A 57,671-nucleotide genomic window follows, 5' to 3' on the forward strand; every position below is an offset into this window, starting at 1 on the left:
ATTATTCACTCTCACGTCAGTGCACACACACATTATCTGATAAATTTTTAAAGAGCTTCTTCCTAATCCTAATATGACCGCGCATTCTACGTACTTATTCTATCCAGTCAACTCCTTTAGTCCATTTGTTTAATTCCAATCAACATCTATATGTTGATTTATTTAAAAAAAGATTATAGCACCTTTTTTTAAATTCGGTATATCATTTTGTAAACAAATTTTAGTGATACGCTAAAGGAATAAAATTCATGTCTTTAAATTCTTTAATAAAACGCCCAATTTGCCGCGCGCTAATCAGCGTGTCTGATAAAACGGGTATTGTTGATTTTGCCACAGCATTGTCTTCACTTGGAATACAATTGATGTCTACTGGAGGTACTGCAGAATTGCTTTCTAAAAAAGATATTAAAATTCAACGCGTTTCTAGTTATACCGGGTTCCCAGAAATAATGGGAGGACGTCTTAAAACACTGCATCCTAAAATACATGGAGGGATCTTGGCTCGACGAGGCCAAGATGAGCCTATACTAGAAGAGCATGGGATTGAGTCTATTGATATGGTCATTGTCAATTTATATCCCTTTTCCCAAGCTATTGCTGAAACTGATTGCTCCTTAGAACATGCGATTAAGAATATTGATATTGGCGGACCAACAATGATTCGCTCCGCTGCAAAAAATCATCAAGATGTAGCGGTGATTGTTCATTTCTCTGATTACTCATCGATCATAGATGAATTAAATAAAAATAAAAATACGTTAAGTCATTCAACGCGTTTTTCTTTAGCGACTAAAGCATTCCAACATACGGCTGCCTATGACAGTATGATCAGTCATTATTTTGATTCATTAAATTCCTCTCAACCTTATTTTGATTCATTAAATTCCTCTCAACCTTTTTTTCAAAACCAAAAATATTTTTCTTTTCCAGATAATCTCCATCTTCAATATATTAAAAAACAAGACATGCGTTATGGTGAAAATCATCACCAAAAATCCGCTTTTTATGTAGAAAAAAAATCAATAAAAAGTGGTATCTCGAATGCCAAGCAATTACAGGGGAAACCTCTTTCATACAACAACATCAATGATGCTAATACGGCACTTGAATGTGTAAAAGAATTTACTAAACCTGCTTGTGTTATCGTAAAACACGCTAATCCTTGTGCCGTTGCCATAGATGATGATTCTATTTTTTTAGCTTATGCAAAAGCCTATGCCAGTGATTCGCTTTCAGCGTTTGGCGGTATTATCGCTTTTAATCGAACTTTATATCTCAATACCGTTGATAGCATTATGCATCACCAATTTGTCGAAGTCATTATTGCCCCGGCCATAAACGAAGAAGCTAAATTTGCATTAGCAAAAAAACCTAACGTTCGTGTTTTAATTGCTAAAATCCAAGATGAACCTCTTCCCAGTTTACATTTTAAAAGCGTTCAGGGTGGGCTACTGGTACAAGAAAATGATTTAGGTATGATTACGCCGTCTGATTTAAAAATTGTTTCAACACGTCAACCTACAAAAAAAGAGCAAGAAGATGCTCTATTCGCTTGGAAAGTAGTCAAATATGTCAAATCAAATGCCATCGTTTACGCAATAAAAAATAGAACGATTGGGATTGGCGCCGGACAAATGAGCCGTATTTATTCGGCTAAAATTGCGGGTATGAAGGCAGTGGATGCAGGATTAACCCTAGAGGGCTCTTCTATGGCCTCCGATGCTTTTTTGCCTTTTCCTGACAGTATCGATGAAGCTTCAGCTTTAGGGGTTACCTGTATCATCCAACCTGGTGGTTCTATCAACGATGCTCACGTTATCGCCCGTGCTGATAAAAAAAATATAACAATGATTTTAACGAATATGCGTCATTTTCGCCATTAAATTGATTAAATACAAAAACATCCGAGCCTTATTCTAAAAAGTAACCCATAAAACTTAAAAATATTTACGGAATTTTGTATGAAGAAAATAAACGTCTTAATTATCGGCAATGGAGGCAGAGAACATGCGCTCAGTTGGAAAGCGGCTCAGTCCCCTTTAGTGAATAAAGTTTATGTCGCTCCTGGCAATGCCGGCACTTTTTTAGAGCCCATGTTAGAAAATGTGCTGATTGATACCTGTGATATTTCAGGATTATTAAATTTTGCTCAAACTCAACATATCGGCTTAACCATCGTAGGGCCAGAGGCCCCTTTAGTGATGGGTATTGTTGACGCTTTTCGTTCGGCGGGCCAAGTGATTTTTGGTCCTACTCAAGCCGCTGCTCAATTGGAAGGATCAAAGATTTTTACTAAAAATTTTTTAAACCGACACAACATTCCGACGGCAGAGCATAAAGCTTTTACGGATCAAGAAGCAGCATTGCATTATGTTCAATCCAAAAACGCTCCTATTGTCATTAAAGCGGATGGATTAGCAGCGGGAAAGGGCGTTGTACTGGCAATGTCTCAGAAAGAAGCGGAAAGTACCATCAAAGATATGCTATCTGGTCAAGCTTTTGGAGATGGCGGGCATCGGATTATAATTGAAGAATTTCTTGAAGGTGAAGAAGCTAGCTTTATCGTCATGGTTGACGGAGAAAATGTGTTACCCATGGCAACCAGTCAGGATCATAAAAAAGCTTATAACGGTGATCAAGGCCCCAATACAGGTGGAATGGGCGCTTATTCGCCAGCACCGGTTATTACTGATGAAATATATGAAAAAGTCATGCAGAAAATTATTCTCCCCACCGTAAAAGGTATGGCGGATGAGGGGCATGAATATACTGGTTTTCTTTATGCCGGATTAATGGTTTGTAAAAATAGGAAACCTAAAGTTATTGAATTTAATTGCCGTTTTGGAGATCCAGAAACGCAACCCATTATGTTACGAATGCGCTCAGATTTAGTAGAACTTTGTTTAGCCGCGACAAAAAGGCAACTGAAAGGAAAAAATGCCATTTGGGATGAACGCTGCGCGTTAGGTGTCGTGTTGGCCTCGCAGGGTTACCCTGGAGAATACCAACAAGGTCATATAATTTCAGGGTTGCCTTATAAAGAAAGATCGGATGAAAAAATATTTCATGCGGGCACTCGATTTAATGAAAATCATCATATCGTCACCTCTGGTGGAAGAGTGCTTTGTTTAACAACATTAGGTAATGATATTTCTAAGGCAAGAAAAAGGGTATATCAACTTACAAAAAAGCTTCAATGGGAAGGCTGTTTTTTTCGAAAAGACATTGGATATAGGGCCATTGAACGAAAAAATTAGTTCAGGATTGATTGTATGCCCCTCTCAAAGGTTCAAATACCTTAATCCGCTTTTAAAATAAGGAAGCTGATGAAATGCATTTTCGTGCGATAACCCGCATTGTTGGGTTGCTAGTCATGTTATTTTCTGGAAGCATGTTTATTCCAGGTCTGGTCGCTTTGTTTTATCGTGATGGAGCAGGAAAAGCCTTCACGCAAACTTTTTTTGTTGCCCTCATCATCAGTTTTTTTCTTTGGTTTCCAAACCGCAGGCACAAAAGTGAATTAAAAGCTCGTGAAGGTTTTTTGATTGTCGTGCTTTTTTGGACGGTATTAGGCAGCGTGGGTGCATTACCTTTTTTATTTTCGGAACGACCTAATCTTTCTGTGACGGATGCTTTTTTTGAATCCTTTTCTGGGTTAACGACAACAGGAGCGACTACTTTGGTAGGATTAGATACTCTACCAAAAGCGATCTTGTTTTATCGACAAATGTTACAATGGTTAGGTGGTATGGGGATTATCGTACTGGCGGTTGCCATCCTACCTCTTTTAGGAGTAGGAGGTATGCAGCTATATCGCGCTGAAATGCCAGGGCCGCTCAAAGAGAATAAAATGCGCCCTAGAATTGCTGAAACCGCTAAAACATTATGGTTTATCTACGTTGTATTAACCATGACCTGCATGTTTTGTCTTTGGGGTGCAGGGATGTCAATATTTGATGCGATTTGCCACAGCTTTTCTACAATTGCGATTGGAGGATTCTCTACGCATGATACCAGCATTGGATATTTCGATAATCCTATTATTAATACCATTATTGCTATTTTTCTTTTAATTTCTGCTTGTAATTTCGGCCTACATTTTGGGCTATTGAGTGGCCGTAGTATAAAAGTATATTATCATGATCCTGAATTTTGTACATTCATTTTTCTTCAGTTTATACTTGTTATACTCTGCACCTTTGTACTATGGATCCATAATGTATATCAAACGGGTTTAACCGCATTGAATCAGGCTTTTTTTCAAGTGATTTCGATGGTCACCACCGCTGGTTTTAGTACACATAGTATTGCTCAGTGGCCATTATTTTTACCCATGTTACTATTATGTAGTTCTTTTATTGGAGGATGCGCGGGATCAACAGGTGGTGGATTAAAAGTGATTCGTATTTTGCTATTATATCTGCAGGGATCGCGCGAATTAAAAAAATTGGTTCACCCTAATGCTGTATACACCATCAAATTGGGTAATAAGGTATTACCTGATAGGGTCTTGGAAGGAGTATGGGGGTTTTTTTCTGCTTATCTGGCTGTTTTTATTTGTAGCATGTTGGCGATTATTGCGACCGGAGTTGATGAATTTTCTGCTTTTTCTGCAGTAACCGCAACTTTAAATAACTTAGGGCCTGGTTTAGGTATCCTACGGGACAATTTTACAGGCATCAATGCTGAAGCTAAGTGGATATTAGTGCTCACCATGTTATTTGGACGCTTGGAGATATTTACTTTGTTGGTTTTGTTTACTCCTACTTTCTGGCGTGAGTGATACGATTTTTTAAGAAACACTAATACTAAAAAGTGTATCAATCTGACACCTCATATTTCATTTTTATATTTAGGATAATACTGATTATGCAAGATATTTATCGTCCTCAAGATATTGAATCTCATGTTCAGCAGCATTGGAACCAAGCACAGACTTTTACCGTTAAAGAAGATCCCAAAAAAGAAAAGTATTATTGTCTTGCGATGTGGCCTTATCCTTCTGGCCGGTTACACATGGGGCATGTACGAAACTATACCATTACAGATGTGATTGCGCGTTACCAAAGAATGCTGGGGAAAAATGTGCTACAGCCCATTGGTTGGGACGCTTTTGGTTTGCCTGCGGAAGGCGCCGCTATAAAAAATAAAACTTCGCCCCTTGATTGGACGAAAGCCAATATTCAATATATGAAAAAACAGTTGCAATCTCTGGGTTTTTCGTACGATTGGAGCCGAGAACTCACGAGTTGCAAGCCCGAATATTATCGTTGGGAACAATGGTTTTTCACTCAACTTTACGAAAAAGGGTTGGTGTACAACAAAACCTCTGATGTCAATTGGTGTCCACAAGATTTCACTGTGTTAGCGAATGAGCAAGTGATAGACGGGAGATGCTGGCGTTGTGACAGTAAAGTAGAGCGTAAATCGATACCGCAATGGTTTATTAAAATCACCGCCTATGCAGATCAACTATTAGATGATTTGGATGAATTAGAACACTGGCCTGAGCAGGTCAAAACGATGCAACGCCATTGGATTGGGCGATCAGAAGGTGTAACTATTCGATTTACACTCGATCATGATGAGAAAACAGATTTAACTGTTTATAGTACGCGTCCAGATACTTTGATGGGAGTAACTTTCATCGCCATCGCACCAGATCATTTTTTCTCTACTGAGATAGCTAAAGATTTTCCATCTGTATCCACGTTTATTGATGAATACCGTCACATTAAGATGACAGAAGCAGAAAGGGCGGCCATAGAAAAAAAAGGCATTGATACTGGTTTCTTTGCCCTGCATCCATTAACGGGGGAAAAAATCCCTATTTGGGTGGCCAATTTTGTATTTATGGAATACGAAACTAGCGCAATCATGGGAGTTCCGGGGCACAATCAGCGGGATTGGGAATTTGCTACTCAATATCATTTGCCGATAAAAACGGTCATTTTATTAGAAGATGGTACAGAACCGGACGTAAAAAAAAAACCTTTAATAGAAACAGGCAGGTTATGTCATTCAGGTGAATTTAACGGTCTTTTATACAAGGAGAGTCGTGATCGGATTATCGATAAATTAGTGGATTTAGGAACAGGTCAGAGAAAAGTCAATTATCGTTTGCGTGACTGGGGAGTCTCTAGACAACGTTACTGGGGCGCGCCCATTCCCATAATCACACTCGAAGACGGGCGTATTATCGGAACACCAGAAGATCAGTTGCCAGTCATTCTGCCAGAGAAAACATTTATAAAAGACATGATTAATCCACTCAAAGCGGATCAAGACTGGGCCAAAACAAGCATCTCTGGTCAGCTCGGGATACGTGAAACAGATACCTTTGATACCTTTATGGAATCTTCCTGGTATTACGCGCGCTATGCTTGTCCAAAATACGATCAAGGCATGATCGAGAAATCCGCAGCGAATTATTGGCTGCCAGTCGATCAGTATGTGGGTGGAATTGAACATGCGATCATGCATCTGCTTTATTTTCGATTTTTCCATAAATTAATGCGTGACCAAGGGTTGGTGTATTCGAAAGAACCTGTAAAACGTTTGTTGTGCCAAGGCATGGTGTTAGCGGATGCTTTTTATTACAACGCCCAGAATGGCGAACGTGTTTGGATTTCTCCTACGGATGTGACTATAGAACGCGACAATAAAGGCCAATTTTTAAACGCGTTTGATGCCAAGGGCCATCATCTCATTCATGCCGGTATGAGTAAAATGTCTAAATCTAAAAATAACGGTATTGATCCTCAAACCATGGTAGAGAAATACGGTGCTGACACTGTCCGTTTATTTATGATGTTTGCGTCTGCCCCTGAAATAAATTTGGAATGGCAAGAATCGGGCTTAGAGGGGGCTTATCGTTTTCTAAAACGTCTTTGGCGATTCGTTTTTGATCATATTATTCAAGGCCCTACTCAGCCTCTTAAAAAAGAAAACTTAAATTCAGCCCAAAAAAAATTAAGACGAAATTTACATAAAACTATTGCAAAGGTAACCGATGATATTGGACGTCGTCAGACATTTAACACCGCTATTTCGGTCATTATGGAGCTTATGAATCAACTTTATCGAGCGCCTATCAATACAGAGCAAGATCGCGCTCTGATACAAGAAGCCTGTATTTCTGTGATAAAAATGCTATACCCCTTTACACCGCACATTTCGTTTGTGCTATGGCAATATCTGCATAAATCTCATGATGAGACACATCCACTTGATATTGACGACAGCTTATGGCCTGTGGTCGATCAAAGCGCCTTGATAGAAGATGAAACGTTAGTCGTAATTCAGATAAATGGAAAAATACGCGCTAAAATTACAGTTCCTATGAATTCAACACAGCAAGCAGTTTATAAATCTACATTACAAGAGCCTACTATCATAAAACATCTCAATGGCATCACCCCGTCTCATGTCATTTACATTCCCAATAAACTCTTAAATTTAGTGCTCAACAATGAATAAAAATAAAATTACAGAGACACACTCTTTCGTATCGCTTCTTTTTTCATGGACGATAGGATTTATGATACTCACCACCATAGGCTGTGGTTTTCATTTAAGAGAAATCACTGAGGTACCCAAAGAATTCCAAACTCTCATACTGAACAGCAGTGATCCATATGGCCCTTTGTCCCAATGTATTCGTCAAGAATTACACCTCAATCGGGTGATCATTTTGGATGATAGCCAACGCACTGATCTCCCTACTTTAAAGATCGTAGATTCATCACAAAGAACAAATACGGTGTCTATTTTTCAAGATGGGGTTAAGGCTGAAAATCAGCTTTCACTGACCATATCAGCTGAAATACTAATACCAGGTAGTGGTATTTATCCGATACAAGTGACGGTATTTCGCTCTTTTCTAGATAACCCTTTAATGACGTTACCTAAAGAAGCCGAGAATGAAATTCTGACTAAAGAAATGATGAAACAAGCGGCAAAAAAATTAATTCGACACTTCACTAAAGTTCATGAAGATCTTTTAAAAGCTTCGAAAACCTCTGACATATATTAAACCTAAAGTGACAGTGAAATGAAGCTGATTGATGCTGAGCAATTACAGGAGCACCTACAAATGCATTTGAGTGCCTGTTATTTGCTCTATGGTGATGAGCCCTTGCTGCTACAGGAAAGCCAAGATCATATTCGTGAAGCGGCTCTTCGGAGGAATTTTACAGAGCATTTTACCGTGACGATAGAAGGAGATACAGAATGGGAGAATATCTTTCGTATTTTTCAGGAATTGAGTCTTTTTTCTTCTCGGCAAACGATTTTGGTGATTTTTCCACACAAGCTGTTACCTGCTTCAATGAAAGATAGATTAGGGCAATTAGTTCAGTTGTTACATCAAAATATTTTACTAATGATGAGCTTTTGTAAGCTGACCAAGGTACACGAAAATAGCCCTTGGTATAAAACGTTAGCGCCTTATGCGTGCAAAATCAATTGTGAAAAACCAAATCACCAAAGGCTGCCGGCCTGGATTAAAACGCGAAGTAAAAGTTTATGTTTTGATATAGATTTACCTTGTATTGAGCGGCTTTGTGAATGTTATGAAGGGAATATTCTAGCGCTTTCACAGCTCTTAACCCTTCTTTCGTTAGTCTATCCAAACGAGCAACTCAGCTTTCCTAAAATTGAGCCTCTGTTAAATAATTTTGCACATTTTACACCATACCAGTGGGCAAATACTCTGCTGGAGGGTAAGACGGAACGCGCCTTACTGATTTTAAAAAAATTGCAACAAGAAGAACATGAACCTGTTATTTTACTGAGAATATTACAGCCAGATCTGTTGTTATTAGTGACTTTAAAACGTGCCATGGCAGAATTTCCCCTAATAACCTTATTTCAGCAGCATCAAGTTTGGCAGAGTCGTCATACTTATTTTACTCAGGCGCTACAACGCCTTTCACAGAAAGTCTTAAAACAAGGTGTCCATCTATTTTGTCAAATAGAGACATCTTTAAAGCAGGATTATACACTTTCAATATGGGCCGAACTAGAGACCCTTTCTTTGTTGTTATGTGGGCACCCTGTGCTTGGCCTCTATCCTCAGAGTTTCACTGAATGTTTTCTTGATGAACCTTAAATATAAAGATAAATATGGAAGTCCTCTTCTCTGTGCTTGGTTTGGCGGTACTTTTGATCCTATTCATTTAGGCCATTTAAACGTTGCCTCTGAATTAGCCAGACAAACTGGTTTAAAAAAAGTTTATTTATTGCCGAATCATATCCCCCCCCATCGATCACAGCCTATCGCGACCGTACAGCAACGCTGGGATATGTTATCACTAGCCATACAACATCAGCCCTTATTTAGCCTTGATGATCGTGAGTTGCGGAAAAACGGCCCCTCTTATACTTTGGATACAGCCAATCAAATACGTCAGGCATATGGTGATATCACACCTTTGGCTTTTATCATGGGAGAAGATTCTTTTTTATCCTTACCGAGATGGCATGATTGGGAATCTTTTTTTGAGCTTTTTCATATTTTGGTTGGCGCCCGCGCCTGTGAAGGAAACATAACGCATTTTCTTCAACAGAAACCCGGACTAAAATCCCGTCAAATAAAACAAAATCATGTCACACAAAAGTTACATCAACAACCATATGGTTTTTTTTATTTAGCAAAAACTCCATTATGGCCTATTTCTTCAAGTGAAATCCGACATCGTTGCCAGTCTGGGGAATCTTGTCAATCTCTTTTACCCGCTTCAGTTTGGGAGTATATTAAACTAAAAAAGTTATATATTATCTGAACAAATGTATCCATCCCTGGTCGTTGATTTCTTCCTTCTGAAATAAAAATATCATATCAAATGTAGGATTATCTAATAATCTGGAATAAATGAAAACGCTTTAGTATCTAATTAAGGCATATAATTAATTAAAATTACTTGATTAACAGTGCTATAGCTTAAGTTTTGCTTACCCTGAGTTTTATTGTGCTTTACTTTTTTTTGCTTTCAAATTAGGCAAATCGGTGATGCTGCCTTCATAAATTTCAGCTGCTAATCCCACAGATTCATATAAGGTCGGATGAGCATGGATAGTTAAGGCCATATCTTCCGCATCACATCCCATTTCGATGGCCAACCCGATTTCTCCTAGTAATTCTCCGCCATTACTGCCGACAATCGCACCGCCCATAATACGACCCGTCTTTTTATTAAAAATCAACTTAGTCATCCCCTCTGAACAATCAGAAGCAATGGCTCGACCTGAAGCGGCCCAAGGGAAAATGGCTATTTCATACTCAATACTTTTTTGTTTGGCTTCTTTTTCTGTTAATCCTACCCAAGCGACTTCAGGTTCAGTATAAGCAATAGAAGGAATGACTTTGGGATCAAAATAGTGTTTGAACCCAGCAATGACTTCCGCGGCCACATGGCCTTCGTGTACGCCTTTATGAGCTAACATCGGTTGGCTTACAATATCACCCACTGCAAAAATATGGCGAATATTAGTGCGTAATTGTTTATCCACACAGATAAAACCTCGTTCATCCACCGTCACGCCTGCTTTTTCAGCGTTGAGCAATTTTCCATTGGGTTTCCGCCCAATAGCCACCAAAACAGCATCATAACGGTGCTCTTCAGGGGTGTGATTGCCTTCCATCGTGACAAAAATACCGTCCTTTTTATCTTTGACTTGAAGGACTGTGGTTTGAAGCATGATATTAAATTTTTTCTCGATCTTTTTGGTGAAAATTTTGATAACGTCTTTATCAGCCTCAGGGATTAGTTGATCTGACATTTCAACGACGTCAATCTTTGACCCCAGTGCTTGATAAACGATCGCCATTTCTAAACCGATAATCCCTCCGCCAATCACTAATAAACGTTTCGGAATGGTTTCTAGTTTCAATGCATCAGTCGAATTCCAAATGCGAGGATCTGCATGCGGAATGAGAGGAAGTTCTATTGAGCTCGAACCCCCCGCAATAATCGCATTATCAAAGCGGATTTCAGTTTGTTCTGCATTTTGAGTTGTGACCAACATAGTGTGAGATCCGCTAAATTGAGCTTCGCCTGTTATCACCTTGACCTGACGCATTTTCGCCGTGCCCGATAGTCCACCGGTAAGCTTTTGAATTACTTTGTTTTTCCATCCTACTATTTTCTTTAAATCAATTTTTGGTGCACCAAAACTCACTCCATGTTCTTCTAGTATTTTTGTATCTGAGATCACTTTAGCAACATGGAGTAATGCTTTAGAAGGAATGCAACCTACGTTTAAGCACACTCCCCCTAAGAGGGCGTAACGTTCAACTAATAGTGTTTCTAACCCTAAATCTGCACAGCGAAATGCCGCGGAATATCCTGCCGGGCCTGCCCCAATCACGACGACTTGAGTTTTTATTTGCGTATTCTTCATTAAAACCTCATTAGTGTTACATAATCAGACGACGAATATCAGCCATGATAACGCTGATATGACTCACGAAACGAGCACCTACCGCACCGTCAATCACCCTATGATCAAAAGACAGTGATAAAGGCAGCATTACACGAGGAAGAAACTCTTTCCCGTTCCAAATGGGTTTAATGGCAGATTTTGACACGCCAAGAATGGCCACTTCAGGGGCATTCACAATCGGCGTGAATGCCGTTCCTCCAATCCCACCTAAACTGGAAATGGTAAAGCATCCCCCCTGCATATCCGAAGCGGTTAATTTACCTGAGCGTGCCTTTTGAGAAATCAACATCAGTTCTTTGGATAGATCAATCACACATTTTTTATTCACGTCACGAAAAACAGGCACGACCAGGCCATTCGGTGTATCGACCGCCACCCCAATGTTGATGTATTTTTTTAAAATCAGTTTTTTCCCATCTAACGACAAGGAACTGTTAAAGCGGGGGAAGGTTTCTAAGGCCTTCGCTACAGCTTTCATCATAAAGACGACAGGCGTGATTTTAACGTCAATCTTCCTTTTTTCTGCTTCGATGTTTTGTTTTTTCCGAAAATCTTCAAGGTTTGTAATATCTGTTTCATCAAATTGGGTGACATGAGGGATCATGACCCAGTTACGACTGAGATTATCCCCAGTCATTTTTTGAATTCGTGTTAATACTATTTCTTCTGTCTCACCAAATTGGTTAAAGTCGATCTTTGGCCAAGGCAAAATGGGCGTTAGGTTTCCTTGGCGAGAAGATGTGAATTCTACAGTCTGTACTGCATTTTTTATATAAGATTGAACGTCTTCTTTTAAGATGCGCCCTTTACGTCCGGTCCCTGAGACTTTTTCAAGATTAACGCCCAATTCACGCGCAAACCGGCGAATCACTGGCGTCGCATGCGTATAAGCTTCATCTGTGAAGGAAGGAGTTGTTTTTTCTATGCTTGTTATCGTGTTCGAAGATGCACTGGGCTTGGAAGGAGTGATTTCTGGTTTTTGCTTAGGCAGCGACTCTGCCGTTTTTTGAATTTTTTGATCGAGTGTAGATGTGATTTTCTCTATTGTATTCATGATCACGATCATCGAACCGGTTTTAACTTTATCCCCTGTTTTTATTTGAATTTCTTTCACTGTGCCTGAAAAAGGAGCTGGCACTTCCATGGAAGCTTTATCCCCTTCTACGGTGATCAAAGACTGTTCTTTTGTTACAGAGTCCCCCACTTTGACTAAAATCTCAGTGACTTCTAATTCATCAGATCCTACATCCGGCAAAGACACTGTCTTTGTGTTTTCTTGAGCAGGTATAGCAGGGGCTGGTGTCTTCTCTTTTTTTTCTGAGACAGCCTCTATGCTAGATTCAAAAAGCATGATCAATTTGCCGGTTTCGACTTTATCTCCAACGGAAACTTTGATTTCCTTTATCGTGCCTTCTTGTGGAGAGGGAATGTCCATTGAGGCTTTATCTCCTTCAACACAAAGCAACGTTTGCTCTGGCACCACGACATCGCCGACATTTACCATGATTTCGATGACTTCTGGGGTTTCTATACCGATATCAGGCATTTTAATTTCAATCACCATTGATGAGTTACCTTTTGAAAATGATTTTATGCTAAACGGGGATTTTGTTTATTCGGATCGATATTAAACTTTATCATCGCTTCTTTAACTTCTTTAGGATTAAAAACCCCTATTTTAGTGAGCTCTGTCAATGCAGCAATTACCACATAAGCCGCATTTACCTCAAAGTGATGTCGTAAATTTTCACGGCTATCGGAACGCCCGTAACCGTCTGTTCCTAAAACACGAAAATGACGAGTGGGAATGAAGGGCCGAATTTGTTCCGCAAATAATTTCATGTAATCCGTGGAGGCAATCACCGGGGCTTGATGCAAAATTTGAGCAACATAAGGCACCTTCGGTGTTTCGGCGGGGTGCAACATGTTCCATCTCTCACAATCTTGACCATCACGTGCTAATTCAGTAAATGAAGTCACACTGTAGACATTAGAGGCAATGTCATACTTTTGAGATAAAATCTGAGCGGCCTCGCGAACGTGACGCAAAATAGCCCCTGATCCCATTAACTGAAGTTTAGATTTTTTACCAGGCAGGATTTCTAATAAATAAATGCCTTTGCCTATACCTTCTTCTGCCCCATTTGGCATCGCGGGCATGTGATAATTTTCATTTAAGGTGGTCAAATAATAGTAAACATTTTCTTGCGCTTCGCCATACATCCTTTCAAGGCCTTTATGCATAATGACAGCCACTTCATACGCATAAGCAGGATCGTAAGAAATACAATTTGGAATGGTTAACGATTGAATGTGACTATGACCGTCTTCATGCTGCAAACCTTCCCCATTAAGCGTCGTACGCCCTGAAGTGCCGCCTATTAAAAATCCACGTGCCTGTTGATCACTTGCTGCCCAGCACAGATCTCCGATCCGTTGAAACCCAAATATAGAATAATAGATATAAAAAGGAATCATCGGGAGATCGTTTGTACTATAAGACGTGGCTGCGGCTAACCAAGAAGAAGCGGCGCCAAGCTCATTAATTCCTTCTTGTAAAATTTGCCCTTTGGCATCCTCTTTATAATAAGCGACTTGTTCATGATCCTGCGGGACATATTGTTGACCGCGGGGATTATAAATGCCAATTTGGCGAAACAACCCTTCCATACCAAATGTACGTGCTTCATCGGCGATGATAGGCACAATTCGATCTTTAATAGATTTATTTTTTAACATCACATTCAATACTCTCACAAAAGCGATGGTCGTAGAGATGTGTTTTGTTTGCTCTTGAAACAGAGCACTGAAATCTTTTAGTGAAGGGAGCTCTAGTTTTTGTGTGAAATTTTTCAAACGAGATGGTAAATATCCGCCTAAAGATTGACGTTGATGATGCAGATATTTCTCTTCTTCAGACTCCTTTTCAAAGGTGACATAAGGCAATTTTTCAATATCTTCGTCTTTGACAGCGATGTCAAAACGATCTCTAAAATAGCGTATCCCTTCCATATTGATCTTTTTAAGTTGATGAGCAATATTTTTTCCTTCACACGCTTCACCCATCCCATAGCCTTTAATAGTATGAGCCAGAATTAGAGTGGGTTTTCCCTTGGTCTCTTGTGCTTTTTTCAAGGCTGCAAAAATTTTAATAGGATCATGCCCCCCTCTGTTGAGGGCCCATATCTCATCATCGCTCATATCTTTGACTAAAGCTGCCGTTTCAGGATATCGCCCAAAAAAGTATTCGCGTATATAAGCGCCATTTTTAGATCTAAAGGTTTGATAATCGCCATCTACAGTTTCATTCATCAATTGGACTAGCTTACCACTGATATCTCTACTCAGTAGATCATCCCAGCGCCCTCCCCAAATTATCTTGATGACCTGCCAACCTGCGCCACTAAAAATCCCTTCGAGCTCATCAATAATTTTCCCATTTCCGGTTACGGGGCCATCAAGACGCTGTAAGTTACAATTAATAATAAACACCAAATTATCGAGCTTTTCTCGAACGGCAATAGTAATAGCGCCTTTAGATTCGGGTTCATCCATTTCTCCGTCTCCTAGAAAGGCATATACCCGTTGCTTAGAGGTGTTTTTTAAACCTCTGTGTTCAAGATATTTTAAAAATTTAGCTTGATAGATGGCATTAAGAGGCCCTAAACCCATAGAAACGGTCGGAAATTGCCAAAATTCCGGCATTAATTTAGGGTGTGGATAAGAAGAAAGACCTTTTCCTTCGACTTCTTGGCGAAAATAATCAAGTTGCTCTTCTGTTAAACGACCTTCTAAAAAAGCCCGAGCGTAAATACCCGGGGAGATATGGCCTTGAAAGAAAACTAAATCTCCACCGTCGTGTTGATTAGGGGCACGAAAAAAATGATGAAAGCAGACTTCATAAAAGGTCGCAAAAGATTGAAAAGACGCAATGTGCCCGCCTAAATCTAAATCTTTTTTCGATGCTTTTAGAACCATCATGATGGCATTCCAACGAATCGCTGCTCTAATACGGCGTTCTAGTTTTAAATCTCCTGGATAAGGGGGATCGTCTTCTGTTGAGATAGAATTGATATAATTTTTTTGGAGAGATCTTTGAGAAAGAGGGGCTCCCATTTTTTGAGCGGCACTTAACACTTGATCTATCAGATACTGAGCACGCTCAACACCTTCTTCACGGATCACCGATTCAATCGACTTTCGCCAGTCTTGTGTTTCGATATAATCCACGTCATTGTTTGATAAAGGATCTGACATGCTGATTATTCCTTATACTTATTTTTTGAGTTAAACAACATTTATCTTTAAGTTTTTCAATAACTTTAATGGCATCCCCTATTTTGTAAATAAGATCTCTAAAGTGGTTCCCTCATTTGCAGATTTCATCCCGTAACAGCCCTCAAACCATGTTTACTCTATGCTTTTAGTTTTTACTCTTCTTCGCCTGACGATCTATATAACATCTAACAATTATCAGCTCCGATAAAAATGGTGAGCATTTTAACACTTAGGCCAACAATTGAGCAATCATCATTAAATAATGCAGCACGGCTGTTTCATAACATATGCTTGAATAAAAGCCATACTAGAGTAATTTTTACTTATTTTAAAAAATCAGATGCTATAAAAAGATATAATGAGAGAAGAGTTGGAAGAATGAGAAGTATTCTGGATCAAGCTTTTTTAGATACAAAATAAGATGTTTTACGTTGTTATATTAGACCAACAATAATAACTACTGTTAATTTTATTAATTTACTGATGGTGCCGAAGGCCGGACTCGAACCGGCACACCCGAAAGCGGTTGATTTTGAGTCAACTGCGTCTACCAATTTCGCCACTTCGGCACTGAGAAAAGTCGGTTATGAAAAACGACAGCGATTATACCCGAGCTTCTTTTCTATGCAACTTTTATATAAAAAGCGTTATTACAAATAATTGGGCTTCATCAAATCTCTGGTGAACACTGAGCATTTCCCCTCAAAATGCCTATCTGATGAGCAGCATAAACGATAAATAAGACTGCTTTTTCGTCAATTGTCTTACTCATACAAAAGGTGGGCCTATATACATTGGGTCGGATTAGGGAGCCCAAAAATCTAATAAATTATAAAGAATAGCAGAGATTGCCATTAACCCCATAATCACCACAAAAATATTACTCATATATCCACTATATTGACGCATTGCCGGAATTTTATGGATAGCATACATCGGCATTAAGTAAAGTAATATGGCAATAATAGGGCCGCTCAGGGTTTCAATGATACCCAGTATACTAGGATTTAGCGTCGCTACTATCCAGGTGCTTATCAGCATAAAGATGGCCGTAATACGGTTTAAATACGTCGTATTTACCTTTTTATGCTGAGTACACATTAATTGGATCACTAACCGACTGAATCCTTCTTGAACTCCGAGATAATGCCCCAAAAAAGATTTTGAAATCGCAATAAAAGCAATAATAGGCGCGATGTAGGCAATAACAGGACTATTATAATGATTTGCTAAATAAGACAAAATAGAAATATTCTCTGATTTTGCCTGTACTAAATCCAAGGGAGATAGAGAAAGCACACAGCTAAAAACAAACATCATCACCGTGATCACCATTATGATATGGCTCCATGCCAAGATACTTCCGCATTTTTTTTCAGCATCTACGCCGTATTTTTTACGGCTTGCTACTGCAAAAGCCGAAATAATCGGCGAATGATTAAACGAAAATACCATCATAGGAATAATGAGCCATAAAGTCATTAAAATACTCTTGGTAAAGGTGGTTTCGCTGGAAAATAGATTTAAAAAAATAGCATCTGACCAGTAGGGGATTAAATAAAAAGTCAGTAGCATTAATACGAAAATAAATGGGAAGGCCAAAATACTTATGGCTTTCACAATCACACTTTTTCCAAAATGGACAATACTCATTAAGCTAAAAATTAAAATAAAGGATAAAAATACACGTGGTGGGGGAGAGATGTGCATTTGATGTATTAAAAAGCTCTCGATCGTATTGGTGATGGCCACACTGTAAACCAGTAAAATCGGATAAATCGTAAAAAAATACAGCAATGTGATTAGTGTAGCGGCTCTGACACCAAAATGTTCTTCTACTACTTCTGTAATGTCCTTGTCTGGATGTACCCCAGAAAGTACAAAACGACAAAGACCTCTGTGAGAAAAAAAAGTCATTGGAAAGGCAATCAGCGTCATGATTATCAGTGTCAATAAACCGCCAATACCTGCGTTGATAGGTAAAAAAAGAACTCCCGCGCCAATAGCGGTGCCATATAAGCTTAACATCCACATGGTGTCATTTTTGGACCATGGCAGAGCATCTTTCGATGTTTTTGAAACCAAGGGGAAATTTTTAATTATCTTCATAATAGTTATTGTAATTTTCTATGATTTTTGTGGGGATTGATCCTTATAAAAATAAGGATTTTCATTAAAATATCATATATTAAAATAATAAAAAACCCGATAAACAAAACCTAAAAAGGAAATTTATCGGGATCCTCGATACGATGTGGATTGTAAAAGCAATGGCATATGTTATGACTTTTAAAAAATAAAAAAGTTCTTATAAAGTATAAAAAATGATAGGATTTATTTTTTGAAGGAAGATATAAAAATACCTATAGGAAAAACGGATAGAACAACGACTTATTTTAAAATATTTATAACGAAGCCATCAATTCTGTTTTTTCTTTAAATTCACATAAATCCCAAATGATGCAAGAGCCACAACGTGGCTTACGCGCGATACAATGGTATCTCCCGTGGAAAATCAACCAATGGTGACAATCTTTTTTAAATTCCTCTGGTACGACCTTAAGCAATTTTTTTTCAACCAAAACAACATTTTGACCAGATACGAATTTCGTTCTGTTACAAACACGAAAAATGTGAGTATCAACAGCAATAGTCGGCCAATCAAAAGCGGTATTAAGAACCACATTAGCTGTTTTACGCCCGACACCGGGCAGAGATTCTAATACTGCTCTATCTTCGGGCACGGCCCCTTGGTATTTTTCCAACAACAGAGAACAGGTTTTAATAATGTTTTCGGCTTTGATATTAAATAATCCAATGCTTTTAATATATTCTTTGAGCCTATTGACGCCTAATGATAAAAGCGCCTTTGGTGTATTCGCTATAGGATAGAGTTTTGCAGTAGCTTTATTTACACTAAGATCAGTCGCTTGAGATGAAAGCAAGACTGATATTAACAATTCAAAGGGAGTGCTGTACACTAGTTTAGTACTAGACAGAGGATTTTGATCACGTAAACGAGCTAAAATTTCCCTGCGTTTTTTTTGATTCATTTCTATTTTCTCTATCAAATATGTAATTACCATGCCGATTGGCTGATTGTTTTATCCCTAGCCATATTTTGATGTTTTTTATATCTTTGAGGCGCAAATCCCAGATTTTTATCTGTCATTTTAAAAAATCGAGGTTTCATCGTCATACAAATTGAAATGTTTATAATCCGTTTTACTCAAACTTCTGTGAACACAAATCATCTTCCACGAAGAGAAATATCTCCAATTTGATAAGTTTTGATGCCTCCTTTTGTTTCTAATAATAACCCCCCGTATTGATCAATACCTCTCGAAATGCCTTGTATTTGTTGATTCCCGAGGATTAATTTGACAGGTCGATTAAGATAATTATCCAACTCGTTCCACTTCGAAATAAAAGTCGATAAACCTGTCTTTTCAAATACAATGAGTTGAGAACGTAATTTCAATAATAATAAAACAGTTAATTTATTACGATCTATTGTTATTCCTGCTTCTTTGAGATGGCTCCAATTTTGCTCAATCCCTTTGTTTGATAAAGTGTTGTTGATATTAAGACCCATACCAATAATCACTTGAGCGGGTTTAAATTTTTTTCCCAGAAGCTCCACCAAAACTCCTGCCAATTTTTTATCCCGATAATACAGATCGTTTGGCCACTTCACGCGGATATCTAGCCCCCCCAAATTGTGCAATACTTCCGTGATAAGAATCCCTATGACCAAACTTAATCCGACAGCCGATGCCGTCCCTCTTTCGAGTCTCCAAAACATCGAAAGATAAAGATTTTGCCCAAAAGGTGAAACCCATTCTCTGCCCCGCCTTCCTCGCCCTGCTGTTTGGTGCTCCGCGACACAGGCATCACCAGAACGGAGTGTCTCTATATTATCTAATAAATACTGATTGGTTGAATCGACTAAAGCCAATACTTTTATCCGTCCTTCAGGTAAATCTCTCAATATTTTTTTTTCATCCAGTAATTCAATAGGAGACAATAAATAATATCCCTTAATTGTTTGAAACTTGATTTCCAGCCCCCAATGTCGGAGCGTTTGAATATGTTGATTCAAGACTGAAAGACTTATTTCAAGATATTCCTCTAATTGTTTTCCTGAATAGGCATCCCCCGTTGATAAAATTCGGATTAAGCGAAAAAGCTCGATAAAATTTTTCACGATAAAACAGCCATTGGATTGATTTCTCCTTCAGCAGAAATAAACCGTACTTCAGGTTCTAAGTAAACTGAAAATGTTAAAGCAACCTTTTGATAAACATAACGTGCTAGATCTAATATATCTTGACTGGAGGCATGATTTTTATTTATCAAGACTAATGCTTGATGAGCATGGACAGCAGCACCGCCTATTGTATATCCTTTTAAATGACATTGATCTATTAGCCAGCCTGCAGCTAATTTTACTGTTCCGTCCGCTTGAGGGTAATAAACCAAATTAGGATAATTTTTGATCATTAAAGCAGCGGTATCTCGATCCACATTTGGATTTTTAAAAAAGCTTCCGGCATTCCCGATTAACATCGGATTAGGGAGTTTATTTCGCCTAATCGCACAAACAAAATCAAAAATCTCTTTTGCCGTTACCTTAAAAGGATCTAGTGTTTTTAAATCACCATAATCTAGTTGAGGCGCCCAGCACTTCTTTAGCTTAATGCCGACAGCAATAATAAAACAGGTTTTATAATGATGTTTAAAAATGCTGTCTCTATATCCAAAACGGCAATCTTTTCTACTCAATCTTTGGCAATCAGCAGTACAGGGATTTAGTAGATCGACGTATTCACAAATTTGATCGAATTCAACACCATATGCTCCAATATTTTGTATGGGTGCTGCTCCTACAGAGCCTGGTATTAAAGCAAGGTTTTCTAAACCTAAGATATTATTTTGTAATGTGTAGCAGACTAATTCATGCCAGTTTTCACCTGCGCAAACATGCAAATGCCAATCAGTTTCACTTTCTGTGTAACTGATCCCTTTTATTTGATTTAATAGCACAACACCTAAAAAATCTTCCAAAAAGAGGACATTACTGCCCGATCCCAAAAAAATAAAAGGAAGTTTGAAATTTTTTGTATTATAAAAAGCCTCAATTAAAATGTTGACTGAATCTACGGTAATCACATCAACTGCATGGGCAGGAATAGAAAACGTATTTAAACGTTTTAGAGATTTAAGAGGCATCATATAATGAAGTTGATTTTTCCATCTATTTTTTAGTTTTAGATAATATCATGAGCGTATTGTTGAAGACGAAATCCTTTTCTTTTAAATAGAATGCAAATTTTTGAGCACCTTTCTGATACAGTACTTATAAAAGATACCTTAAAAATTACATATCATTCAAGATTGGTTACACTAGGCCACCAGCCAATTTAATGCTTCGGATATTTATTACGGTCACGGAGCCGATAACTCTTTGGATGAAGAGGTACAACTCATTCTCCCCAGTTTATCTCTTCCTATCAATATGCCAAAAGCAATAAAAAGTGCACGATTAACCCTAATTCTGTTGAGCGAATTATGCGTAGAATCAATGAACGTATTCCGGCATTATTATCTCACTAATACCGCTTTGTTCTGTGGACAGTCGTATTATGTTAACGAGCAAGTTTTGATACTGCGTTCTCCTATAGGGGAGTTCATTGAGGATCACTTTTAAGAGTTACCCTATTTCTTCAGATCTATTTAACGATTTTCTCCGCATCACTTATAACTTGATTGTGACTAACCCACCACTATGTGGATGTCAAAGATATCAACGATTTACCACTCTAATTTCTTTTTGAGCCTCGTCTTCGATTAGAAGCAAGAGAAGATAGTTTCAACTAGTACAGCGCATATTAACTAGTGCCGGAAGGTTTTTAAAAGAGAATGGTGTATTGATTGGTGAAGTCGGCAACAGTCAAGCACCTTTAATAGAAGAACATCCTAATGTTCCTTTTTTATGGGTGAAATGTCAGAAAGGAGGTGAGAGTTTGTTTATGTTAATAAAAGAATAGGTGGATACTAATTTTTCTAGGTAGGCCTCTTAATTTTTCCCCAGAAGAGACGTTGTATTTTATGCACGCTTACCGCAGATTCAGAGCATTATGAGGGGTCAAGAGGCCCAAGTCTGTATAATGTTTTATTGAAATTGTACTCCCTATTTTTAAAATAGGGACTTCAGTAATGTTCATCAAAACAATACCGGAGTTAATTTATTTAACTTATGGTTATCTTCTAAATAGAGTTTAAAGAAAAAACCTTCACAACTACACAACTACGATAAGCTGACAAATATAAGACAGTAGGTATTAACACCAGAAAAACTAGAAACACTTTCCTTGAAGAATGGAATACCGTTCTGCACGTTCTTTACTGCTCCTGCCTCTGATGTGTTTAAAAGAACAGAAGTCTCGGGTAAAGAATTCGGAATGTTTTTAGTTAAACTTTTGTTAATATAAGTTGAAGTGCCGTTATTTTTAATAACTGCTAAAACATCAATAAGATCCTCTATTTCTTACACCTGAAATTTGTTTTGATTTTCTTTTAGGACTATTTCTGGTTCAAACAGAGCTGCTTCAAATTTACGATGGATCTTTTCTGTTACTTCACTAAAAATCACGTTTTCGTCTTTTCTATCTTTCAATTTATTTTGAAAATTTAATGGAAATTTATTCATTTTATGATCTGTTTCCAAAAAATATGTATCATAATCCGTTGGTAAATTTTAAAAACCCCCCCGGTTTTTTGATTTGCTCCGGTATTTTTTGGAAATGCGCTATGTTTTTAGAACATCTTATTCTTTCATATAATCAATTTGGAAATCTTTGTCCTTCATCGATTGCAAGTGAATATTTAGAGTTTGTTTGTTTCTTTAGTTGTTAAAAATCCCTTTTCTAAACGCATTCAGAGGATTTGCTGCATTAACAGATGTAGATACATTTAATACATATTCCAAAAATTTAAAAAACGATTCATTTTTATGAAAATACATTTTTTAACCTTAATTCCAGATAATCATGACTTTTTTCTGAATCTTCAGTTTATCTAAAATCACACAACTTAACCTGCGATATAGGATTCTGAACGGGTTAAATACGCCTTCCCCGTATATTTAATATCTGCTATCCGAGATAAGATCTTCATTGATAATATGCGCAATAATATTGCGTCCCAATCAATTAATCTTTTTAAGACTTTTATAAATTTTTTAATAAAACATCAAATAAGTATTTTTACTCTTTTTTGCTATATTTTAAAGGATTCTCCCTTCAAGCATGCTTAAGGAGAAATATCATGTCGCTATCTGTTCAAAGTTAAAATAATAATTTATCCCAGATAAGTGATATCGATGATATCGATATCACAAACACAACAGGAGCGGAAAACGAGTGGATTTATGATTTTGCTGAATTCATTAATAATATTAAGATCAACATGCAAAAAGGAATTGCCGCAGAATTTAGTAATGAGATTAATAAACCTATTTATTTAAAACTCTAAGCTTCTCACTCTCAATTTAACTTATTAAAAGCATACCTAAAAACAAATTTTTTACTTGCTTATTAATCCAAGTCAATAAACATTATCAATAATTTATTCTTAAAAAATTTTTACCATGTTTTAAGAGATTTAATTTAATGTTATTCATGATTAAAGCTTAATGACGAGCCGATTATAATGCCTTTACATCTTTCCCGTTTCAAAGACAAATTCAGGTTATCGCTTAATTTTTTTAATAGTCTATACTTTGGTAGACAATCCGCAAAAGGCAATTTTGCAATCCACGAAACTTTTGGGTATAAGAAAATATCTATGCGTATTTTTTCACATAGTGCCAAAACATAAATTTTGTGAGGCAAATGCAGGATTAATGTCTATTAGATTAAACTATCAGAAAATATAATAGATACTGTAATTGCAATAATGTCAAATATATAGATTCCACCTCACAAACGAGGCGAATTTATGTGAGCAATATAGAAAAAATTGTGAGACAGGCTCAAAATACGGGGCACTCTTCGTCCGTTTTACCTGCGCAATTGCTCATATTTTGGGAATACTCACAGGATCTATGGGGCGTCAAGGATATTAATTTAAAATATATTTACGTTAATGCTGCTTATTACAATATTTTCAATATTAACCCCAAAGTGTTCTGCATTGCCGGACACCTTGATAATGCATTACCCTCTCAAATCGCGGGTTTCGCCTCTCTTTTTCATCAGCATAATCGCCAAAATGAAGCGCAGGAATCGTCTTTGCTCCATTGACATTCACCACTATGAACCAGATCAACTGATGCGACTTTATTATTTCGATAAATATCCACTTTATGCAGAACACAGTCGGCTTTCTATTGGGACCACTTTTCGTACTAGAAAAGTTGAGAACTTCTCAAAAACAGTTATTATCACGTGTCAAGCCCGTCTACTTTTTATTTTATCCGCCCGAAAACGCATTTACCGAAAAAGAACTCGAGGTTATTTTTGTGTGTTGCAAAATATGAATAGTAAGATCGTTACCTTTCATTGAGGATTATCAGGCCGTACAGTACAGTAGAAAATAAATTACAGGTCATATATCGTAAAGCAGGGTCTAAATCTTTATCTCAGTTCAGCGAGTACTGCAGGCGCATAAAGGTTATGATTAGTATATTACACAGACATTCCTGAGTCCGGTTAGTAAACTATTTATATGAGTCTCTGAAAACGGCTTATTTTAAAGACCTCAATGAAGTAATTCACTGAAAGCAATAAGAGCAAATATCACACCTCTATCAGGAACTGGGGTGTTATCGTAAACCCAAAATGCTGTGCAGTTGAAAAAGAGATGATTTATCTTGATGAAAGCGGTTTTGCCAACGACATACCCTTGACTCATAATTTTGCTCCCAGTAGAAGAACAATAGAGCTGATATAGTTGGTTCATCTTCATCTGCAGATTCAATGCTACTATTTTAAAACCTATTTTCAATCTTTACCATTGATTTATTTTGAGGCCCCTTATGCCAAAAGTAACCTCTGTAAGCTCAGACTTTTCTGAGAAAAAAAAATCCAAAAATAAAAAAAATGCCTTGATCAGTTTTGAAACCACCTTAAATGACTTGGAGCAGGTTGTTACTCGCTTGGAGGCGGGCAATTTTTTATTAGAAACAGCCCTTAATGAATTTGAACGAGGCATCAAATTAACAAAAAAAACGCAACTAACGTTGTTAGAGGCAGAACAACATATAAAAATTTTACTCAGCAATACCCCTGATACTCAATCAAATCTATTCACCCGTGATTATGAGTAATGGTATGCCTGATAAAATCTCCTTCTCGGATCAACATACTTCCTTTGATTTTGATCAGCAGCTTTCAAAATATCAGAAACGCGTTGAGGCATACCTATCAAGTGCACTAGACAAATTGCCCACCTATAATACTGAATTACTAGATGTCATGCGTTATTCCACTTTGACGGGCGGTAAACGCTTACGTCCTTATTTGGTATATGCTACAGGGAAAATACTCGGCTTGTCATTGAGCAATCTAGATGCGCCTGCGGCCGCTATAGAATGCATTCATTCTTACTCTCTGCTCCATGATGATCTTCCTTCTATGGATAATGATAATTTACGTCGAGGAGAATTAACTGGCCATGTCAAATTTGGTGAAGCTAATGCTATTTTAGCGGGAGATTCACTACAATCTTTAGCTTTTTCAATTTTGGCAGATAACCCCATGCCAGCTGTCGTCACAGAAGATAGATTAGCAATGCTATCCGAACTTGCGCGGGCCAGTGGTGCTACTGGTATGTGTGGAGGGCAAGCATTAGATATGGCGTCTGAATATTTAGAAATTTCTCTTGAAACCCTTGAGATGATTTATCACCATAAAACTGGGGCTTTGCTTCGGGCCGCGGTGCGTCTAGGCGCGCTAGCCGCTGGTGAAGCCGGGAGAAAAGCCCTGCCATGGTTAGATCAATACGCCAAAAGTATCGGGCTGGCTTTTCAGGTGCAAGATGATATCTTGGATGAAATCGGGGAGGCCAGAAAAACAGGGAAAAAACTAAAATCAGATCAACAACGAGGTAAAGCGACTTATCCTGGCTTATTGAGTTTAAAAGGCGCCCAAAAAAAAATGGTGGCTCTTTATCAGTCTTCTTTGTCTGCTTTAACAGTGCCTGAGGCCAGTGTCTATAACACGCTGCCTTTAAAGGCTTGTGCTTATTTTATTTTAGAGCGTCATTTTTAAAAAATGTCACTTAACATGAGTATTAAATGACTTTTAATAAAGAAAAATATCCTACCTTAGCACTAGCAGAAACGCCAGAATCACTGCGTTTATTGCCTAAAGAATCTTTGCCAGAATTGTGCTCAGAATTACGATCATATTTACTAAACGCAGTGAGCCAATCGAGTGGGCATTTTGCATCTGGGCTAGGTGTGATTGAGCTCACACTGGCATTGCATTATGTTTATAAAACGCCATTTGATCATTTGATATGGGATGTAGGCCATCAAGCCTATCCCCACAAAATATTAACAGGCAGACGAGATAAAATTGACCGCATTCGACAAAAAAATGGGCTACACCCTTTCCCATCTCGAGAAGAAAGTGATTACGATGTGCTTTCTGTGGGGCATTCCTCTACTTCTATCAGTGCCGGTTTAGGCTTAGCTGTCGCCGCAGAAAGAGAAGGCTTAGATCGAAAAATTATTTGCGTGATTGGAGATGGTGCCATCACAGCAGGAATGGCCTTTGAAGCCATGAATCATGCCGGTGAGATCCACAGCGATATGTTGGTGATACTCAACGATAATGACATGTCTATCTCAGAAAATGTCGGGGGATTAAATAATCGCTTTGCGCAATTATTATCAGGCTCATTTTATACCCGCCTTCGTGAAAAAGGCAAAAAAGCGTTTTCAGTCGCACCACCTATTAAAGCGATTTTAAAACGGACAGAAGAACACTTAAAAGGAATGGTGGTACCTGGTACTTTATTTGAAGAATTGGGATTCAACTATATTGGACCTATTGATGGTCATAATATCTACACACTCATCCACATGCTCGAAAATATGCGCCATCTCAAAGGCCCTCAATTGCTACATGTCGTGACAAAAAAAGGCAAAGGATATACACCTGCTGAAAAAGATCCGATTGCTTGGCATGCGGTTCCTCGATTTGATCCCATGTCAGGCACTTTACCAAAAATAGTTGATTCGATACCGACCTATTCTAACATTTTTGGGGACTGGCTCTGTGATACCGCAGCTACTGACCCGCGATTAATGGCGATCACACCTGCTATGCGAGAAGGATCTGGCATGGTGCGTTTTTCTCGAGAATATCCCAAACAATACTTTGATGTCGCCATCGCTGAGCAACACGCGGTCACCTTCGCAGCCGGTTTAGCTATTGGAGGATACAAGCCTGTGGTCGCGATTTATTCCACTTTTTTACAACGTGCGTATGACCAGCTGATTCATGATGTGGCGATACAAAATTTGCCTGTGCTCTTTGCGATTGATCGAGCAGGTCTGGTAGGTGCAGATGGGCAAACACATCAAGGCGCCTTTGATCTCTCTTTCATGCGTTGTATCCCCAACATGGTGATTATGGCGCCCAGCGATGAAAATGAGTGTCGGCAAATGTTACACACTGGATATCTGCATCCTGGGCCTTCAGCGGTACGTTATCCCCGAGGTCAAGGCACGGGAGTGGCTTTACAACCTTTATTTCCTTTAACCATTGGTAAATCTGAAATCAAAATTCAGGGGGAAAAGATAGCTATTTTGTGTTTTGGGACTTTACTAAGTGTGGCGAGGGAAGTGGCTATTCATCTCAATGCCACTTTGGTAGATATGCGATTTATCAAGCCTTTGGATACTGAGTTGATATTATCGATGGCATTAAACCACAGTCTTTTAGTGACAATAGAAGAAAATGTCATCAAAGGTGGTGCAGGCAGTGCGGTGAGTGAATGCTTAATGTCTTATAAAAAAACAGTGATGCTTTTAAACATTGGTCTACCTGATCAATTTATCCCACAGGGGGAACAGAATGAAATGAGGTCGGCATATGGGTTAGACAGTCGGGGGATTCAAAAGCAAATTAAAGCCTATTGCGAATCTGAAATGTAAAAATTCGAATATCACTAGTAAAGAGAAGGTTTTTTGGAAAGGATTTTTTGATAAAAATCAGGTTAGTAAACCATTTTATAGAATGGCATAAAGAGCATTAAATGTGTTCCCGTCGACTACCGAATTGACGACAAAGACACCGTGAAAAACTAAAAACCCTATTTTTGGGAGACACTTAAGATAAAAAAATTCTCATCTAAGTGTTGGTGCTTTATCACTTATTTCTACTATTAAATCAAGTACCGGTCATATTTGTCGTAAAACACGACCGGATATATTTATTTAATTATTTAGAAAGATAAAAATTGAATTATTAGATCCGTTTTGAACGGGCGAATGATTAGTATAAATACCCATTTCTTGAAAAACAAAACTACAATGCATCAGAAATATTCTCTTGAGAAAGAAAAGTATCATTGCAGCGATTTTTCGTATGAAGATTAACGTTGATTTTTAACACCTTTTAGATCAAATCTAAAGGTCTTGTTCAGATGGAAAGTGTTTTCTTGTTGAGTAGGTAATGAAACTTGAGCAGGTATTATTTCTTCAGTTTTTTGATATACTGGTTCTTTTATATAAGATTTTTTATGTTTCTCAACATGAAACATCAACGAATCTGTTTCTGTGTATAGCTGAAATCCACCAGCACTACTTACAAACTCCGCTTTTGATTCTTTTCTCTCTATAAATTTATCCGATATGGGAGATTCTTTTTTTGAGTTTTGTTGCTAAGATCCTGGATATCTTGATTGAAAACTTTTTCCAATTCTTTTAATGAAGTATTTTGATTAATTAAAGTTAAATTAGGAGAATTTTCATCAAAAATAAATCATAGCGGATTTGATTGATGAATATTTTTTAACAAGATCTGTGTCTTTTATAATTTCTGCGAAGCTTTTATCTTTAATTGTTCAATGAAATTATCGTTGATAATAATAGGTTTATAATCTTTAGATTATAACAAATAATAAATATAATTAGCGATACCATCCATAATTGTCTTTGGAATTAAATTTTCAAGATTTTTCTGATCAGCCAAATGCAGAATGAAGGCCTGAGTAAAAACTAATTTTATCATATCAGGTTATTCCTTTGCATCGTGTCAATAAGTATTGACATGTATATTATGATTTTCTTTAACACTTTGATTACTTTAATTAATAAATTCTTTATCATCATTATAGTTTTCAGAAATAAATAAATTAAAAGTATCCGGACTATTTTTATTATGATTTCCTCAAATTTGTCTTTGGAAGTCCGTAAAATACCTTTAAACGCTTTCTTAAAAGCATTTTAACTCATTCTATTAAAGATGTTTTTATTTTCCCCATAAAAATTAATTGTAAATTCTTTATTTCTACCCAACTTCAACGTTTATTTTTGAGTAAATTCTTTATTTTTTATTGAACAGAAATTGCTTCTACGTCTCTAGTTTCTTGTAAAAAAATCTAACATAATTAATATTTCCATTATTTTGAGTTATTAAAAAATAATTTTTTAAAAATTTTAAATTAATAGAGCAATAAAAAATTATTTTTCTGAATTAGAAAATTCAATTTTAATCATTTAAGCTTTCGCAGAATTTATATTCTTTATCATGCTTTAATAAAAATTAAAGTGATTAGTTCTTAATATTTCTTAATTAGATTCTTAATTTTCGTTGATGAAAGCAATTGAAATAATTTATTTATATAAATTTTTTAAAAAGTTATTGCAAGTTAGTTCACTAAAATTACTTTGTTAATAGGCCATATAATTTTTTATTTTATATTTTTGATTTTACTGTTAATTAAATATTAATGACTGATTGATTTTCTTAGAGATGAGCGATATCCAAAACAGGTTGTGGATACAATCCTAACAGGACCAATAGCATGACTAAGGACATTAAAATTAAGCCTTCTCTTGCTGTCATGGGTGAGAGGGGGCTTTCTGATTTAGGGGTACCATAAAAAGTACGTTGCATCATGATCAATGAATACACTGAAGAAAACACGAGCCCGAAAGTAGAGATGCTGGTGATCAAGGGAACGACTTCAAAGCTGCCAAATAAAATCATAAATTCTCCAATAAAATTGCCTGTGCCTGGCATTCCTAGGTTTGCGGTGGCAAAAAATAGAGAAATAGCGGGCAAATATTTGATGCGACCCCAAAGCCCGCCCATTTCACGCATATCCCTCGTATGCAAACGCTCATAAAGCTGCCCGCAAATTATGAACATACCAGCGCCAGAGAGCCCATGTGCAATCATTTGAATCACAGCGCCTTGATAGGCCAGTTGGCTCCCAGTATAAATGGCGATCAAAACAAATCCCATATGTGAAACACTGGTGTAAGCAATCAAACGTTTGATGTCCGTTTGACTAAACGCCATCCATGCACCGTAAAAAATGCCAAAAATGCCGAGCCAATAAGCGATTGGGGAAAATTCATGTGAGGCATATGGAAATAAAGGTAAAGAAAAACGCAAAAGGCCATAAGCGGCAGTTTTCAATAAAATGCCAGCCAAATCCACTGAGCCTGCAGTAGGCGCTTGACTATGTGCATCTGGTAACCAGCCGTGTAAGGGAACGACAGGCATTTTGACCGCAAAGGCAATAAAAAATCCTAACATCAAGAGATATTCAACCTGATGAGACATGGGTGTATTTAATAAATGCTCATAATTAAAGGTAATCTCTACCGTGGCCCGATAATGCAGAAGAACTAATCCTAAAATAGCAATCAACATGATTAAGCCGCTGGCTTGAGTGTAAATAAAAAATTTCATGGCCGCACTAATGCGGGTTTTTCCATCTGACGCCTTATGTCCCCATAAGGCAATTAAAAAGTACATGGGAACCAACATCATCTCCCAGAAAAAGAAAAATAAAAAAAGATCCATAGCCAAGAAGACGCCGATGACGCCACCTAAAATCCAGAGTAGATTGAGATAAAAAAATCCTTGATTTTTTTTGACTTCTTGCCATGAGCAAAGAACGGCTAAGGTACCTAATAAAACAGTCAATCCCAGCATTAAGAAGGATAATCCATCCAATCCCAGGTGAAATTCAATGCCTAAGCTCGGTATCCAAGGTAATATAAATTCTGCCCACCATTTAGGAAACATTTTAATGGGGGCTAAAAAAGCGGAATAAGAGTTATCCCACACTTGCCAATAGATTTGAAAAATTACTAATAAGCTGACACCCATAGTGATTAAAGCTGTCCATGCGGGGACAAATGAGCCAAAACGTTCTAGCTGCCAGCAAAGTAATCCCCCTAAAAAAGGGATAAAAATCAGCCAAGGTAATAAGGTAGCAGTAGAAGGTGCGAGCATAGCGTTTTAGGTTCCTAGTTAAAAAAATGCAGGCTATTTTATTAATTCATCAACAACAGCATTAATATTAAGACAGCACCGGTGCCCATAGAGGCTAGGTACCAACGTATCTGCCCATTTTCACTCAAAGAAAAAAGGCGATTCCCCCAGAGGCACAAAAGCGATAAAAAATTCATGCTGGTATTGAGGGGATCGCTTTTTAAACAGCGTGCAATCCATAAATAAGGTTTTATAAATACACGATTATAAAGAAGGTCAAACCCCCAAGCCTTGAACCATAAGGCGCTTAAAAAAGTCCCGATAGAGGTTTTTTGGCACCGTTGAGCCCAGTGTCTATCCCCTGAATATAAAAAGTTCGCCAGTAAAATGCCTGCTATCACAATCAGCCCTGAGCAAAATGCTAAGATTGTTTTGCCGGTTTTCAGTGCATTGTTTTCTGGCAAAACCCCCGCCAAAGGAGGCATAATTAAAGCCCCTATAAACGTAGAGAGTATTAACAACACCCAGAGCGGCACATAATGAGATATTTCTCTGGGAGAGGCTTTATAAGGCGGGTGTTCTGGAGGTGCGCAGTGAAAAACAATCAAAATCATCCGGAAAGTGTAAACTGCAGTCAAAAAAGTCCCAACTAAACCAGCGATTATCAGCTCTATATTGTTATGAAGCCATGCTCCCCATAAAATCTCGTCTTTACTGTAAAAACCAGATGTAATAACGGGCAACGCCGCCAAAGCTGAACCGCCGACTAAAAAACACAGATAAAGGAATGGCAGTGGTTTACGGAGACCTCCCATGTTAAAGATGTTTTGTTCATGATGGCAAGCAAGGATCACAGAGCCAGCAGAAAGAAATAAAAGCGCTTTAAAGAAAGCATGAATCATCAGGTGGAAAATCGCCGCATCCCAAGCTTGTACACCTAAGGCCAGAAACATGTAGCCAATTTGACTCATGGTTGAAAAGGCTAATATTCTCTTAATATCCGTTTGTACAAGCGCCGAAAAGCCTGCCAACAGCAACGTGATTGCTCCGATGATGCCTACCCAGTGCAATACCTCTGGTGCCATTAAAAATAAGCCATGTGTGCGAGCAATTAAATAAACGCCTGCAGTTACCATGGTCGCGGCATGAATTAGAGCAGAAACGGGTGTCGGGCCCGCCATCGCATCTGCCAGCCAAGTTTGAAGTGGCAATTGGGCCGATTTACCAACAGCACCACCCAATAACATCAATGTGGCCCAGGTGATAGCATCAGAGCCTACCGCCAATTGTATAGGTGTCAAGATCATCAGCTCACGCATATTTAAGGTACCGAGCTGTTGATAGAGAATAAATAGCCCCAAAGCCAAAAATACATCGCCTATCCTGGTGATGATAAAGGCTTTCATTGCGGCCGCACCATTGGCAGGATGAGTGTAATAAAAGCCGATCAGCAAGTAGCTGCATAAACCAACGCCTTCCCAACCGAGATACATCAACAAGAGGTTATCCGCTAATACCAGGACTACCATGCTGGCAATAAATAAATTGGTATAAGCAAAAAAACGGGCGTAGCTCACTTTAGCCTGCTCTTTTTCATCGTGAGAGCTGTGTTTTGCACGCATATACCAAGAGGCATACAGATGAATTAAAAAACTGACGCCTATGACCATAGAAAGCATGGTTAAGGAGAGGCCGTCTAATATCAGAGTTATTGGAATATAAAAATAATCGGTTGATATCCACTGCCACAGAGTTTGTTCAAATACAAAAGGCATATCTGGTGACGATAAAGCGTTTTTTTGAGTAATAAAATTAACGCCGACATAGAGTGTTGTTAAAGCGGATAAGCCAATCGCTCCTACACCAATCAGTGCCGATTTGTTTTCAGACCAGTTTCTTCCCAAAAAAGCCAGCAGTAAAAATCCCAATAAGGGAAAACACAGTGTTAAAAAAAGTAAGCTCATCCGCGCATCTCGCTCAAAATATCAATGTTGAGTGTGTGATGGCGCCGATAGAGTTGTAAAAGCAACGCCAATCCAATACTAGCTTCTGCTGCAGCTAAAGTGATTGTCAATAGATAGAAAATTTGTCCATCAGGTTGCCCCCAATGGCTGCCAGAGACCACCCAAGCCAGCGCAGCTGAATTGATCATGACTTCAAGGCTTATCAGCATAAAAATTAAATTACGGCGTATAAGTAGCCCTGTCAGTCCTAATGTAAATAAAATAGCGGCCAAAATTAGCCCATGTTGCATAGGAATCATGCTATTTTCTCCAATCATTTATTAAAATAGCTCTGGTTTTTGTGTTACCCATTTTTTCTCAAACAGTATCAGGGATGCCTCTTCAGTTTTTAAGAGATATCTATCTTATGTTGATCTATTTTTTAAATGGTTTTTGATATATCATTTTTGATATTCCCCCACAAAGACGCGGGACTTTTTTTTCTTCGAGTCTTTTTTTATTTTCTTTTCCTAAATGAAAAGCCACTACCAAACCGGCCAATAACAGAATGGATGCCAGTTCTACAGCAAGAATATAAGCGCTGAATAGGTGCACCCCGATAGATTTTGCGCTCACCCATGTTCCTATCATACTTTTTCCTGAAAGCCTATAAAATCCTTTAAGCAACGCTAAGAGCAATAGGGAACAGAGCAAGCTGGGTGCTACCCAAAACACTGGTTTTAACCATACGCCTTCTTGTTTTTCTTCGGATTTTCCTAAATTGAGCATCATGATCACAAAGACAAAAAGCACCATAATGGCTCCGGCATACACGATAATTTCTAACGCCCCTGCCAAGTAAGCCCCTAGAGAGAAAAACACAATAGAAATCGCTAATAATGAAATGATGAGGTACAAAAGCGAGTGGATGGCATTGGTATGAAAAATAACCAGAACAGTAGCTAAGACAGACACCAACGCGGCAGTATAAAAAGAAAATTCCAATGGCACGATCTCCAACTTTAAATGAATAAGAGCTAAAAAAATTTTTAAAAAAGATGACAATAAATCGGTATTTTAAACTCATTTTTGATCACGATTAGCCGATATGATTTAGAAAAAAGCTTTATGGCATTAAGCTTTTCACATCAATTGGCTTGTCTTCATTCTCAGCATCGCCTTTTTGTTTGCCTGCTATTTCCATACCCGAGACACGATAAAAATTATATTGAGGGTATTTTCCAGGACCGCTGATCAATAGGTCTTCTTTTTCATAAACAAGGTCTTGGCGTTTAAATTCTCCCATTTCAAAATCAGGCGTTAATTGAATGGCTGTAGTAGGGCAAGCTTCTTCACATAAACCGCAAAAAATACAACGAGAAAAGTTAATTCGAAAAAATTTTGGATACCATCGCCCATCTTTTTTTTCTGCTTTTTGTAATGAGATACAATCTACGGGACAGGCTACGGCACAGAGATTACAAGCGACACAACGTTCTTCGCCATCAGGATCACGTGTGAGCACGATACGCCCTCGATAACGGGGGGGTAAATAAACTGGTTTTTCAGGATACAGCCGCGTTTCTCTTTTATGAAACGCATGTAAGCCTATCATCCACAAGCTTCGTAACTGAGTGGCAAGGCCTAATAAAAGCTTTTTAAAAGTCATGTTGTTCCCTTTCTGAAATAATTTCAGAGGTCAAACCTAGCGCCTGAGAAAAGATAGGCGTTGCAAACGCACGGTTAATAGCCTTTTGATAAAATCACCGCCGCAGTAACCAGTAAGTTCAATAGTGTTAATGGCAGACATATTGTCCAGCCAAAAGACATCACTTGATCATAACGAGGACGAGGTAAGGACGCTCGAATTAAGATAAACATCATCATGAAAAAACCGGTTTTCAGAGCAAACCAAATGACAGGCGGTAACCAGGGGCCAGACCATCCTCCAAAAAATAACGTGACCGTTAATGCCGAGACAGTCACTATTCCAATGTATTCACCAACAAAAAATAAACCAAATTTCATACCTGAATATTCAATATGATAACCATCGGCCAGTTCTTGTTCTGCTTCTGGTTGATCAAAAGGGTGTCTATGGCAAACTGCGATCGCGGCAATCGCAAAGGTGATAAAGCCAAAAAATTGAGGGATGACATTCCAAACATGGGCTTGTGAATGAACAATATCGCGTAGGTTGAAAGAACCTGCTTGAGCCACAACCCCCATTAGAGCTAATCCAATGAAAACTTCATAGCTTAAGGTTTGTGCAGAAGCACGCATCGCACCCAGTAGAGCATATTTATTGTTGCTGGCCCAGCCGGCAAATAAAATGGCATAAACCGATAACCCAGCCATCATTAAGAAGAAAAGTATGCCGATATTAAGATCAGCAACCCCCCAGGTGGGGCTGATTGGCACAATAGCAAAGGCCAACAGTAAAGACGTGAAAGCAATCATAGGTGCCAAAGTAAAAATGACTTTGTCAGAAAAAGGAGGAGTCCAGTCTTCTTTAAAGAACATTTTTATCATGTCCGCAACAAGTTGGAGTGATCCGCCCCAACCCACTCTATTGGGCCCGTAGCGATTTTGAAATAAACCAAGGAGTCGGCGTTCACCAAAACTCATAAACACCCCACACAAAACAACGACAACCAAAATCAGGACCGATTTTAAGATTTCGATGAGAATAGGCATAAGTTGAAATTCGGATTCACTCACAAGGACACCTCACGTAACTGTTCGATAGAACATCCTACAAAAAAAGGGGGAATACCTGGTAAACCGAGGGGTAAACCTATTTGACCTGGGGAAAGATGATTACTTAAAAGCAACGGCAAACGAAGTGTTTGACCGGCACAAATGAATTCCATTTCTTGATCTGCTTGTAAACCTAGTTCTTTAGCTTCTTCTCTATTAAGGACAAAGTAGAGATCAGGCATTCTTTTCTGAATGACTTCTGCACGCTGAGATAGTTCTTCACTCCCAAATAAGTGGTAATAAGGTGCCACCACCCAAGAGGTACTGTCCCTCTGAAAAATATGGGGGATTGCATTAAAATATGGTAAGCTTCCTTTAGAAGATTCAATCAAACGTACCCCTGGATCGCCAAAACGGAGGTGTCCACCAACCTCTGCTTGAAATTTATTCCAAGCTTGGGTGGAATTCCACCCTGGTGCCCAAGCGAATGGGATTTGTTGCCGATCGGCAAAAGGGCTGTTGTTCCCTTCCATAGAAAAAGCAAAGGGAGAATTCTGATCTTTGGGTTGACACGGCTCATGCACGCTGATTTGCGCGCGCTGAGCAGTGCGGCCACTATAACGATGAGGCGATCGTGCTAATTTTTGCCCATTGATACGAAAAGCCGCATTTGGGGCCGCTTCAGCAATGCCTTTGAATTGGGGTAATGCATCGACACACTCTTCGATGATCTCATCTAAAGTACCGGATTTTTTGACAGAATCTGCCTCTGTATTATACAGCGCCCTCAGCCAATGCCAGCTCGCAAAGATAGCCGAATGATTTTGATTATCGTAGTAAGCGGGGTCATAAACCTGAAAAAAACGTTGAGCACGGCCTTCTTGATTCACAAGCGTTCCATCGCTTTCAGCAAAGCTGCCGGCTGAGAAAATTAAGTCCGCTTTTTCCATGATACCTGTGTTCTGATGGTCTAATACCATGAGAGATTTGACCTGTTTTAAAGCCAGGCTGACTTTATCAGCTTGTGCATGGCGATACAGATCATTTTCTAAAACAATAGCAGTATCAGCTGCACCGTTCGTGAGTTCTTGTAGCCCTTGATCAAGTGATTTTCCCCCCATCATTGTCAGCCCCATGCTATTGGCCGAAGAGGGCACATAGACTATACCTACTTTCGCATTTTTTGCTTTCAAGGCCATCGCTACGTTTGCGGATGCCTGAATCAGTACTTCGCTTCCTAAGCTACTACCACTAATGATCAATGGTTTTTTAGCTTCAAATAAGGCTGTTACAATGATGTCTACCTTTGACTGAAGACAAGGTGATAAGTCATCAATTGCTGGAGCGCAAGGATCCAAACCGTGTGCTATCGCAAATCCGAGGCGTGCTTGATCTACAACTGGGGCACAATAATTCCAAGCTGCGATATCATCCATTTTGGTCTGATCAATATTAGTGATAAAAAGCGGATTTTTGGCATTTTGCCCGATGTTAAAGACTGCCGCAATTTGCCAATCCGACACTTTTTGTGCTTTTGCCATCGCTCTAGCTTTGCCTTTGAGAGCTTGGCGTATCGATAAAGCAATGCGAGCCGCAGTTTGTGTCAGATCTTCTCCTAAAATCAAGACAGCGTCATAACTTTCTATTTCGCGCAGAGATGGAGTGTATATGCCCCCTTCTTTCAGAATTTTCAACATCCATTCTACTTGTCTTTGTTCTGATTCAGCCATACCGGTATAAAAATTTTCCGCACCTACCAATTGCCTTAAGGCAAAGTTGCTCTCCAAGCTAGCGCGAGCAGAACCAATACCGATGACTTTTTTAGAAGCTTTAATGATCCCCTGTGCCACTTGAATAGCCTGTTGCGCATTTAAAGTGATCCAATCTTCTCCACAACGCTGTAAGGGTTGACGCAAACGATCTTTTCGATTGACGTAGCCATAGCCAAATCGCCCTCGATCACAAAGAAAATAATGATTTACACTGCCGTTATAGCGATTTTCAATACGACGTAACTCACCATAACGTTCGCTTGGGCTGGTATTGCAACCCACACTACATTGGTGACAGATGCTAGGCGCAAATTGCATATCCCATTTTCGGTTATAGCGTTCAGAGTGTGTTTGATCGGTAAATACCCCAGTAGGACAGACCTCAACGAGGTTACCCGAAAATTCGCTCTCTAAGGTGCCACTTTCTGGACGACCAAAATACAGATTATCATGCGCGCCATAAACACCGAAGTCTGTACCATCCGCATAATCTTTATAGTAACGCACACAGCGGTAGCAAGAGATGCAACGATTCATTTCATGCGTAATAAAGGGGCCGAGCTGCTGATTCTGGTGGGTATGTTTGTTAAAGCGATATCTTCGTGAGTTATGCCCAGTCATCACTGTCATATCCTGTAAATGACAGTGCCCCCCTTCTTCACATACGGGGCAATCGTGAGGATGGTTGAGCATCAACCATTCGATGACACTGGCTCGAAATTGTTTCGCTTCTTCGTCTGCTATAGAGATGAATGTGCCCTCAATGGCGGGCGTCATGCAGGACATCACCAAGCGTCCACGAGTATCTTCTGCATTTTGATACTGTTTGACCGCGCATTGTCGGCAAGCCCCAACACTTCCAAAGGCCGGATGCCAGCAAAAATAAGGAATATCAAGACCTAAAGAAAGACAAGCCTGTAATAGGTTATCGCTTCCATTGACTTCGTATTCTTTACAATCAACATGTATTGTTGCCATATAAGCCTGCTGTAGTGATCAAGAAAATTTGGAACTTGTGGAGAGACTCTTTAGAAACGGGCATAAAATGCCTATTGGCTTGTGAAAGTTCACTGAGGGTGAACATGTATCCCCCTAAATTTGTGTAGATCATAGTAGGTGTAAAACGAAGTTTCTTTTATGTCATTCGCATTTTAAAAAATGCGTTTTTTATTTCAAATGCATTTAATTTTTTCCTCTTCATTATAACCTCTTCTGAAATTTAAAAAATCAGTGAGGATATTTTCTTACAAAATAATAAATAGCAGGTTTATAAAAAAGCTACCGAAAACTATTGCTTTTTATTGATTTTGAAGAGAATTAATGCAAAATCTTTGCAATAAAATCCCTCGCTCTTTCTGTTTTTGCTTGATAAAAAAAATCCTCTTTTAAGGTGTCTTCTAAAATTTTTCCTTCATCCATAAAAATTATTCTGTCTGCTACTTTACGCGCGAAGCCCATTTCGTGAGTCACTACGATCATGGTCATACCTTCATTGGCGAGTTGTACCATCACATCCAAAACTTCACTGATGTTCTCTGGATCTAAAGAAGAAGTCGGTTCGTCAAATAACATCGCTAGAGGATCCATACAAAGCGCCCGAGTGATGGCGACCCGCTGTTTTTGACCCCCTGAAAGATGCGGTGGAAATTTATCTGCTTGCGCCAAGAGCCCCACTTTTCCTAACATGAACAGGGCTTTTTCAGTGGCAGAAGATTTATCCCGTTTTAATACTTTGATTTGAGCCAGTGTTAAATTTTCTATAATCGATAAATTAGGGAATAACTCAAAATGCTGAAAAACCATACCTATTTGTATTCTTAGTAACGCCAGATGTGTTTTTTTATCTTGAACTGAAATACCATTGACTTGAATATCCCCTTTTTGGATGCCTTCCAATCCATTGATGGTTTTAATTAAAGTGGATTTTCCTGATCCAGAAGGACCACAAATCACAACCACTTCTCCTTTTTTCACTTCTATAGAGCATTCTTGCAGCACAGAAAAACTACCATACCATTTAGAAACATTGCGTAAAGAAATCATTTTTTATCTTTTTATCCATTCAATATGACAAAATGCAGAGTGAATATGAGGTGTCTCACTAGGTTTATTGAGGCGTCTTTAACAATAGGGTTAGTTGTTCAATCTCGTCTCGTAGTTGCCCAGTGTTTTCAAACTCCATATTCTGTGCATGATCGTGCATTTTTTGTTCCAATTTATTAATCTTTTACTTAATTTTTTTCTGTGGAGAGGACGGTATACCTATCGCTGTTTTCTTCAAGTGTTATCGTATCTTTTTTCGCTTTCACTTTAGTATAAGATCGGCCCAGCTCTAAAATATCCCGAATCTTTTTCTCTAATTTTTTTGGAACAATACCCTTTTCTTTATTGTAAGACTCTTGTTTTTTAAGCCGCTGTTCAGTTTCATCTATGGATTTTTCATTGAAAGCGTGATTTTGTTACTATATTAAATGGCTTTGCCATTTAAATTCCGTACGGAGCGGCCAATAGTTTGTATTAAATAGCGCTCAGATCGCAAAAAACCTTTTTTATCTGCATCTAATATGGCCACCAAAGACACCTCGGGCATATCCAAACCTTCTTGCAACAGGTTAATTCTAACTAAAAAATCAAATTCTCTTAGTCACAAATCACGAATAATTTCAATACGTTATACAGTATCGATATCTGAATGTAAATAACGGATACGCTCTCCCTGTTCTGCGAAATATTCTGCCATGCGTTTTATTAATGTAGTCACTATTATGCGCTCATTAATGACAGCACTCTGTCGAATTTCAGATACAAGACCATCGACTTAGTCAGCCACGTGCCTGACTTCAATCATAGGATCCAGCAAGCCTTTTGGACGAACTACCCGTTTGACAAGGTCTTCTGTCGATTAAGTTCATAGGGGCACGGAGTCGCCGAAATATAGATGATCTGAGGTGCAAGCGATTCAAACGCATTAAAACACATGGGCAGATTATCTAAAGCAGAAGGCAAACGAAAGCCATATTCTACGACGGTTTGTTTACGAGAGCGGTCATCTTTATACATACCACCTATTTGCGGAATAGTCACATGTGATTCGTCTGTTATCAATAGACCTTCTAAAGTAAGGTAATCCAATAGGATTAGAGGTTGTTCTCCAGCAGAACGACCCGAGAGATAACGTGAGTCATTTTCAATCCCAGAGCAGTAATCTAACTCGTTCATCATTTACAAATCAAATTAAGTACGCTGGATTAGGCGCTAATCTTCAATTAACTTGTTGTTCGCCAATAACTGTTCTCGTCTTTGCACCAGATTAATTTTGATCTCTTCCATAGATTGTAAAATACGCATTCTAGGCGTGACACAATGGATTTTTAGGTAAACGGGAAACTGTCTTCTGTATGTGCCACGTTAAAGGGGCAAACAGTGATAGGTGTTCTACCTCATCATCAAATAATTCGACCCTCACCGCAAAATCGCTGAATTCTGATAGAAAAATATCAATATTCGTGCCTCTGACGCGAACAGTCCCTCTCTAAAAACCTGATCATTACGACTGTGTTGTAATTCTGATAAACCCGCCAGGATGACTCTTTGATCTATGATCATACCTTTTGTTAAATGAAGTATAATTTTCTGATACAGATCAGGATCATCCAATCTATAAATAGCAGAAACCGAAGCCATCACGATGACATCCTGAAGTTCCAAAAGCGCTTTCGTAGCAGAAAGACGCATTTGTTCAATATGTTTATTAACGGCGTCGGCTTTTTCAATAAAGGTATCTGAACTGGGTACATAGGCTTCAGGTTGATAATAATCATAATAAGAAACGAAATATTCCACGGCATTTTCTATAAAAATCTTTCATTTTACCATACAGATGAGCAGACAATGTTTTATTAGGTGCCAGGATCATCCTGGGCCGATTAAGATCGGCGATAACATTCGCGACCGTAAAAGTTTTTTATGAACCTGTAACTCCCAATAATGTCTGAAGTATTAAACAATTTTTTAATCTCTCTTTCAGTTGATGAATAGCTTCATGTTGATCTCCAGGAAGTTTAAAATTTGAGTGGAATTTAAATGCTTTACGCATTTTATTGACTTCCATGCAAAATGCTTTAAAAAATCAATTTTAACTTAAATTTGATTTGTGTTTTCAGTCTCTCTTCAGACTGGAGAGTGACTCTAAGATTATAGAGTAATTGCCAACTTATCTACCATCTGTTATTTATAGCGCCGCTTATTTTTCTGTATACAGTTTAGGTGTTTTTTATAAATAGTAGGAGGATTACATGCAAGAACAGCAGAAACGTAAAACGTCATCCTTGAGTCTTCTTAATATTGCTGGTGTGAAACCTTATAAAGAGAAACCCGGCGAAGAATATATGAATAAAATACAACTCCAGCATTTCAAAAAAATTCTGAATGCTCGGTACCGTCAACTGCAAGATGAAGTCGGTCGTACTGTCTCTAATATGCAGGATGAGGCGGCCAATTTTCCTGATTTAGTTGATAGAGCGGCTCAAGAAGAAGGCTTTAGTCTTGAATTACGTAATCGAGATCGAGAAAGAAAATTGCTCAAAAAAATCGAAAAAGTACTCAGCAAAGTGGAGAAAAACGATTTTGGTTTCTGTGATTTATGTGGCGTCGAGATTGGAATACGTCGCTTAGAAGCACGTCCTACCGCCGATATGTGTATTGATTGTAAAACTTTGGCTGAAATTCGTGAAAAACAAGGGATGGTCTAAAATAAGACTCGTGCTTTCTTTTAATAATGAGTTAAAAAAGCGTAAAATTTATTATCCATTTCTGAGGTGTCCTATTTTTAGTCGAGTCACTCATTTTTTTAATCAGATTTTTATTCAAAAGAATAAAAATAACGGGTTTGATCGGGGGAAGAATTCAACACGCTTCTCCAAGATCGTGACAAAAGAAGTTCAGAAAAAAAATGGGATGACCATTATACCTCGTAAAAGACATCCTATTTCTCGAAAAAATATCAGTGAAAATGCTCTGAAAGTACTCTATCGTTTAAATAAGGCGGGTTATGAGGTCTATTTGGTTGGAGGGGGAGTGCGTGATTTATTATTAGGTAAACAACCAAAGGATTTTGATATTACCACTAATGCCACGCCAGATCAGGTGCGTGAATTATTTCGAAATTGTCGATTAATTGGCCGGCGTTTCCGTTTGGCACATATTATGTTCGGTACAGATACTATTGAGGTGGCTACTTTTCGAGGCCATCATGGGGTAAAATCTGGAAACCAAAACAGTCATTCTTCTAAACGCGCACAAAATGGCATGTTACTTCGGGATAATATCTTTGGCTCTATTGAAGAAGACGCCCATCGGCGTGATTTTACTGTTAACAGTTTGTACTATGGGATAGCCGATTTTACATTACGTGATTACACAGGTGGCATTACAGATATCAAACAGGGACTCATTCGTTTAATCGGTGATCCTGAAATACGTTATCCAGAAGATCCGGTACGAATGCTAAGAGCCGTGCGCTTTTCAGCTAAGTTAGGTATGCCCATCAGTTCTGAAACAGGAAAGCCAATACCCCGCTTCGCCTTCTTATTGAAGGAAGTACACGGTGCACGATTATTTGAAGAATCATTGAAGTTATTACAGTCCGGTCATGGGTATATGACTTATCTTAAGCTTTGTGAATATCAACTTTTTCCATTGTTATTTCCATTGATTTCTCGAAATTTAGCTCAAACAAGCGATTCTTTTATGGAAAAGATTATCATTCAGGCGCTCAAAAATACCGATGAACGCTTGAAAAATAAATTAGGGATTCATCCAGCTTTTTTATTCTCAGCCATGTTTTGGTATCCCTTTGTTGAAAGAACTCAAAATATAAAAAAAGAAAGCGGGAAATTGACCTATTTTTCAACTTTTTCAATGGCGGCAGATGATATTTTGAATGAAATTTGTCGTTCTTTTGCGATTCCTAAACGTTTTACTATGGTGATGAAGGATATTTGGTTATTTCAAATTCATTTCTCTGATTCTCAAAAACCTCGCGCATTCCAAGTGACGGAACATCCTAAATTTCGCATTGCATATGATTTATTAGTTTTAAGAGCAGAAGTAGAAAATCAGCATAATCTTAAAAAAATTGCTCAGTGGTGGGCCGAGTTTCAAGTAGGTACAGTCTTGCAAAAAGAATTGATGATAGATGCTCTCCAGCAAGACTCAAGTCGTCGGAACTCTCGTTCGAAAAGAACGCCTAATATTAAAACATTGCACACTAAGTAGCAGGTAAAATATGTCAAACACCCGGGTTTACATTGGTTTGGGCAGTAATTTATCAAAACCTAAAAAACAGATAAAAAGTGCAATAACAGCTTTAACTCGCTTATCTGATAGGCCTGATACGATTAAAATTTCGGCGTTTTATCAAACAAAACCACTTGGTTCACAGGATCAGCCAAATTACTTAAACGCAGCAGTTTCGCTTGATACCTCACTTTCTCCTGAAACACTTTTAGATCATACACAATTGATTGAACTGAATCATGGACGCACTAGAGAAAAAAATCGGTGGGGACCAAGAATAATTGATTTAGATATTTTATTATATGGGGATCAAATCATCAGTACTCCGCGTTTGCGAATTCCTCAATATGGAATAAAAAATCGTGTATTTGTACTTTACCCATTATTAGATATTGCTCCAGATCTTATCTTCCCTGATGGTGAATCTTTAGCTCAATGTTTAGTCAAAGTGAATCAAAAGGATTTATTGGATATTTGTCAAATATCTCCCAGTATACCATAAAACCTAATGTTTTTAGGTAGTAGAAGCAGGGTCTTACTTTTTCTCTCTTCATCAAAGTTTTTTCTCTCTTCATCAAAAGCTGATTTACATTTTTTCCTACATATAGATAGTATTTCTATATAAAATCTATTTTAAGAATAAATCGTTTTTAACGATTGTTTTATCAGATCTATTATCTGACAGAAATCTTTATAAAGGTGTATTTAATACAATTTACCTTTTATCTAATCTTGTTCATTCGTATATCTCCATCAAAAAATTGAGGTTTTATAAATAAAAATAGAGACATTTTAACTCTAGCAACAGTTTTTATCGTTACAGTGAGTTTGCTGATGACAGGATGTGATAATAACAAACATTCTCCCAAACATACTCGTCCATAAATGCCTGAAGTCAGTGTGATGATTTTGAAAGCGCAGCCTCTTAATATGACTCATGAACTCCATGGTCGTACATCTGCATTTCGGATCGTGGAAGTTCGTCTACAAGTTAATGGGATAATCTTAAAACGACATTATCTGTAAGTCAGTGATGCCACTGAAAGTGCCTCATTGTATGAAATTAATGCAGATACTTATAAAGTATCCTATGAAAGTTCTCAGGGTGATTTAGCAAAATCGCAAGCAAATGCAAAAATCACTAGGATCACCTTAAAACGTTATAAAAGTTTAAATGGCAATCATTATGTTAGGCAACAAAATTACGATCAAGCATTACTCTCTTCGATGCACGCCGATGCAGAGGTTCTTAGCGCCAAAGCAGCCATAGAAAAAACCGCCATTCATCTTTTATATACTAAAATTATTACACCCATGAGTGGTCGTAGTAGACCGTTATCTATGACAAAAGGTGCATTAGTCACAGGCGGTCAAATTAATCTTTTAACTACCATTTAGCAGCTTGATCCTATATATGTCAACTTAACGCAATCGAACGGGGATGTTTACGTTTACAACAGGAACTCGCGAGTGGCTAATTAAAACATCAAAACAGAAAAACAAAGCTAAAGTTATTATTAGAAAGTGGCATTGAATATCCTAAAACAAGCACTTTATAATTTTCAGATATTACAGTTAATCAAACAACGGGCTCTATTACAATCTAAGTGATTTTTCCTAATCCTCATAAATTATTATTGCCTGGGATGTTTGTTCGTGTTCGTTTAGACGCAGGCGTAACAGTGACACTTTGTTGGTACCACAGTAGGGAATTACTCGTGATCCAGAGGGTCTGGCAACTGCCATAGTGGTGGGTAAAAACGATAAAGTAGAGATACGTAAGCTCAAAACCGATTAAGCGATAGTTCATCAATAGCTTGTAACTTCTAGTTTACAGCCAGGCAATCGCGTTATTGTCTCCGGATTACAAAAAAATACTAAAGAAATGCAAGTCAAAGTACAAGAAACATCTTGATTTTTACTCTGCTTACAGTTTATCTCACTAAAAACATTAAAAGGTTTAACTGAGCCGTTATTATGTCTGATTTTTATAGAGCGCCTTATTTTTGCTTGGGTTATCGCCCTCATCGATTACTTTAGTTATCGCCCTCATCGTGATGTTTTTAGGTGCATGAGAGATCACAAAATTACTAGTAACTAAGTACCCTGCGATAGCTCCTCCTACTATTTTAATCGCAGCGAACTACCCTGGAGCAGATGCCACAAGGATACAAAATTCAGTGACTCAGGTTATTAAACAAAATATGAATCGTATCGATAACTTGCTGTCTATATCTTCTAACAATGATTCTTCTGGAAATGCCAATATTACTCTGACTTTTAATCTAGGAACAGATCCTGATATTGCTCAGGTGCAGGTTCAAAATAAATTATAAAGAGTGATGCTAGCTTTACCTCAAGAGATTCAAAAGAAGGTGTTATAGTAGAAAAACCCGCAGGAAATTTTTTGATGTTTCTTACTGTTATGTCCGAAAATAGATTAATGAAAAAAATCGTAGACTATGTGATTTCTAATTTAAAAGAGCAGCTCAGTCGAATAAACGGCGTCGGTGACGTGCAACTTTTCGACTCACAGCACGCGATGCGTATCTGGTTGGATCCCTATAAATGAAATGATTTTAAACTCATGCCGCTTGATGTGATGAACGCCATTCAAGCAGAAAATAGTTAGCTTTCCGCTGGAGAGTTGGATTCAGCCCCTACTATTGCTAGTCAACAGCTTAATGCTTCAATTGTTGTGCAAACCCGTTTAACTTCTGTAAAAGAATTTTCTTAGATTTTACTTAAAGCCAATTCTGAGGGTTCTCAAGTACCATTAAAAGATTGCGCTAATGTTGAACTCGGTAATGTTGAACTCGGTTCGGAAGTTTATAAACTTAATATCCTTTACAATGGAAAGCCGGCTATTAGTGTAAGCATCAAACTTGCTACGGGTGCAAACGCTCTATAAACCTCTAATGCACTAAAAGCAGAGTTGATCAAACTTGAGCTATCGTTGCCCGATGGTCTTAAAGTCGTCCATCCATATGATACGAGTTCCTTTATTAAAATATCGATTCAAGAAATGATTAAGAATTTGTTAGAGGCGATTGTCTTAGTTTTCTTTGTGATGTATCTCTTTCTTCAAAATTTCAGAGCGACATTGATACCGATAATTGTGGTTCTGGTTCTCTTGCTCGGCACATTTGGCGTTCTTTCAGTATTTGGTTATTCCATCAATACATTAACGATGTTCAGAATAGTACTCGCCATCGGTTTATTGGTGGACGATACCATAGTTGTCGTTAAAAATGTGGAACAGGTGATGTAAGAAGACGGGCTTTCACCTAAAGAAGTCTCGAAGAAATCGATGCAATAAATTCAGGGGGCTTTAGTAGGGATAGCATTAGTTTTGTCTTCTGTATTTATTTTAATAGTTTTTTAGGAAGTGCGACTTGGGGAATGTATCGTCAATTTCTGTCACCATTTTTTCCGCCATGGTATGATCGGTTTTGGTGGCTTTGTGATCATAACCCCTGCATTATGTGCTAGTATTCTTACGCCTATTGATAAAGATAAAAAAATAAAAGCGGCGAATTCTTAGACTGGTTTAATCATATTTTTGAAAAAGCGGCCATCACTATACTCATAGTGTGAAACATATTTTAAAAGTAACGGGCGTTACTTAATAATGTATCTGTTTATTGTGATTAGTATGTGTGTTTTTTCTGCCTTTACCGACCTCTTTTTTACCAGAGGAAAATCAGGGTGTTTTTGTGACGATAGTTCAGAGCCCTGTCGGCACCATTCAAGAAAGCATAAATAAATTGCGCTCTCACAAGTCACTGATTATTTTTAACTTAAGAAAACGATGTACTTAAGTCTGTCTTGACGTTAAGTGGTTTTGGTTTTAATGGATAGGGTCAAAATATAGGCCTTGTATTTATTAGTTTAAACGATTGAAGTCAACATACTAAGAAAAAAGATACAGTCGAGGCTATTGTAGCGCTGGCATCTAGAGCTTTTTCACAAATCAAGGATGGGCTGGTGTTCGCTTTTAATTTAGCCCCAATAACTAAATTAGGTATTGCGACTGGTTTTGACTTTGAATGACTTAACCAAAGAAATTTAGGTCACCAAAAGTTAACTCAAGTGCGTAATCAATTATTGGCGATGGCATCTCAACATCGAGATGTATTAGTTAATGTACGTCCCAGTGGAATGGAAGACAGCCATAAGTTTAAAATGAAAATGGATAAAGAAAAGGCATGAGTACTTGGGCATTCTCTTTCTGATATTAATACGACACTAGGTTCTGCATTCGCTGTAATCTATGTAAACGATTTTATTGATACCGGGCAAGTCAAAAAAGTGCCTTTCCAGGCGCTGATCCTTTTCGAATGTTGCTAGAGGATACTAACTATTGATATAGTTCATAATAATTAAGGTCAAATGGTGCCATTTTCTTCTTTTTCTAGCACTCAATGGAAATATAATTCACCACGTTTAGAACGTTACAATGGATTTCCATCAATGAAAATTCAAGGTCAATCAACTCCTGCTAAAAGTACAGGAGAGACTGTGGCATTGATGCAAGAGCTCGCAAAGAAACTTCCGAATGGTATTTCGGTTATGATTGGAGTGACGCCTCTTTCACGAGCGTATGTCTGCTAATTAATCTCTATTTTTATATGCCCTGTCCCTGATCCTTGTCTTGTTATGCTAGCCCTTGCTCTGTGAGAGTTGGTCAATTCCTCTTTCAGTGATAATGGTTGTACCTGTTGGGGACATAAGGGCACCATTAGCCATTTATTTAACTGGTTCGGACAACGATGTTTATTTTCAGGTCAGCTTGTTAACCACGATTGCTTAATAGGCTCAAAATACGATTTTAATTATTGAGTTTTAAAAGAATTTAATTTCAAAAGAAAGGAAAGGTCTGATAGAAGCCACATTATCTGCTGTTCGAATACGTTTACGTCCGATTTTGATGACCTCTTTAGCATTCATGTGGAGCGTTTTACCCCATAGCGATAAGTCATGTGGCAGGCTCAGTAGCCCAACATGCCCTTGGTGTTAGGGTGATTGGCAGTATGATAGCCTCTACCGTTTTAGCTATTTATTTTGTTCCGGTGTTTCTGTGGGTTTTTTGCAGTGATTTGTTCAAAAAATACATTTTGATATTCAACATTCAGATAAATAAGCTGATTTTTATGATTGATGTCCGATCAAAGGTTATGCTTAATAAATGATTAATCAGCTAGTTTAGCTTGTTTATAAAAAGCTAAGGTTAATTAATTTTTATAATTTTTTGGTTTTCAAAGTAAATATATAAAAATATATCTCACTAATAAATGCTTAGAGATAATATCTCATAATTTTACTTGACAAGGATTAAATATTAATTAAAATTCTCTCCCTTGTATTAAACTCTATATAAATAATATGATTTTTCATATCTCACGATACAAGATATGAAATATGCCTTGTCGTCAATCATATACATCAAAGAAATTCTTTTAAAATAAAAAACTTATTTAATTAACGGGATATTTTATTCTGTTTAGCATTTATAGAAATTATCTTGTCAATTTTATGATACTTTTTGAAATTAATCCATCTATTATTCTAAAAATAGAATAATAAAGAACGACCCTAAATTTAAATATTGAGAAAAATAAACTATGACAACAAAACCTATTATGACAAAAAAAAAGTATCTGATGCGTTTAAGAAAATGTACAACTATTCAGACTTTAGAGCGTATCATCGAAAAGAATAAATATGAACTTCCTGACGATGAACTTGAATTATTTTATTCTGCGGCTGATCATCGTTTAGCCGAACTGACCATGAATAAACTCTACGATAAAATCCCTCCATCAGTGTGGCAACACGTTAAATAATTTATTTAACATTTAGTTCGAAGCCATGTTATTTTTTGGCTCGATAAAAAATGAATGTATTTTCTAATACAATATAATATATAAATCACTTTATCTATTAATTGATTAAAAAATTTAAAATAATTTATTATAAAAATAACTTATTGTAAGTATGGTTTCTATTCAAAACTTAGAATAATACTAAAAATTATTTTAAGGAATTTAAATAGCTTTCATAAAAACCGAAAGTGATACTTAAGAAATCTACATTTATATGTAGAAAAATAACATTAAGGTGGCAACTCTGCTGGCAGCATCCAGATACATACGAAACCTGCTACGGCTGCTTCCTTCCGGATCTGACCGGATTTACAAGTGAGTATTACCGGGTGACCAACAGAGCTACCAATTAAAACAATTGCGTGTTTTTAAAGGCGCCGGCATTATTAAACATATATCTCTAAATAGCAAACAAAATCATTATAAAAAAGGGCTTTAAATGTGTCAACATCATAAAATGATATCCGATAGGAGCTGCTCATAAAGCACAAGCCCCATCCGAGGTCAATTTATAAGAAGTCTGTTGATTTTTCTCATTTTTGGACTTAAGACTATGATCATCAGTTTAATTGCCGCTATGGCTCAGAATCGTGTGATTGGCTTCAATAATAAGATGCCATGGCATCTCCCTCTTGATTTTGCGTGGTTTAAAAAAAATACCCTTCACAAACCTATTATTATGGGGCGTAAAACTTTCGACTCGCTAGGGCGAGCTCTACCTGGGCGGATGAATATTGTGATGACCAGACAAGGAATTACCTCTCCAGGAGTGATATGGGTTTCTTCGATGGAAAAAGCATTAAAAGCGACTCAGGAGGCCCCTGAAATCATGGTGATTGGAGGCGCTGAAATTTATCGTCAATTTTTACCTCAAGCGAATCGTCTTTACCTCACTGAGGTTTTAAAAAAAATTCAAGGTGATACTTATTTTCCTGAATATGAACAACAGTGGGAAATGGTATTCCAAGAATTTCATTCTTCTGATAATACTCATCTTTATCCTTTTTCCTTTCAAATTTTGCACAGGGTACGATGAAAATGTTATCCTTGGTGATCGAATGCATATCAAAATATTAATGTGAATGAAGTATTTGTTTTAAGCTAAATCAGCTAATATGCGGTGCGAAAAGCCAGATCATATTTGTCTCTCCTTCATTTTTAAAAATGGCATTCCCTGTGAATTTTAAATTCACTGAAAGCAGGAGCAATATTCCTATGGATAGTATCCATAAATGTGAATCTCATACCCCAATGATGCAGCAATACCTACGGCTTAAATCTGAACATCCAGAGGTATTTTTGTTTTATCGAATGGGCGATTTTTATGAATTGTTTTATGACGATGCTAAACGCGCTTCCAAATTATTAGATATATCATTAACTCAACGCGGGCAATCTGCAGGTACAGCGATTCCCATGGCAGGAGTCCCTTATCATGTCATCGATAATTATTTAGCTAAACTCGTTCAATTGGGTGAATCTGCGGCTATCTGTGAACAGGTTGGAAATCCTTCTAACAGCAAAGGGCCTGTTGAACGCAAGGTCGTTCGTATCGTGACTCCTGGCACCATTAGTGATGAAGCATTATTGCATGAGAAACAAGATAATTTACTGGCCGCTGTCTGGCAAGATAAACAAGGTTTGGGTTATGCCACCTTAGATATCAGTTCAGGACGCTTTCGCGCAATGGAACCAAAAGACGTCGAAGCCTTAAAAACCGAATTACAACGTACTCATCCTTCTGAATTACTCTATCCAGAAACCTTTGAGCTTATTTATTTGATTGAATCCCGTCCAGGTTTACGCCGACGCCCTTTATGGGAATTTGAGATCGAAACAGCTCGTCAACAGCTTAATCTACAATTTGGTACACAAGATTTAACGGGCTTTGGTGTAGAACAGGCACACTTGGCTTTAAGAGCAGCAGGCTGCTTACTGCAATACGTCAAAGATACACAACGTACTTCTTTACCTCACATCAGAGAACTAATCCTGCAACACGAGGAAGATAATGTCACCATAGATGCTGCTAGTAGGCGTAATTTAGAATTAACTGAAAATTTATCAGGGGGTACAGAAAATACGCTGGCCAGTATTTTGGATTGTACGGTGACGTCTATGGGGAGTCGAATGTTAAAGCGTTGGCTTCATATGCCTATAACAGATATAAGCACACTACTTCATCGACAAGAAGCTACCAGGGTATTACAGTATTTTACTTCTGATTTAAAACTGCTGTTACGTAAAGTCGGTGATTTAGAGCGTATTCTCGCCCGGTTAGCATTGCGTACCGCACGGCCAAGAGATTTAGCTAGAATGCGCTTAGCTTTTGAGCAGTTACCTGAAATTCATGACATATTAAATACGTGTAAATCTCAACATTTAAAAAAATTGTTATCTGAAATAGGTCAATTTGATGCATTACTTGATTTACTGCGGCGAGCAATAGTAGATATTCCCCCTGTATTAATACGGGATGGAGGTGTTATTGCCACAGGATATAATGAAGAATTAGATAAATGGCGCGCACTATCTGATGGCGCTCATGATTATTTAAATGAACTGGAAATACGCGAGCGTCATGAATTAAAATTAGATACCCTAAAAGTAGGATTTAGCGCCATACATGGATACTATATTCAGGTAAGTCGTGCCCAATGTCATTTGATTCCCTCTCATTATGCTCGGCGTCAAACACTAAAAAACGTTGAACGTTACATCATTCCTGAATTAAAAGAATATGAAGATAAGGTGCTCACCTCCAAAGGAAAAGCATTAAGCATAGAAAAAGATCTCTATGAAAAAATTTTTGATTTGTTGCTACCTCATATTGTCTCATTACAAACGAGTTCTACCGCGCTGGCTGAATTAGATGTGCTGTCTAATCTGTCTGAAAGAGCAGATACACTCAACTATGTTTGCCCTATTTTGACTGAAAAATCCGTGATTGAAATTACGGGTGGTCGCCATCCCGTGGTAGAGCAAGTTTCAAAACAACCTTTTATTGCCAACCCCATTTCTTTATCTCCTGAGCGCCGGATGTTGATCATCACAGGTCCTAACATGGGTGGGAAAAGTACTTATATGCGCCAAACGGCACTGATTGTATTATTAGCACACATCGGAAGTTTTGTACCCGCAGACAAAGCTATAATTGGATGCGTTGATCGTATATTTACTCGTATTGGCGCGGCAGATGATCTGGCTTCCTGCCGTTCTACCTTTATGGTTGAAATGACCGAAACCGCGAATATTTTACATAATGCCACGGCGAAAAGTTTGGTATTAATGGATGAAATCGGGCGAGGAACTTCCACCTATGATGGCCTTTCTCTGGCTTGGGCTTGTGCGGAAAATTTGGCTATCCACATTAAATCCATGACGCTTTTTGCTACTCATTATTTTGAATTGACATGCTTACCAGAAAAAATCAACGGCATAGTCAACGTTCATCTGCAAGCTTTGGAGAAAGGAGATGAGATTGCGTTTATGCATTCTGTTCATGAAGGTGCTGCAAGTAAAAGTTATGGTTTAGCTGTCGCTGCTTTAGCTGGCGTGCCAAAGAAAGTCATCAATAGGGCTCGTCAAAGATTAGAGGAGCTGGAATTTACTGTAGAAGAGAAGGGGCATCCGAAATTATCCCTTCCTTCTTTAAAGCCTACTTTTGAAAAAGAGTCTACAGATCATCCTGTTATTCGTAAATTAAAAACCTTAAAGCCAGATATGATGACACCGTATGATGCATTACAGTGGATATATTATTTACAAAAAATGTTTTAAATTAACATATTGCAGTACATAATTTTTATTGGCACTCGCCAGAATGATGATTTTAATGCTCTCTCCTACGGCTTTGCTTGAGCTGCTGCTCAGCGCATTTTTTATGATGCATTGCTATCATGAATTAGAAAAACAGATGATTCATGCTGGCACTTATGTTATTCAATCCTTAGCTGTTGTCAGCAAATACGCCATGACATATAAAAACAAGGAGTTTGCTAGGCGGCTGATTTATAGGTAACATTATCAACATGTAAGTATCATCAAATCTATTGCCATTTTTAATACAGACAACACGCTTTTTGTGACTTCAAATTCTAATTATTATTCCTTATTAACTTCCTAAAATACCCTTATTCCAACAAGGCTGATGCCCACTCATTTGAATAATTCTTTAATTTTACTAATTCCCATTACTTCTGAGTGTCATTTAGTCCGCTTCTTAGGATATCATTTATCTATAAATAATAGACAGAAACCCGTTTTAGGGTATATCGCCATCGATCTCAATTTACAGGACACACGCTTACAAAAACGGAATGAATGTCTGATTTTATGGGTGTTCTTAAGTTTTGGTCTCTGTATAACCACATTATTTATTTATCGTTTAAAAATCATTGCTCAAGCCACTTCAGATTTACGTAAAACCTTGGCAAAAATGGAAATGCAACATATAGAGTTGGAAATGAGTAAGAAAAAAGTGCAAGAGGACTCTTATATGAAACCAGGTTTTTTGCCAATATATCGCATGAATTGAGGACGCCTCTCAATATTGTCATAGGTTTCGCCCGACAAACTCTCAAAACTTCTGAGACGCCCAGTCCGACCGATTACATTGAAAAGACAAAACAATCTGTTCATAATTTATTATCTATTATTATCAATGATGTATTAGACTTTTCGAAATTGAACGAAAAAACTCATTGTAGATTATATTCCTTTGCAATTGAGAAAAATTTAGATACAGTGATGATTTTCTATCTCACACTCACGCTCACAGTGCCAATGCAAAAGGCTTAGAATTAATTCTAAAAATACATCATGATGTACCCGATTGGGTAATGGGAGATCCAATAAAATTTCAGAAAATCATCACTAATTTATTAGGTAATGCGATTAAATTTACAGAAAAGGCCATATTATTGTTCAGATCCCTTTAATTTCAAAAAAAAGGCAAGTATCCACTTGCTGCTGAAAATCCCAGATACTGGAAAGGGGATCTCTGCTAAACAGCATGCCGAATCATTTCAGGATTTTATACAAGCTGATGCGAGTATTTCTTACTGTCACAGTAGAACAAGTTTAGGTATTGCTATCACAAGAAAACTTATCTAAGCAATGAGGAGAGTCAATTTTGACAGTCAAGTTAATCAGGGATCTACGTTTAGCTGTAATATTAAGCTCGGTTTGAATTAACAGATCGCAAATCTTCCTCTCCCTATCGATATTTAGCTGGCAATCAACTGGTTTATATTAAATCTAATTTTTGTTGTTGCCAAAAAGCTTCATATTTTGCATATGACCCCATTAAAAGTGACTTATGCCACTTCTTTTATGGAGTTGCCAAAGCAACATTACGATGTTGCACTACTCGGTGTTCTCATTCCCGTTCGAGATAATATGGCGGAGCACCACGATCAATTAATGACCCCATGGCACTAGCGGATGAAATTATTTTGGCATTACCCAGTCAATTACATGTATATTCAAAACAATTAAAACAGCTCGGTGCCAAAGGATGCCTTATTAAACCCATTTCGGCTCGTCGATTGTTTCCTTTATTGCTCGAAAAAACGTAAAAATACGCCTTCTAAGTTGTTTCAATAGCTTCGTTTGTCTAACTACTTAGTTTTTCGAGTGATGGCAGTGGACGATAATCCTGCAAATTTACAATTAATCGACACTTTACTTTAACCATTAGTAGATAAAATTATATTGTGCAGCAACGGAGAAGAAGTATTGTTTATAGCGACTCAAGCTCAGATTGATATGATTTTAATAGATATTCATATGCCAAAAATAGAGGGGATTCGAACCAGTTCGGTGATACATTAATTGCTTTTACATCGAAATACTCTCATCATTTCCGTGACAGCATATACCATACGGGGCAGAATGAGCCGTTGTTAGTCTATAAGATAACAGATTATTTAACAAAACATATTAATGAAACACGTCTGATTCAAGCGATTTTACACTATCGCAAAAAATAGCATTTTAAAACCCGCCATTTTTGTAGGCGGCAGAATGCCACCTGTTTCACTAACTGGGATCTGGCATTGAAGCAAGCCGATTATCAAAAAGATTTGGCCTGTGATCTCTTGAAAATACTTTTAGAACTGCTTGCTGATGTTAAAAAACGAGTTTATGAAATTGTAGATTTAGGGGAAAAACAATAAACGCCGAGGAAGAAGCGAATATATTATCTGTTATCCACCAGCTTCATGGCAGAGCGGCTTATAGCGGGTTGCCTTGACTGAAAAAATTTGCGTTGTCATTGAAAAGGAATTACATAAAACAACCCTTTTAAAAGATTTATAGTCAGAGTGGTTTGAATTATTAGATGAGATAGAAAACGTAACTATTACCACCGCAGTGCATTTATCTTAATTTTTAACTTAAGATTTACTATACAATAAGCCCTAACCTTGAAGGAAAAAAGGATAATAATTAGAATTATGTTATTTAAAAACAAGAGGTTTTATGGCGAAGTAGAATGGCCAATATATCAGCCCTTATGCTGAACAGAGTAAAGAAGTGAGCAGGTTAAAAAAATTATTACTTGCATTCCAACAAAGGTGCTCAAAATACTGACAGACAAAAGAACTCGGCAACAAATTAAAATTTACACTATGCTACTAAAAGTGAATTATTATGAGAAGCTTTTTCCCATGCTTTCACAGACCAATATTTGCCGAATGACGATAATTTGAGACAAGAACGGAATGACGAAATTCCTCAAGCAGCCAAGATATTAATGCGTTATCTGGGGATCACTTCCGATACCAACGAATACTGACCCCATTTTTTAGTAAAAATGTGAAAAAATGCCTAAAAATAAAATGAACCCGACATAATGATTGTTCATAAAAGCTTGAAAATATCCATCTGAACTTATCATCAATTTTTGTTGATATATAAATAATATTCCAACTAATCCAACGGAAATATAAAACAAGACTCCAAACTGCATCAAATATCCCAGTAATATCATTAAAAAAACTGTGATAAATTGTAATAAACCTATGATCAATCTATCATGTTGACCGAACAAAATTGCAGTAGATTTAACACCAATTCTCAAATCGTCATTACGATCTACTATCGCATATTGGGTGTCATAGATGAGCGTCCAACAAAGATTTAAAAATAGTAACAGCCAGCAAACTATAGGTAAAGTTTGAGTCACAGCAGAAAAAGCCATGGGAATTGACCATCCAAAAGCCAATCCTAATATAAGCTGAGGTAAATGTGTGACTCTTTTCATAAATGGATAGACCCAAGCGAGTAAAACTGCAACCAAAGAAATTGCAATCGTCATATGATTGAGCATCGACACTAAACAAAAGGAAAGAAAAATTAGGAAAAAAAATAGAATTTTGCAAAATCTGCGATCAACTTCGCCACTGGGTATGGGTCGACTTGCAGTACGTTTCACGTGACCGTCAATCTTTCTATCAACATAATCATTGATCACACATCCCGCCGCTCTCATAAAAAAAACACCCAATATAAAGATGGCCAATATTTTAATATCAGGGATCCCTTTACTGGCTATCCAGAGTGCCCATAAGGACGGCCACAAAAGCAAGAATATGCCTATGGGTTTATCGATACGCATGAGCCGGCAATAGGCTGTCCATGTTTTTTTACACAAACTTGGTGTTCCTGAAATAGCAATACAGCGGGGAAGCAGGTAAAAAACTTCTGTTAATAATAGCGGTTTATTGGATAACTGTAATTTGGATAACGGTAATAAGGATCGCCTTACCCAGAGATCATCTTAATGTCACGTTTGAATGTAATCTAGTTGCAGATCTTTACTACTAAACAAAAGCACCAAGATGTGTTTTGCCTAGTAGATTCAACAGCGCAGATTTAGGC

Annotated in this window: 39 protein-coding genes, 1 tRNA gene, 1 other RNA gene and 8 pseudogenes; 29 read left to right on the top strand and 20 right to left on the bottom strand. The window is 37.8% G+C overall.

What is annotated here, in order from left to right; genetic code table 11:
• The first annotated feature begins 248 nt into the window (after positions 1 to 248).
• The 7 genes from purH to nadD all read left to right on the top strand — a co-directional run bounded on the left by purH (position 249) and on the right by nadD (position 9,785).
• Positions 249 to 1,883 carry a bifunctional phosphoribosylaminoimidazolecarboxamide formyltransferase/IMP cyclohydrolase gene (purH, locus tag CICURV3402_RS05455; RefSeq protein ID WP_158380165.1) on the top strand — a complete coding sequence of 545 codons (1,635 nt, stop codon included), beginning with the start codon at positions 249 to 251 and terminating at the stop codon, positions 1,881 to 1,883.
• An 87-nt stretch (positions 1,884 to 1,970) separates the two neighbouring features.
• Complete coding sequence (gene purD / locus CICURV3402_RS05460) at positions 1,971 to 3,257, top strand: phosphoribosylamine--glycine ligase (RefSeq protein WP_158380201.1); 1,287 nt, start codon at positions 1,971 to 1,973, stop codon at positions 3,255 to 3,257.
• Positions 3,258 to 3,331: 74 nt separating this feature from the next.
• Positions 3,332 to 4,783: a Trk system potassium transporter TrkH gene (trkH, locus tag CICURV3402_RS05465; protein ID WP_158380166.1), complete on the top strand. Its 1,452-nt coding sequence runs from the start codon at positions 3,332 to 3,334 to the stop codon at positions 4,781 to 4,783.
• A gap of 86 nt (positions 4,784 to 4,869) precedes the next feature.
• Positions 4,870 to 7,479: a leucine--tRNA ligase gene (gene leuS, locus CICURV3402_RS05470; protein WP_158380167.1), complete on the top strand. Its 2,610-nt coding sequence runs from the start codon at positions 4,870 to 4,872 to the stop codon at positions 7,477 to 7,479.
• Between the two features lie 61 nt (positions 7,480 to 7,540).
• Complete coding sequence (lptE, locus tag CICURV3402_RS05475; protein ID WP_235667697.1) at positions 7,541 to 8,035, top strand: LPS assembly lipoprotein LptE; 495 nt, start codon at positions 7,541 to 7,543, stop codon at positions 8,033 to 8,035.
• 18 nt (positions 8,036 to 8,053) lie between these two features.
• A complete protein-coding gene (gene holA, locus CICURV3402_RS05480) occupies positions 8,054 to 9,112 on the top strand; it encodes a DNA polymerase III subunit delta (RefSeq protein ID WP_158380168.1) in 1,059 nt (352 codons plus the stop codon).
• Complete coding sequence (gene nadD, locus CICURV3402_RS05485) at positions 9,102 to 9,785, top strand: nicotinate-nucleotide adenylyltransferase (protein WP_158380169.1); 684 nt, start codon at positions 9,102 to 9,104, stop codon at positions 9,783 to 9,785. The genes holA and nadD overlap by 11 nt, the downstream gene beginning before the upstream one ends.
• 181 nt (positions 9,786 to 9,966) lie before the next feature.
• Here the strand turns inward: nadD and lpdA are convergent, their stop codons facing one another.
• From lpdA to murB, 8 genes are all read right to left on the bottom strand, one after another.
• Positions 9,967 to 11,403 (bottom strand): dihydrolipoyl dehydrogenase, encoded by a 1,437-nt coding sequence (lpdA, locus tag CICURV3402_RS05490; RefSeq protein WP_158380170.1) that lies wholly within the window; start codon positions 11,401 to 11,403, stop codon positions 9,967 to 9,969.
• A 16-nt stretch (positions 11,404 to 11,419) separates the two neighbouring features.
• Entirely contained in the window at positions 11,420 to 13,009 is a 1,590-nt protein-coding gene (gene aceF / locus CICURV3402_RS05495; RefSeq protein ID WP_158380171.1) for a pyruvate dehydrogenase complex dihydrolipoyllysine-residue acetyltransferase, read from the bottom strand.
• 26 nt (positions 13,010 to 13,035) lie between these two features.
• Positions 13,036 to 15,702 carry a pyruvate dehydrogenase (acetyl-transferring), homodimeric type gene (gene aceE, locus CICURV3402_RS05500; RefSeq protein WP_158380172.1) on the bottom strand — a complete coding sequence of 889 codons (2,667 nt, stop codon included), beginning with the start codon at positions 15,700 to 15,702 and terminating at the stop codon, positions 13,036 to 13,038.
• A gap of 505 nt (positions 15,703 to 16,207) precedes the next feature.
• Positions 16,208 to 16,292 (bottom strand) — tRNA-Leu (locus tag CICURV3402_RS05505).
• Between the two features lie 235 nt (positions 16,293 to 16,527).
• On the bottom strand, positions 16,528 to 17,832 hold the full coding sequence (locus tag CICURV3402_RS05510; RefSeq protein ID WP_158380173.1) for an aromatic amino acid transport family protein: 1,305 nt from the start codon (positions 17,830 to 17,832) through the stop codon (positions 16,528 to 16,530).
• Between the two features lie 296 nt (positions 17,833 to 18,128).
• Complete coding sequence (gene nth / locus CICURV3402_RS05515) at positions 18,129 to 18,776, bottom strand: endonuclease III (RefSeq protein WP_158380174.1); 648 nt, start codon at positions 18,774 to 18,776, stop codon at positions 18,129 to 18,131.
• A 197-nt stretch (positions 18,777 to 18,973) separates the two neighbouring features.
• Entirely contained in the window at positions 18,974 to 19,930 is a 957-nt protein-coding gene (birA, locus tag CICURV3402_RS05520) for a bifunctional biotin--[acetyl-CoA-carboxylase] ligase/biotin operon repressor BirA (protein ID WP_158380175.1), read from the bottom strand.
• Complete coding sequence (murB, locus tag CICURV3402_RS05525) at positions 19,927 to 20,958, bottom strand: UDP-N-acetylmuramate dehydrogenase (RefSeq protein ID WP_158380176.1); 1,032 nt, start codon at positions 20,956 to 20,958, stop codon at positions 19,927 to 19,929. Before murB ends, birA begins: the two co-directional genes overlap by 4 nt.
• Before the next feature lie 90 nt (positions 20,959 to 21,048).
• Here murB and CICURV3402_RS06915 point away from each other — a divergent pair.
• Positions 21,049 to 21,773 (top strand): annotated as a pseudogene (locus CICURV3402_RS06915) (50S ribosomal protein L3 N(5)-glutamine methyltransferase).
• 500 nt (positions 21,774 to 22,273) lie between these two features.
• Here CICURV3402_RS06915 and CICURV3402_RS06920 read toward each other — a convergent pair.
• Positions 22,274 to 22,435: a hypothetical protein gene (locus CICURV3402_RS06920; protein WP_235667698.1), complete on the bottom strand. Its 162-nt coding sequence runs from the start codon at positions 22,433 to 22,435 to the stop codon at positions 22,274 to 22,276.
• 1,291 nt (positions 22,436 to 23,726) lie between these two features.
• Between CICURV3402_RS06920 and CICURV3402_RS06925 the strand changes: the two genes are divergently transcribed.
• The 4 genes from CICURV3402_RS06925 (at position 23,727) to dxs (ending at position 27,892) form a co-directional block, all read left to right on the top strand.
• Complete coding sequence (locus CICURV3402_RS06925; protein WP_235667699.1) at positions 23,727 to 24,029, top strand: hypothetical protein; 303 nt, start codon at positions 23,727 to 23,729, stop codon at positions 24,027 to 24,029.
• A gap of 734 nt (positions 24,030 to 24,763) precedes the next feature.
• Positions 24,764 to 25,054, top strand: coding sequence for an exodeoxyribonuclease VII small subunit (xseB, locus tag CICURV3402_RS05540; RefSeq protein WP_158380177.1), 291 nt, complete (start codon positions 24,764 to 24,766; stop codon positions 25,052 to 25,054).
• Between the two features lie 4 nt (positions 25,055 to 25,058).
• The gene (gene ispA, locus CICURV3402_RS05545) at positions 25,059 to 25,997 is read left to right on the top strand and encodes a (2E,6E)-farnesyl diphosphate synthase (RefSeq protein WP_158380178.1); all 939 of its coding nucleotides are present in this window, start codon (positions 25,059 to 25,061) and stop codon (positions 25,995 to 25,997) included.
• A gap of 26 nt (positions 25,998 to 26,023) precedes the next feature.
• Entirely contained in the window at positions 26,024 to 27,892 is a 1,869-nt protein-coding gene (dxs, locus tag CICURV3402_RS05550) for a 1-deoxy-D-xylulose-5-phosphate synthase (protein WP_158380179.1), read from the top strand.
• Between the two features lie 1,816 nt (positions 27,893 to 29,708).
• Here the strand turns inward: dxs and nuoM are convergent.
• The 9 genes and pseudogenes from nuoM to uvrB all read right to left on the bottom strand — a co-directional run bounded on the left by nuoM (position 29,709) and on the right by uvrB (position 41,701).
• Entirely contained in the window at positions 29,709 to 31,211 is a 1,503-nt protein-coding gene (gene nuoM, locus CICURV3402_RS05555) for an NADH-quinone oxidoreductase subunit M (RefSeq protein WP_158380180.1), read from the bottom strand.
• Positions 31,212 to 31,252: 41 nt separating this feature from the next.
• Entirely contained in the window at positions 31,253 to 33,154 is a 1,902-nt protein-coding gene (gene nuoL / locus CICURV3402_RS05560; protein ID WP_158380181.1) for an NADH-quinone oxidoreductase subunit L, read from the bottom strand.
• The gene (gene nuoK / locus CICURV3402_RS05565) at positions 33,151 to 33,453 is read right to left on the bottom strand and encodes an NADH-quinone oxidoreductase subunit NuoK (protein WP_158367982.1); all 303 of its coding nucleotides are present in this window, start codon (positions 33,451 to 33,453) and stop codon (positions 33,151 to 33,153) included. Before nuoK ends, nuoL begins: the two co-directional genes overlap by 4 nt.
• A gap of 115 nt (positions 33,454 to 33,568) precedes the next feature.
• Entirely contained in the window at positions 33,569 to 34,138 is a 570-nt protein-coding gene (gene nuoJ / locus CICURV3402_RS05570; protein ID WP_158380202.1) for an NADH-quinone oxidoreductase subunit J, read from the bottom strand.
• Positions 34,139 to 34,259: 121 nt separating this feature from the next.
• A complete protein-coding gene (gene nuoI / locus CICURV3402_RS05575; protein WP_158380182.1) occupies positions 34,260 to 34,802 on the bottom strand; it encodes an NADH-quinone oxidoreductase subunit NuoI in 543 nt (180 codons plus the stop codon).
• 74 nt (positions 34,803 to 34,876) lie between these two features.
• Positions 34,877 to 35,830: an NADH-quinone oxidoreductase subunit NuoH gene (gene nuoH / locus CICURV3402_RS05580; RefSeq protein WP_158380203.1), complete on the bottom strand. Its 954-nt coding sequence runs from the start codon at positions 35,828 to 35,830 to the stop codon at positions 34,877 to 34,879.
• A gap of 20 nt (positions 35,831 to 35,850) precedes the next feature.
• Positions 35,851 to 38,583 (bottom strand): NADH-quinone oxidoreductase subunit NuoG, encoded by a 2,733-nt coding sequence (gene nuoG, locus CICURV3402_RS05585; protein WP_158380183.1) that lies wholly within the window; start codon positions 38,581 to 38,583, stop codon positions 35,851 to 35,853.
• A gap of 339 nt (positions 38,584 to 38,922) precedes the next feature.
• Positions 38,923 to 39,648 (bottom strand): amino acid ABC transporter ATP-binding protein, encoded by a 726-nt coding sequence (locus CICURV3402_RS05590; RefSeq protein ID WP_158380184.1) that lies wholly within the window; start codon positions 39,646 to 39,648, stop codon positions 38,923 to 38,925.
• Positions 39,649 to 39,712: 64 nt separating this feature from the next.
• Positions 39,713 to 41,701: pseudogene (gene uvrB, locus CICURV3402_RS05595) on the bottom strand (excinuclease ABC subunit UvrB).
• A 199-nt stretch (positions 41,702 to 41,900) separates the two neighbouring features.
• Between uvrB and dksA the strand changes: the two are divergent.
• From dksA to CICURV3402_RS05625, 10 genes and pseudogenes are all read left to right on the top strand, one after another.
• Entirely contained in the window at positions 41,901 to 42,356 is a 456-nt protein-coding gene (gene dksA, locus CICURV3402_RS05600) for an RNA polymerase-binding protein DksA (RefSeq protein WP_158380185.1), read from the top strand.
• A gap of 175 nt (positions 42,357 to 42,531) precedes the next feature.
• Positions 42,532 to 43,881, top strand: a complete 1,350-nt coding sequence (gene pcnB, locus CICURV3402_RS05605; protein WP_268904319.1) for a polynucleotide adenylyltransferase PcnB — start codon at positions 42,532 to 42,534, stop codon at positions 43,879 to 43,881.
• Between the two features lie 10 nt (positions 43,882 to 43,891).
• Entirely contained in the window at positions 43,892 to 44,404 is a 513-nt protein-coding gene (gene folK, locus CICURV3402_RS05610) for a 2-amino-4-hydroxy-6-hydroxymethyldihydropteridine diphosphokinase (RefSeq protein ID WP_158380186.1), read from the top strand.
• 269 nt (positions 44,405 to 44,673) lie between these two features.
• A pseudogene (locus tag CICURV3402_RS07730) lies at positions 44,674 to 45,817 on the top strand (efflux RND transporter periplasmic adaptor subunit).
• A gap of 217 nt (positions 45,818 to 46,034) precedes the next feature.
• A pseudogene (locus tag CICURV3402_RS07795) lies at positions 46,035 to 46,175 on the top strand (efflux RND transporter permease subunit); the annotation flags it as partial.
• Positions 46,155 to 48,216 (top strand): annotated as a pseudogene (locus CICURV3402_RS07265) (efflux RND transporter permease subunit); the annotation flags it as partial. The pseudogenes CICURV3402_RS07795 and CICURV3402_RS07265, both read left to right, overlap by 21 nt.
• Positions 48,217 to 48,294: 78 nt before the next feature.
• Complete coding sequence (locus CICURV3402_RS07735; RefSeq protein ID WP_407079084.1) at positions 48,295 to 48,516, top strand: efflux RND transporter permease subunit; 222 nt, start codon at positions 48,295 to 48,297, stop codon at positions 48,514 to 48,516.
• A gap of 94 nt (positions 48,517 to 48,610) precedes the next feature.
• Positions 48,611 to 48,922, top strand: a pseudogene (locus tag CICURV3402_RS07740) (efflux RND transporter permease subunit).
• A complete protein-coding gene (locus tag CICURV3402_RS07745) occupies positions 48,885 to 49,094 on the top strand; it encodes an efflux RND transporter permease subunit (protein WP_407079085.1) in 210 nt (69 codons plus the stop codon). The pseudogene CICURV3402_RS07740 and the gene CICURV3402_RS07745 overlap by 38 nt, the downstream one beginning before the upstream one ends.
• Before the next feature lie 450 nt (positions 49,095 to 49,544).
• A complete protein-coding gene (locus CICURV3402_RS05625) occupies positions 49,545 to 49,748 on the top strand; it encodes an HHA domain-containing protein (protein ID WP_158380205.1) in 204 nt (67 codons plus the stop codon).
• A 281-nt stretch (positions 49,749 to 50,029) separates the two neighbouring features.
• On the opposite strand, the gene ffs is transcribed toward CICURV3402_RS05625, so the two are convergent.
• Positions 50,030 to 50,126, bottom strand: an RNA gene (gene ffs / locus CICURV3402_RS05630) — signal recognition particle sRNA small type.
• A 214-nt stretch (positions 50,127 to 50,340) separates the two neighbouring features.
• On the opposite strand from ffs, the gene folA reads away from it, so the two are divergent.
• The 7 genes and pseudogenes from folA (at position 50,341) to metJ (ending at position 56,586) form a co-directional block, all read left to right on the top strand.
• Positions 50,341 to 50,823 carry a type 3 dihydrofolate reductase gene (gene folA / locus CICURV3402_RS05635; RefSeq protein ID WP_158380187.1) on the top strand — a complete coding sequence of 161 codons (483 nt, stop codon included), beginning with the start codon at positions 50,341 to 50,343 and terminating at the stop codon, positions 50,821 to 50,823.
• A gap of 179 nt (positions 50,824 to 51,002) precedes the next feature.
• The gene (mutS, locus tag CICURV3402_RS05640) at positions 51,003 to 53,567 is read left to right on the top strand and encodes a DNA mismatch repair protein MutS (protein ID WP_158380188.1); all 2,565 of its coding nucleotides are present in this window, start codon (positions 51,003 to 51,005) and stop codon (positions 53,565 to 53,567) included.
• A gap of 136 nt (positions 53,568 to 53,703) precedes the next feature.
• Positions 53,704 to 54,324 (top strand): annotated as a pseudogene (locus CICURV3402_RS06950) (hypothetical protein).
• Entirely contained in the window at positions 54,321 to 54,587 is a 267-nt protein-coding gene (locus tag CICURV3402_RS05660) for a histidine kinase dimerization/phospho-acceptor domain-containing protein (RefSeq protein ID WP_187306985.1), read from the top strand. The pseudogene CICURV3402_RS06950 and the gene CICURV3402_RS05660 overlap by 4 nt, the downstream one beginning before the upstream one ends.
• A gap of 498 nt (positions 54,588 to 55,085) precedes the next feature.
• Complete coding sequence (locus CICURV3402_RS05665; protein ID WP_187306986.1) at positions 55,086 to 55,229, top strand: hypothetical protein; 144 nt, start codon at positions 55,086 to 55,088, stop codon at positions 55,227 to 55,229.
• A complete protein-coding gene (locus CICURV3402_RS05670) occupies positions 55,220 to 55,366 on the top strand; it encodes a hypothetical protein (protein WP_187306987.1) in 147 nt (48 codons plus the stop codon). The genes CICURV3402_RS05665 and CICURV3402_RS05670 overlap by 10 nt, the downstream gene beginning before the upstream one ends.
• A gap of 928 nt (positions 55,367 to 56,294) precedes the next feature.
• Positions 56,295 to 56,586, top strand: a pseudogene (metJ, locus tag CICURV3402_RS05675) (met regulon transcriptional regulator MetJ).
• 9 nt (positions 56,587 to 56,595) lie between these two features.
• Here metJ and ubiA read toward each other — a convergent pair.
• The gene (gene ubiA / locus CICURV3402_RS05680; protein ID WP_158380192.1) at positions 56,596 to 57,444 is read right to left on the bottom strand and encodes a 4-hydroxybenzoate octaprenyltransferase; all 849 of its coding nucleotides are present in this window, start codon (positions 57,442 to 57,444) and stop codon (positions 56,596 to 56,598) included.
• Positions 57,445 to 57,671 lie beyond the last annotated feature (227 nt).

The organism is Candidatus Williamhamiltonella defendens (genome assembly GCF_900699045.1).
Lineage (GTDB): Bacteria > Pseudomonadota > Gammaproteobacteria > Enterobacterales > Enterobacteriaceae > Hamiltonella > Hamiltonella defensa_A.

Excerpts from the sequence above, each read along its gene's own strand:
- dksA (WP_158380185.1), top strand. The coding sequence starts at position 41,901 with ATGCAAGAACAGCAGAAACGTAAAACGTCATCCTTGAGTCTTCTTAAT.
- mutS (WP_158380188.1), top strand. The coding sequence starts at position 51,003 with ATGGATAGTATCCATAAATGTGAATCTCATACCCCAATGATGCAGCAA.
- lpdA (WP_158380170.1), bottom strand. The coding sequence starts at position 11,403 with ATGAAGAATACGCAAATAAAAACTCAAGTCGTCGTGATTGGGGCAGGC.
- CICURV3402_RS05590 (WP_158380184.1), bottom strand. The coding sequence starts at position 39,648 with ATGATTTCTTTACGCAATGTTTCTAAATGGTATGGTAGTTTTTCTGTG.
- holA (WP_158380168.1), top strand. The coding sequence starts at position 8,054 with ATGAAGCTGATTGATGCTGAGCAATTACAGGAGCACCTACAAATGCAT.
- dxs (WP_158380179.1), top strand. The coding sequence starts at position 26,024 with ATGACTTTTAATAAAGAAAAATATCCTACCTTAGCACTAGCAGAAACG.
- nuoL (WP_158380181.1), bottom strand. The coding sequence starts at position 33,154 with ATGAGCTTACTTTTTTTAACACTGTGTTTTCCCTTATTGGGATTTTTA.
- nuoM (WP_158380180.1), bottom strand. The coding sequence starts at position 31,211 with ATGCTCGCACCTTCTACTGCTACCTTATTACCTTGGCTGATTTTTATC.
- murB (WP_158380176.1), bottom strand. The coding sequence starts at position 20,958 with ATGATGCCTCTTAAATCTCTAAAACGTTTAAATACGTTTTCTATTCCT.
- CICURV3402_RS05510 (WP_158380173.1), bottom strand. The coding sequence starts at position 17,832 with ATGAAGATAATTAAAAATTTCCCCTTGGTTTCAAAAACATCGAAAGAT.
- nadD (WP_158380169.1), top strand. The coding sequence starts at position 9,102 with ATGAACCTTAAATATAAAGATAAATATGGAAGTCCTCTTCTCTGTGCT.
- trkH (WP_158380166.1), top strand. The coding sequence starts at position 3,332 with ATGCATTTTCGTGCGATAACCCGCATTGTTGGGTTGCTAGTCATGTTA.
- leuS (WP_158380167.1), top strand. The coding sequence starts at position 4,870 with ATGCAAGATATTTATCGTCCTCAAGATATTGAATCTCATGTTCAGCAG.
- aceF (WP_158380171.1), bottom strand. The coding sequence starts at position 13,009 with ATGGTGATTGAAATTAAAATGCCTGATATCGGTATAGAAACCCCAGAA.
- CICURV3402_RS07735 (WP_407079084.1), top strand. The coding sequence starts at position 48,295 with ATGGTGCCATTTTCTTCTTTTTCTAGCACTCAATGGAAATATAATTCA.
- CICURV3402_RS05670 (WP_187306987.1), top strand. The coding sequence starts at position 55,220 with ATGGCACTAGCGGATGAAATTATTTTGGCATTACCCAGTCAATTACAT.
- ispA (WP_158380178.1), top strand. The coding sequence starts at position 25,059 with ATGCCTGATAAAATCTCCTTCTCGGATCAACATACTTCCTTTGATTTT.
- xseB (WP_158380177.1), top strand. The coding sequence starts at position 24,764 with ATGCCAAAAGTAACCTCTGTAAGCTCAGACTTTTCTGAGAAAAAAAAA.
- nuoH (WP_158380203.1), bottom strand. The coding sequence starts at position 35,830 with ATGCCTATTCTCATCGAAATCTTAAAATCGGTCCTGATTTTGGTTGTC.
- nuoG (WP_158380183.1), bottom strand. The coding sequence starts at position 38,583 with ATGGCAACAATACATGTTGATTGTAAAGAATACGAAGTCAATGGAAGC.
- purH (WP_158380165.1), top strand. The coding sequence starts at position 249 with ATGTCTTTAAATTCTTTAATAAAACGCCCAATTTGCCGCGCGCTAATC.
- nuoK (WP_158367982.1), bottom strand. The coding sequence starts at position 33,453 with ATGATTCCTATGCAACATGGGCTAATTTTGGCCGCTATTTTATTTACA.
- folA (WP_158380187.1), top strand. The coding sequence starts at position 50,341 with ATGATCATCAGTTTAATTGCCGCTATGGCTCAGAATCGTGTGATTGGC.
- CICURV3402_RS05625 (WP_158380205.1), top strand. The coding sequence starts at position 49,545 with ATGACAAAAAAAAAGTATCTGATGCGTTTAAGAAAATGTACAACTATT.
- CICURV3402_RS05665 (WP_187306986.1), top strand. The coding sequence starts at position 55,086 with ATGACCCCATTAAAAGTGACTTATGCCACTTCTTTTATGGAGTTGCCA.
- aceE (WP_158380172.1), bottom strand. The coding sequence starts at position 15,702 with ATGTCAGATCCTTTATCAAACAATGACGTGGATTATATCGAAACACAA.
- nth (WP_158380174.1), bottom strand. The coding sequence starts at position 18,776 with ATGAATCAAAAAAAACGCAGGGAAATTTTAGCTCGTTTACGTGATCAA.
- lptE (WP_235667697.1), top strand. The coding sequence starts at position 7,541 with ATGATACTCACCACCATAGGCTGTGGTTTTCATTTAAGAGAAATCACT.
- nuoI (WP_158380182.1), bottom strand. The coding sequence starts at position 34,802 with ATGACTTTTAAAAAGCTTTTATTAGGCCTTGCCACTCAGTTACGAAGC.
- CICURV3402_RS06920 (WP_235667698.1), bottom strand. The coding sequence starts at position 22,435 with ATGAATAAATTTCCATTAAATTTTCAAAATAAATTGAAAGATAGAAAA.
- folK (WP_158380186.1), top strand. The coding sequence starts at position 43,892 with ATGTCAAACACCCGGGTTTACATTGGTTTGGGCAGTAATTTATCAAAA.